Source organism: Chryseobacterium soli, assembly GCF_000737705.1.
Taxonomy (GTDB): Bacteria; Bacteroidota; Bacteroidia; order Flavobacteriales; family Weeksellaceae; genus Chryseobacterium; species Chryseobacterium soli.
In genome coordinates this window covers 1-41,397 of sequence record NZ_JPRH01000014.1, presented here as the reverse complement: position 1 = coordinate 41,397, position 41,397 = coordinate 1, and the positions used below count along the sequence as shown (strand labels likewise).

At 36.9% G+C, this 41,397-nt stretch carries 32 protein-coding genes; 24 read left to right on the top strand and 8 right to left on the bottom strand.

Translation table 11 applies throughout. The features are described 5' to 3' along the window. The first annotated feature begins 73 nt into the window (after positions 1-73). Positions 74-2,377, top strand: a complete 2,304-nt coding sequence (locus IW15_RS20975) for a reprolysin-like metallopeptidase (protein ID WP_084681523.1) — start codon at positions 74-76, stop codon at positions 2,375-2,377. Between the two features lie 72 nt (positions 2,378-2,449). Here the strand turns inward: IW15_RS20975 and IW15_RS20970 are convergent, their stop codons facing one another. Both IW15_RS20970 and IW15_RS20965 read right to left on the bottom strand, forming a co-directional pair. Continuing rightward, a complete protein-coding gene (locus tag IW15_RS20970; RefSeq protein WP_034715390.1) occupies positions 2,450-4,045 on the bottom strand; it encodes a peptide chain release factor 3 in 1,596 nt (531 codons plus the stop codon). 92 nt (positions 4,046-4,137) lie between these two features. After that, complete coding sequence (locus tag IW15_RS20965; protein WP_034715388.1) at positions 4,138-4,860, bottom strand: hypothetical protein; 723 nt, start codon at positions 4,858-4,860, stop codon at positions 4,138-4,140. Positions 4,861-5,213: 353 nt separating this feature from the next. On the opposite strand from IW15_RS20965, the gene IW15_RS20960 reads away from it, so the two are divergent. The 9 genes from IW15_RS20960 (at position 5,214) to IW15_RS20920 (ending at position 18,643) form a co-directional block, all read left to right on the top strand. Continuing rightward, positions 5,214-6,044, top strand: a complete 831-nt coding sequence (locus IW15_RS20960; protein WP_034715386.1) for a CPBP family intramembrane glutamic endopeptidase — start codon at positions 5,214-5,216, stop codon at positions 6,042-6,044. 6 nt (positions 6,045-6,050) lie between these two features. Then, positions 6,051-6,560, top strand: coding sequence for a hypothetical protein (locus IW15_RS20955; RefSeq protein WP_131368608.1), 510 nt, complete (start codon positions 6,051-6,053; stop codon positions 6,558-6,560). A gap of 5 nt (positions 6,561-6,565) precedes the next feature. Then, on the top strand, positions 6,566-7,144 hold the full coding sequence (gene rdgB, locus IW15_RS20950) for an RdgB/HAM1 family non-canonical purine NTP pyrophosphatase (protein WP_034715382.1): 579 nt from the start codon (positions 6,566-6,568) through the stop codon (positions 7,142-7,144). A gap of 128 nt (positions 7,145-7,272) precedes the next feature. Beyond that, positions 7,273-8,187, top strand: a complete 915-nt coding sequence (locus IW15_RS20945) for a ribonuclease Z (RefSeq protein WP_034715379.1) — start codon at positions 7,273-7,275, stop codon at positions 8,185-8,187. 7 nt (positions 8,188-8,194) lie between these two features. Beyond that, positions 8,195-8,965, top strand: a complete 771-nt coding sequence (locus tag IW15_RS20940; protein WP_034715377.1) for a TIGR02757 family protein — start codon at positions 8,195-8,197, stop codon at positions 8,963-8,965. A gap of 12 nt (positions 8,966-8,977) precedes the next feature. Further along, entirely contained in the window at positions 8,978-9,529 is a 552-nt protein-coding gene (locus tag IW15_RS20935) for a DUF1003 domain-containing protein (protein WP_034715374.1), read from the top strand. 233 nt (positions 9,530-9,762) lie between these two features. Continuing rightward, complete coding sequence (locus tag IW15_RS20930; RefSeq protein WP_034715372.1) at positions 9,763-12,117, top strand: T9SS C-terminal target domain-containing protein; 2,355 nt, start codon at positions 9,763-9,765, stop codon at positions 12,115-12,117. 469 nt (positions 12,118-12,586) lie between these two features. Continuing rightward, positions 12,587-16,168 carry a choice-of-anchor L domain-containing protein gene (locus IW15_RS20925; protein ID WP_034715369.1) on the top strand — a complete coding sequence of 1,194 codons (3,582 nt, stop codon included), beginning with the start codon at positions 12,587-12,589 and terminating at the stop codon, positions 16,166-16,168. Positions 16,169-16,276: 108 nt separating this feature from the next. Continuing rightward, a complete protein-coding gene (locus IW15_RS20920; protein ID WP_034715367.1) occupies positions 16,277-18,643 on the top strand; it encodes a T9SS C-terminal target domain-containing protein in 2,367 nt (788 codons plus the stop codon). 58 nt (positions 18,644-18,701) lie between these two features. Here the strand turns inward: IW15_RS20920 and rsmA are convergent, their stop codons facing one another. Next, positions 18,702-19,472 carry a 16S rRNA (adenine(1518)-N(6)/adenine(1519)-N(6))-dimethyltransferase RsmA gene (gene rsmA, locus IW15_RS20915; RefSeq protein WP_034715364.1) on the bottom strand — a complete coding sequence of 257 codons (771 nt, stop codon included), beginning with the start codon at positions 19,470-19,472 and terminating at the stop codon, positions 18,702-18,704. Between the two features lie 90 nt (positions 19,473-19,562). On the opposite strand from rsmA, the gene IW15_RS20910 reads away from it, so the two are divergent. The 7 genes from IW15_RS20910 to IW15_RS20880 all read left to right on the top strand — a co-directional run bounded on the left by IW15_RS20910 (position 19,563) and on the right by IW15_RS20880 (position 25,145). Continuing rightward, on the top strand, positions 19,563-20,462 hold the full coding sequence (locus tag IW15_RS20910) for a cell division protein FtsX (RefSeq protein ID WP_034715361.1): 900 nt from the start codon (positions 19,563-19,565) through the stop codon (positions 20,460-20,462). Between the two features lie 2 nt (positions 20,463-20,464). After that, positions 20,465-20,761, top strand: a complete 297-nt coding sequence (locus tag IW15_RS20905; RefSeq protein ID WP_034715359.1) for a DUF3098 domain-containing protein — start codon at positions 20,465-20,467, stop codon at positions 20,759-20,761. A gap of 100 nt (positions 20,762-20,861) precedes the next feature. Further along, a complete protein-coding gene (locus tag IW15_RS20900; protein ID WP_034715357.1) occupies positions 20,862-21,680 on the top strand; it encodes an undecaprenyl-diphosphate phosphatase in 819 nt (272 codons plus the stop codon). A 23-nt stretch (positions 21,681-21,703) separates the two neighbouring features. Further along, complete coding sequence (gene truB, locus IW15_RS20895; RefSeq protein WP_034715355.1) at positions 21,704-22,402, top strand: tRNA pseudouridine(55) synthase TruB; 699 nt, start codon at positions 21,704-21,706, stop codon at positions 22,400-22,402. Continuing rightward, positions 22,399-22,977 carry a hypothetical protein gene (locus IW15_RS22235; protein WP_051882263.1) on the top strand — a complete coding sequence of 193 codons (579 nt, stop codon included), beginning with the start codon at positions 22,399-22,401 and terminating at the stop codon, positions 22,975-22,977. Before truB ends, IW15_RS22235 begins: the two co-directional genes overlap by 4 nt. Further along, entirely contained in the window at positions 22,977-23,699 is a 723-nt protein-coding gene (rluF, locus tag IW15_RS20885; protein ID WP_034715352.1) for a 23S rRNA pseudouridine(2604) synthase RluF, read from the top strand. Before IW15_RS22235 ends, rluF begins: the two co-directional genes overlap by 1 nt. Positions 23,700-23,921: 222 nt before the next feature. Continuing rightward, positions 23,922-25,145, top strand: coding sequence for a YncE family protein (locus IW15_RS20880; RefSeq protein WP_034715351.1), 1,224 nt, complete (start codon positions 23,922-23,924; stop codon positions 25,143-25,145). An 81-nt stretch (positions 25,146-25,226) separates the two neighbouring features. Here IW15_RS20880 and IW15_RS20875 read toward each other — a convergent pair whose 3' ends face one another. Together IW15_RS20875 and IW15_RS20870 are read right to left on the bottom strand one after the other, a co-directional pair. After that, positions 25,227-26,516: a helix-hairpin-helix domain-containing protein gene (locus IW15_RS20875; protein ID WP_034715349.1), complete on the bottom strand. Its 1,290-nt coding sequence runs from the start codon at positions 26,514-26,516 to the stop codon at positions 25,227-25,229. A 213-nt stretch (positions 26,517-26,729) separates the two neighbouring features. After that, complete coding sequence (locus IW15_RS20870) at positions 26,730-27,074, bottom strand: MerR family transcriptional regulator (protein ID WP_034715348.1); 345 nt, start codon at positions 27,072-27,074, stop codon at positions 26,730-26,732. Between the two features lie 241 nt (positions 27,075-27,315). Between IW15_RS20870 and IW15_RS20865 the strand changes: the two genes are divergently transcribed. Beyond that, positions 27,316-28,200, top strand: a complete 885-nt coding sequence (locus IW15_RS20865; RefSeq protein ID WP_051882260.1) for an AraC family transcriptional regulator — start codon at positions 27,316-27,318, stop codon at positions 28,198-28,200. A gap of 3 nt (positions 28,201-28,203) precedes the next feature. Here the strand turns inward: IW15_RS20865 and ccoG are convergent, their stop codons facing one another. Further along, a complete protein-coding gene (ccoG, locus tag IW15_RS20860; protein WP_034715346.1) occupies positions 28,204-29,646 on the bottom strand; it encodes a cytochrome c oxidase accessory protein CcoG in 1,443 nt (480 codons plus the stop codon). A 339-nt stretch (positions 29,647-29,985) separates the two neighbouring features. Here ccoG and IW15_RS20855 point away from each other — a divergent pair, with 339 nt between their 5' ends. Further along, positions 29,986-30,879, top strand: a complete 894-nt coding sequence (locus IW15_RS20855; RefSeq protein ID WP_034715344.1) for an SMP-30/gluconolactonase/LRE family protein — start codon at positions 29,986-29,988, stop codon at positions 30,877-30,879. Positions 30,880-30,961: 82 nt separating this feature from the next. On the opposite strand, the gene IW15_RS20850 is transcribed toward IW15_RS20855, so the two are convergent. Beyond that, positions 30,962-32,269, bottom strand: coding sequence for a DEAD/DEAH box helicase (locus tag IW15_RS20850; RefSeq protein ID WP_034715342.1), 1,308 nt, complete (start codon positions 32,267-32,269; stop codon positions 30,962-30,964). 72 nt (positions 32,270-32,341) lie between these two features. Next, entirely contained in the window at positions 32,342-33,610 is a 1,269-nt protein-coding gene (locus IW15_RS20845; RefSeq protein ID WP_034715340.1) for a carcinine hydrolase/isopenicillin-N N-acyltransferase family protein, read from the bottom strand. 312 nt (positions 33,611-33,922) lie between these two features. Here IW15_RS20845 and rpsA point away from each other — a divergent pair, with 312 nt between their 5' ends. The 5 genes from rpsA to IW15_RS20825 all read left to right on the top strand — a co-directional run bounded on the left by rpsA (position 33,923) and on the right by IW15_RS20825 (position 40,788). Further along, positions 33,923-35,722, top strand: a complete 1,800-nt coding sequence (rpsA, locus tag IW15_RS20840; protein WP_034715337.1) for a 30S ribosomal protein S1 — start codon at positions 33,923-33,925, stop codon at positions 35,720-35,722. A gap of 280 nt (positions 35,723-36,002) precedes the next feature. Continuing rightward, complete coding sequence (locus tag IW15_RS22960; protein ID WP_185097434.1) at positions 36,003-36,401, top strand: hypothetical protein; 399 nt, start codon at positions 36,003-36,005, stop codon at positions 36,399-36,401. Further along, positions 36,402-38,603, top strand: coding sequence for a T9SS-dependent M36 family metallopeptidase (locus tag IW15_RS20835; RefSeq protein ID WP_185097435.1), 2,202 nt, complete (start codon positions 36,402-36,404; stop codon positions 38,601-38,603). A 127-nt stretch (positions 38,604-38,730) separates the two neighbouring features. Beyond that, positions 38,731-39,705, top strand: coding sequence for an EamA family transporter (locus tag IW15_RS20830; RefSeq protein WP_034715336.1), 975 nt, complete (start codon positions 38,731-38,733; stop codon positions 39,703-39,705). Between the two features lie 129 nt (positions 39,706-39,834). Next, entirely contained in the window at positions 39,835-40,788 is a 954-nt protein-coding gene (locus tag IW15_RS20825) for an alpha/beta fold hydrolase (protein ID WP_228384413.1), read from the top strand. Positions 40,789-41,397 lie beyond the last annotated feature (609 nt).

The window sequence follows — 41,397 nt, the reverse complement described above, 5'->3', positions numbered from 1 at the left end:
GATAAGCACAGTAATAATGAGTTAAAAAAAGAAAAATTTTATACCTCTTAATATTAAAAAAAGAAAAAACTATATGAAAAAACAACTACTTTTGATGGGAATATTTCTTATTTCCAATGTTTTTTTAGCACAAACAAGCCGACTTTGGAAGGAAGTGTCTCAAAAAAATACTTCGGAAATCTTTGAAAATAAGACCGGCATTCTTCACCCCAAAATTTATAATCTAGATTTTAATAATTTAAAGAATGTTTTAGCGAAAGTACCCAAAAGATTTACTGTTAAAGGAAAGTCTGATGTTATTATTTCTTTCCCAAATTCTAATGGCAATCTTGAAAGTTTCAAAGTAAGAGAAAACTCAAATTTCGATCCTGAATTAGCAGCAAAATATCCGGATATTAAATCTTATGTTGGTGTAGGTGAAGATGACCCTAGTTCTAGTATTTATTTCAGTATTTCACCATTGGGATTATCTTCAATGGAGATTTATGGAAATAAATCAGCGGTTTTTATCGAGCCATATACTAAAGACCTTTCAACCTATGTCGTTTATAAAAAATCAGACAAAAAAGAGAGTTTAGATAAATTTGAATGCACTGTGCTTGATGTTGCTCAAAAAGGTCTGGATAATTCCAGTCTTACTGCAAGACCAAATGCTGATGATGGAAAATTAAGAACTTTCAGATTAGCCTTATCTTGTACAGGTGAATATACAACCTATTTCGGAGGAACAATAGCGGGTGCATTGGCAGCGATGAACAATACAATGACTCGTGTAAATGGGGTTTTTGAAAAAGATTTCTCTGCAAGAATGATCATTATTGCAAACAATGATGCTGTAATTTATACTAATGCAACTACGGATCCTTATTCTCCTTCAGCCCAAATGAATAACTGGAATGCTCAGCTACAAACTGCTTTAACTGCGACGATTGGAGAGGCAAACTACGATATCGGCCATTTATTTGGAGCAACCGGAGGTGGTGGAAATGCGGGCTGTATCGGTTGCGTGTGTACCAACGGATCAAAAGGAAGCGGATATACTTCCCCGGCAAATGGTATTCCATCTGGTGATAGTTTCGATATTGATTATGTTGCTCATGAAATGGGGCATCAGTTTGGAGGGAATCATACATTTTCTCATAATATTGAGACATCAGGTGTAAATGTGGAGCCAGGTTCAGGATCTACAATTATGGGGTATGCAGGTATTACTAACCAAGATGTGCAACAACATTCAGATCCGTTTTTCCATGCTATAAGTATTCAGCAGATTACTAATAATATTAAAACTAAAACCTGCCCGGTAGTTACAAATACCGGAAATACTATTCCTACAGCTGATGCTGGATTAGATTATATCATTCCGAAAGGCACTCCATTTATGCTTACAGGAACGGGCACTGACGCAGATGGAGATGCTCTAACCTATATTTGGGAGCAAATGGATAACGCTGCAGCCGGGCAAACCGGAGCAAATTCTGCGGCAACTGCAACAAAAGCTTCTGGACCTACTTTCAGGTCCTGGACTCCACAAACTACTCCTATCAGATATTTTCCAACAATGACTTCAGTATTAACTGGAGCAACCACCACTCAAGGTTTAGCAATCCCTGTAGAAGCTTTATCAAATGTTGCTAGAACCTATAACTTCAGATTTACCACTCGTGACAATAGAGCGGGAGGTTCTGGAAACAATTCTGATGATATGGTCGTTACAGTGAATGCAGCTGCAGGTCCGTTTACCGTAACTTCACAAAATACTACTGGAGTTATTTGGACTGAAGGTCAGTCATACGCAATTACATGGAATGTTGCCAATACAACGGCGGCACCGGTAAGTGCACCTAATGTAAAAATCCTTTTGTCAAAAGACGGTGGTCTTACGTTCCCCATTGTTTTGGTGGCAAGCACTCCTAATAATGGTTCTTATAATTATACTGTTCCAGGCGGTCTTGGCACAATTACCAATAATGCCAGAATTATGGTGAAGGCTACTGACAATATATTTTTTAATGTCAATTTACAAAACTTTACCATCAATTCGTCAGTAGTGGTAGTACCTCCCACTAATCCTCCGGTGGTAACAATCCCTACAAGAATATACAAGGGGCTGATGATATATCCCGTGCCTTCCAATGATGGGTATGTTTATATTAAAACTGACTTCCCTAGACAAGTTCCGTTGCGTCCTTACGTTGTTAGTTACGAAATATTTTCAATGGATGGAAAGCTGATTGTTCCTAAAAAGACGAAATATATTTTTGATCAGGATCTGCAACAAATTAATTTAAAACATTTACCTACTGAATCCTATATGATTCATGTTTCCGTAGATGGAGAAAAAATTGTTAAGAAATTAATGATGATACCTAAGTAAGTCATTCGAATAAATACTATAAAAAAAACCGTTCAGCTGAACGGTTTTTTTTATTTTTAATTAAAATTGCTATTAATCCTTATTAAATTCACTGATGAAATGCAGTTTTACATTCGGGAATTTTTCCTGTGTCATGTGAATAGTAAATGAAGAATCTGCCAGGAATACCAATTGGTTGTATTTATCTCTTGCCAGGAATCTCTGCTTTAATCTTGCAAATTCTTTAAATTCTTCTGATTTTTCATCGGCCTCTACCCAGCATGCTTTGTGCATCGATAATGGTTCATAAGTACATTTTGCACCATATTCATGCTCCAGACGGTATTGGATTACTTCGTACTGAAGAGCTCCCACTGTTCCGATGATCTTACGGTTGTTCATTTCAAGAGTAAACAGCTGTGCAACGCCTTCATCCATCAACTGATCGATACCTTTTGCAAGCTGCTTCGCTTTTAACGGATCATTATTGTTGATATAACGGAAATGTTCCGGAGAGAAACTAGGAACTCCTTTGAAGCTTAATTTTTCACCACCAGTTAACGTATCTCCGATTCTGAAACTTCCGGTATCGTGTAAACCTACAATATCACCCGGGAAACTTTCGTCTACCACTTCTTTTTTATCCGCAAAGAAAGCATTTGGAGAAGAAAACTTCATCTTTTTGCCTTCTCTTACCAATAAATAATTTTCGTTTCTTTTAAAAGTTCCCGACACAATCTTTACGAATGCCAGTCGGTCTCTGTGCTTAGGATCCATATTCGCATGGATCTTGAAAACGAATCCTGTGAATTGATTTTCTTCAGGCTTTACAAGACGGGTATCGCTCTCTTTAGGTTGCGGCATTGGAGCAATTTCGATAAATGCATCCAATAGCTCACGAACACCAAAATTATTTAATGCAGAACCAAAGAAAACAGGCTGCAAATCACCATTCATATATTCCTCGCGGCTGAATTCAGGATAAACAGACTTTACCAGTTCAAGCTCTTCTCTTAAAGTCTGGGCTGCTTTTTCTCCAATCACCTCATCGATGGAAGGATCATTAATATCGTCGAATTTTACAGTTTCTCCAACTCTCTGTTTCTTTTCCTCCAGGAATAGCTGAATGTTGTTTTCCCAGATGTTATAAATTCCCTGAAAATCACTTCCCATCCCGATCGGAATAGAAAGGGGAACCACTCTTAATCCTAGTTTCTGTTCTACTTCATCCAACAGATCAAAAGCGTCCTTACCTTCACGGTCAAGTTTATTGATGAAAACCAGCATCGGGATATTTCTCATTCGGCAGACCTTAACTAATTTTTCAGTCTGCTCTTCAACTCCTTTTGCAACGTCTATAACAACAATTACAGAGTCAACGGCTGTTAATGTTCTGTACGTATCTTCTGCGAAATCCTTGTGTCCCGGAGTATCAAGGATATTGATTTTGTGATCTTTATATTCAAAAGCCAAAACGGAGGTTGCTACAGAAATTCCTCTCTGTCTTTCGATCTCCATAAAGTCGGAGGTCGCTCCCTTTTTTATTTTATTCGATTTTACAGCACCCGCTTCCTGAATTGCCCCCCCGAAAAGCAGCAGCTTTTCTGTAAGAGTGGTTTTTCCGGCATCGGGGTGAGAGATAATCCCGAAAGTTTTTCTTTTTTCTATTTCTTTGATTAAATCTGACATATCTTATTTTGAAGTTGCAAAAATCGTGATTTTTTATGAGGATTTCAAATAAAAGTTGTCTTTAGTAGGCAAGCGCCTTATTCAAAGATTGGTTAAACGAACATTTGCAGTAAAATCACAAGAAGATAGATCAGTCCAAATGCTGTTAAGGCTAAAAAAATCGTGGCTATTCTGTCTTTGTTTTGATTCGCTTTGCTGTAAAGCTGGGATTTTTGATCAATATAATAATTGCTGTAAATAAGATGGTCGATGGTAAGTTCAGGGCGGAAAATGTGTATTCCTCTTATAAAATGAGCATACAGCATATATTTGTTGCTGAGGATATTGAAATCAAGTTTCATAGCAACGATAGCCTGTACGATCAATCCGTTTTGTTTGAGGTTGACTCTTAAATTTCTCTCTGCATATTTTTGATTGGAATAATCCGTGAATACATCTTTTTTATAAAACTTGGTTTCGCCTTTCAACAGGTCTGCATACAAAATGCTGTTCACCATTTCATGCTTCGAATTATAATAGAGAATCCCTTTTTCATTAACGATGATTCTTACAGGAATTGTGGTCCAGTTTTTCCGGTAGAATTTGATTAAACCTGCTGCTATCAGCAATACTAAAATCTGGGTTGAAAGAACTGTGAAAAAAAGTTCTTTATCATTTTCAATATAAAATAAGATGCCTTTTTGATTGATATAATAGAGGGGAAATATAAAAAGTACAGTAAAAATTACCGTAAAAAATAAAAGTGAAGAAATTCTTGCAAGCAACGTGAGCGGCCTGTTAATTTCAGATTCTATACTTTGGAAGTCTTTTTCCATAACTGAATGCGTTTGTTAAAAGAATGAAAAGATCGGGCCAGATCAATAGAAAAGTGACATAAACTACTCTTTCTATGGATTGGCAGGGCTCACGGCGGATAAAATATTTTTCAAAAACTTCTGATCTGTTGTTTGATCAGGGTGGAAGATAGAGCCTCCTAATAACAAGTGAGCATATAACTGTATTATTTTTGATAATGCTTATGGGAAGGTTCATCTCATGATATTTTAGTCGTCTTTTCTTCGTTTCTTAGATACTTTGAGGCTGGAGGTAACTATAACTATTTCCTTTTTTAGTTGCCTGAGGCTTTCAAAAAAATTATCTTTGTTCAATAATTTTTTACAGAAAATACATGGAAAACAGCAGGTATCCGAAATTCACGTTTACATGGATCGGCGGTTTGGTTTTATTGGCAGGATTAATGGTTGGAACGATGTCTGTTTCCTTTTTCAGCACCATCTGGAAAATTGCTTTTAAAGAAAACCTGCAGCTTAGAGATTGGTTTTTTATGCTTACCAATGCAGCAGGCTTTGTAACAGCGATTGCTTTTTTTGATTTTATCATTGTAAGGCCAACGACTAAGAAAAAGCTTAATTTTAGTTTTTCACCGACTAATTTTTATACATATCTACTTATCTTTCCTATGATGATAGGGATGATGTTTATTGCGGAATTTATTACGGCACAGATTCCTACTACAGGTCCGTTCTTCGGGAAATATTATGAATTTTTCTCAGAACTGATGAACCAGATTACCTATGATCCTGTGCTGATGATTATCATGACCGTAATTATGGCACCGATTTTTGAGGAGATCATCTTCAGAGGAATCATTCAGAAAGGATTGATGAATAAAGGGGTAGCGCCATGGAAAGCGATTATCTATGCCTCTGTTATTTTTGGATTGGTTCATGGAAACCCCTGGCAGTTTGTAGGCGCTGTTCTGTTGGGTTGTGTGTTAGGCTTAGTCTATTATAAAACAAAATCTTTATTGCTACCGATGCTGCTTCACGGCTTTAATAATTTATGCTCATCATTATTAATTACCTATACCAAAAATGAAAGTTTTTCAGAAGCGTTCAAGGTTTCGGAATGGATCATATTAGCAGTTGGAATTGTACTTTTTTCACTATTCTGCTACCTTTTTACTACAAAATATAAAGTACATTATTCTGAAATTTAATTAAGTATGCGAAAGAAAATTAGAATTGTTTCATTTGTGCTTGTGGGGCTTGCGATATTGTTCTCTGTCTGGACTTTTATATCTGTGAAACCTGATTTCATTGAAGCAAAAGTTCCTGGGGAATCTACAATTAATGTAAGTAAAGGAATATATACCGTTTATTTGATGAACAGCAGTACGGACGACATAGGAAGCAAAAAATATTTTTTCGAATTGAAAGATCAGAAAAATAACGTGCTTCAGAAGTTTCCTGATCCGGCCAATACTGACGTGGTGTCTTCAATTAAAAAGATCCGGCAGGACGGGAAGACATATATTGCATATGCTGATTTTACGATAGATGTGGAAGGAGATTATCTTTTACAATCGTATTCGAAAGATGCAGGCGTAAGAGAAATAGCTATAAAAAAAGAAGGCTATTCAGATACGCAGAACGTCAATCTTTATTTAATATCCCTGATCCTTCTTGGGATTTCAATCGTCACTTTTATCATTAGTTTTTTTATAAAAAAATAGTTTACATGGAATTATTAGTAGCCACCCACAACGAACATAAAAAAGAAGAAATTCAGCAGATTCTGGGCAACGATTTTATCGTTAAAAGCCTTACCGATTATAATATTCACGAAGAAATTGTAGAAGACGGCGATTCTTTCAATGCCAATGCTTTGATTAAAGCAAAATACTGTTTCGAAAAAACAGGAATTCCAAGTTTGGGAGACGACAGCGGTTTGGTGGTAGAATCTTTAGACGGAAGACCCGGGATTTTCTCAGCCCGTTATGCAGGAGACCATGATTTTGCTAAAAACATTCAAAAAGTGATCGGCGAAATGGATGGTGTTGAAAACAGAAAGGCCTATTTCATTACGGTTCTGTGTTATTACGATGAAAATGGGGCAAAATATTTTGAAGGCAGAGCCCACGGAAATTTACTGACTGAAAATAAAGGTTTCAAAGGTTTCGGATATGATCCTATTTTCGTTCCTGAAGGACATGAGAAAACTTTCGCAGAAATGAATACTGAAGATAAAAATAAGATTAGCCACCGTAAGCAGGCACTGGATCTGTTTCTGGATTTCCTGAAAACAGAGGATAAATAAAGAATACGTTCATTTATGGGCGTAATTGATAAAGCTATTCATGGAATTTTAGTTGAGAATCAACCCTAAATTTAAAATCCACGTTTAGATTTTCTGTCGTACATTTGTCAGTATAATAAACTTTTGATTTGAGTACTTATTTAACGATACTAGGCTTTAATTCAGCCATTCCTACAGTGAATACTTCACCCACCGCTCAGCTTTTAGAAATGGAAGAACGTTGCTTCCTGATAGATTGCGGTGAAGGAACTCAGGTACAGCTTAGGAAAGCAAAAGCAAGATTTTCAAAAATCAACCATATTTTTATTTCTCACCTTCATGGAGACCATTGTTTTGGTCTTCCGGGCCTTATTGCCTCTTTCCGTCTATTGGGAAGAGACGTGCCGCTGCATGTATACGGTCCGAAAGGAATTAAAAAAATGTTGGATACCATTTTTACCATTACAGAGACCCATCGGGGTTTTGAGGTGATTTATCATGAACTTGATAAAGATTATTCAGAGAAAATCTATGAAGACAACAGGGTAGAAGTATATACTATTCCTTTGGACCACAGGATTTACTGCAATGGTTATCTTTTTAAAGAAAAACCGAAAGACAGACATCTTAATATGAAAGAAATTTCCAAATACAAGGAAATTGAAACCTGCGATTATCATCATATCAAAGCAGGAAAGGATTTTGTATTGAGTGATGGATATGTCCTTAAAAATGAAATTTTAACGGAGGATCCGGTTCCGCCTGTATCATACGCCTTTTGCAGTGATACCCGTTATCTTGAAACGGTAATTCCGATCATTAAAAATGTAACGGTGTTGTACCACGAGTCAACGTTCCTTCATGATTTAAAGGAAATGGCTGATTATACAGGACACACTACCGCGCTGGAAGCGGCTATTATTGCCCAAAAAGCAGAAGTTGGAAAGCTGATCTTAGGGCATTTTTCTAACCGGTATGCAGATTTGTCTGTATTTACGGATGAAGCAAGAACCGTTTTCCCCAATTCATTTTTACCGAAAGCGTTGGAAAGCGTAAAAATTTAATACCTGTATGCTGAATTTTGAAGATTTAAAGAACTTTTTAGACGAAAAAGCAGATCAGTATAATACGCCTGACTTTATTGAGAATGATCCTTTACAGATTCCGCATCGCTTTTCTTTACAGCAGGATATTGAAATCGCCGGTTTTCTGGCGGCAACCATCTCGTGGGGAAACCGGAAATCAATCATTAATTCTGCGGAAAAAATGCTTGATATCATGGGAAATTCGCCCTATGATTTTGTACTGAACTATTCTGAAAAAGATTTGGAGTCCATTCAGGATAAAAGCATTCACCGAACTTTTAACGGTCAGGATTTCGCCTATTTTATCAGGCAGTTCAACCGGATTTATAAAGAACATGAAAGTCTGGAGGCTTTGTTTGCGGTCAGGGATTCAGAAACCAATTTTCATCATGCTATTGAACGGTTCAGGAGTCATTTCTTAGAAGAGGAAAAACACAGGAGCCATAAGCATGTAAGCTCGCCGTATAAAAATTCCTCCGCCAAAAGAATCATTATGTTTCTGCGCTGGATGGTGCGAAAAGATAAACGTGGTGTAGATTTTGGAATCTGGAAAAATATTGATCAGAAATATTTGTCCATTCCTCTGGATGTCCATACGGGAAACATTTCAAGAAAATTAGGATTAATTACTAGGACGCAGAATGATTGGAAGACGGTGGAAGAGCTTGACGTGGCCATCCGGAAATTTGATGAACAGGATCCTGCGAAATATGATTATGCATTATTTGGATTGGGAGTGACTAAAGAATTATTTTAATCTTGGAACAGAATGAAAAAAGACATCGAAAAAATTGAAGTTTTAGAAAAAATTGCAAATGGGATCACTTGGTGGATTGGTTCTATTCCTTCGTTGATCGTGCATACTCTCTTTTTCGCGATTTCATTTCTTCTTCCTATACTGCATATTGTTGAATTTGATAAAATGCTTTTGATTCTTACCACTGTTGTATCATTGGAAGCTATCTATCTGGCTATTTTCATTCAGATGTCTGTAAATAAAAGTCATGAGAAAATAGAAGATATCCAGGAAGATATCGAGGAAATCAGTGAAGATATTGAGGATATCCAGGAAGACATTGAAGAAATCAGTGAAGATATTGAGGAGATCAGTGAGGATATCGAAGAGATTAATGAAGACATTGAAGATATTCAGGAGGATATTGAGGAAATTAACGAAGAAGAAGAGGAAGAAGAGCGCAGTGAACGTGCTAAAAATGTCATCCTTAAAAGTAATGTAAGTTCCAATAAGAACGAAATAAAAGCTCTGAAAGATATTATTGCCCAGCTGAAGGAGGAGATTGATCAGCTGAAAAAAGAATAAAATCTGCAGCATAGGGAAAAATCATTTCTACGATAGCAAAATAGACCAGCCATGAGCTGGTCTTTTCTATTCAATACAGCTAAAGTTGTATCCCTATTCTGCATTTAACATTGTAAAATATGTAATGATAAACTTTAATAAATACAATTAATATAAGTTATCATATAAGAAATGATTGGGAAAAGATAAATTTTATGCAATATTTTTGCTACATTTGGGCAAACAGTAATAAAATGTTAAAATATAGATTGAAAAACTACTTTTTCTTTTTAGTATTGCTATTCGTCTCTACTTCTGTATTTTCTCAAAATGCGCCAAGAAAGCCCATTAAAGAAAAGTTTACTTCTGAAAGTATGAAAGCCGGAGCGTTTATCAATGTAAATGTACCCCCTTATCCCGCCTCCAACTATACTCCCGAGCAGCTTGTAAAGGATATTTTGATCAATGGCGGAACTACCTGTACCACGGCTAATGTCACCAATGTTACCGTTTCTCCGAACCATCTGGTCGGAAATACGAACCGTTTTTGGGGATATTTTCATAAAGGCACGACTAATTTCCCTTTTGAAGACGGTATTGTTCTGACGACAGGATATGCAAAAGATGCCGGAAATACAGCAATTGGCCAGCTTAGTTCAACGGTAGGTTCAGGAAGTGATGCAGACCTGGTCGCTGCAACCAGTCCACCGTATGCGCTTCAGGATGCAGTTGCCTTAGAATTTGATTTTGTACCTAACTCTAATCAGGTAAAGTTCAATTATATATTTGCATCTGAGGAATATTCTTCCAATTTTCCTTGTTCAGGATATTCTGATGCATTCGCTCTTTTGCTGAAGAAAGTGGGAGATCCTACTTATACCAATCTTGCGGTTCTTCCGGGAGGTGCAGGTCCGGTGAGCGTAACTAATATTGTCCCTGCTGGGAATGGTTTCAGCTGCGGTCCTATTAACGCTCAATATTTCGGAAGTATGAATACGGCAAATATTGAAACCAATTATAACGCTCGAACCGTTCCATTAACAGCAATTGCTGATGTAATTCCCGGGCAGACCTATCATTTCAAAATGGTATTGGCAGATGCCAGAGATCCCGGCTATGATTCAGCGGTATTTTTAGAAGGTGGTTCTTTCGATGTGGGAATTAGAATTGTAGATGAGAATGGCGTTCTGCTGCCGAATACGATTAATATGTGCGACAATACGCCGCAAACCCTAAAAGCACAGGCGGCTACAATACCCGGAATGACCTATCAGTGGTTTAAGGATGGTGTTGCAATTCCGGGGGCAACGAATGTTAGCTATGTGACTAATCAACCGGGCGTTTATGAAGTACAGGTAATGATTCCGGGAAATCAGTGTCCGGGATCAGCAATAGTTACGATTGTAGGAGGAACGAGCCCGACGGTTCATGATGCTGTATTAAAGCTATGTTCAACACCTACACTTACTACTTTTAACCTGGAAGATGCGAAGCCGCTTATCAGTACAACACCGGGCGCGGTTTTCCGTTTTTATACTACTTTAGCAGCTGCGCAGGCTCAGAATAATACCAATATAACAGCCTTAACCAACTATAATGGAACTGACGGACAAGTTTTGTATATCAATGTTTCAAACGGTGCGTTTTGTAGCAAAGTGGTCACTTTAACACTGAAAAAAGAAGAAACACCTACTGCCCAGCTTACTGCTCCAAGATTAAAAATATGTCTGGGAGAATCTTTAGTTATCACCGCTGCAGGTGGAGTAACCTACCAATGGAGCGATACTTCTACTACTGCAGGGGTAAGAACGGTGAGTCCTACACAGACTACCACTTACACAGTATATGCAATAGGAGCACAGGGATGTAAATCTCTGCAACCTGCCAAAATTACGGTTGAAGTAGTTCCTGCAATCGTTTCTGATCTTAAAGGCGGATTTATTTGCCAGGGAGATCAGATCATTTTAGATGCGGGATCAGGTCCAAACTACACTTATATCTGGAATACGGGAGCTACCACCCAGTCCATCAGCACCTCTGTTCCTGGAGAATATATGGTAACGATCAGTAACGGTGTCTGCTCAAAAGTATTTAAAACCCAGGTGATCCGTGCGGTGATTCCTGAAATTATAAAAGTAGATTATAACTCTAACGGAACCATGATCATTACTGCAAGTAATCCAAGCAACGGAGTTCTGGAATATTCTGTAGATAACGGGTTAACATGGCAGTCTTCCAATATATTTACGAATGTTCCTAAAAACAAGGTGATTTCTATCCGCGTTAAAGTGAAAAGTACAAGCTGTATAGGATTCCTGGAATACTTTACATTCGTTATGAAAAATGTAATTACTCCTAATGGAGATAATATTAATGATATTATTGATTTCAGTGGAGTAAGTGATTATAAAGATTTTAAAGGGATTGTTTCTGACCGTTATGGAAGAGAAGTCTTTAAGGCAGAGAAAACAAGACCTTATTGGGATGGATATTTCCAGGGTAAACGTCTGCCTACTGCATCGTATTGGTACCAGGTGACCTATCAGGATCCTGCAAGCAAACAACTCGCTGTAAAAACAGGATGGATACTTCTGAAAAATATAGAATAATTTCTGAATGATATTGAAAAGGCTGACCCATGGTCAGCCTTTTTTTATTGTATTAACCGTTCCATACTGCTCACTGCTGTAAACGTCAAATAAATTTGTTAAGCCTCATTATTCCTGTTATTATGAAGATTTTGAAATGTTTCAGAGGAGCTGAGAATGAAAATAATTTTAAAAACATTGGAATGGATGATAGTTTTACCTTTATAATTGAGTGTAACACAAAAAAAAAGAATTAACTCATTATTAAGTGAAATTAAAAAGCTGTACAAGTATTATTATCATTGATAAATTGTCACTTTATTTTTGAATAATTATAGTGTATGTCGTATTTTTTTGATGTTTCATTATTTTTTCATAACAAAGAAAATTGATACTTTAAGATAAGTAAGTTTGTATAAGTAATAATGTAAAGCATGTTGAATGGAATTTCAATTGAAAAAAATAGTATTTTTGTTTAAAATAATATAAAATGTTAAATTGGAAGACAGGAAGTTTATTTTTGGCTTTATTTTTGGCTCTTACCGGGAATTTTGCCTTTTCCCAAAATACACAGAGAACAGGAACTCTAAAACAACCTACACCGTCATCTATGAAGGCTGGTGTTTTTATAGATGTAAACACTCCTAACTATCCAGAATCTAATTATAGTGTCACTCAATTAGTAAAAGATGTTCTGATATCCGGAGGAGGATGCTCTACAGCGAATGTAAGTAATGTTACTGTCGCTCCTAATTTACCAACGAGTGATCAAAACAGAAGCTGGGGCTATTTTAATAAAGCTACGACCAATTTCCCTTTTGATAAAGGGATTGTCCTTACAACCGGATATGCGAGAAAAGCAGGAAATAATTTCCAGAATACCTTAAGTGATCCGCTTCCTTCCGGAGGAGATCCAGATCTTGCGGCAGCATTAGGAGTAAATAATACTGACCTGAGAGATGCTACCTATATTGAATTTGATTTTGTACCTTCTTCTACCGAGATTACATTCAGGTATTTATTTGCTTCCAAAGAATATCAGGGACAGTTTACCTGTAATATTTCAGATGGTTTTGCCCTGTTGCTTAAAAAATCTACAGACCCTACTTATACGAATCTGGCAGTCCTTCCCGGCACTACGGTTCCGGTAAGTGTAACGAATATTATTCCTGCCAACTTACCTTGCGGACCTAAAAATGCCGCCTATTTTGCAGGATTGAATAACCCTCAGATCGAAACCAATTTTGATGGCCGTACCGTTCCTCTTACTGCAAAAGCTACTGTAATTCCGGGGCAGACGTATCATTTTAAAATGGTTCTTGCGGATTATTCAGATGTGAATTTTGATTCAGCAGTGTTTCTGGAAGCTGGATCTTTCGATATTGGTGTAAAACTTCTTGATCCAGCGGGTGTGCAGCTTCCTGCTTCCATTAATGTATGTGATAATGCACCACAAACCCTTACAGCTTCTGTACAGGTTCCCGGAGCTACCTATCAGTGGCTGCGTAATAATGTTCCAATTCCGGGGCAAACCAGCGCCACTTATATTGCTACCCAACCGGGAGTGTATACGGTTCAGGTGTTTATCGCAGGAAATTCCTGTCCTGGAACAGCAAGTATAACCATTGTGGGCGGAACTTCACCTACCGTGCAGAATGCTACTTTAACAGCTTGTTATACTGCGGGAAATGCTATATTTAATTTAACAACAGCTCAAGCTTCTATAAGTACAACACCAGGAGCTACATTTTCATATTATGCCAACCAGGCAGATGCTAATGCGGGAAATGCAAATACAATTGCAGCACCTACAGCATATTCCAGCGCAGGAGGGCAGACGGTATATGTTTTGGTTAAAAACGGATTCTGTTCCAAAGTCGCTCAGCTTCAGCTGGTAAAAGCACCGCAGATCACCCCAACCATCGCAGCTCCTACAGCACTTACGTGTACTAATTCACAGATCACTTTAAATGCATCTGCTTCTGTTTATCCTGCAGGATCTACTTTCAACTGGACAACAACCGGAGGGAATATTGTTTCTGGAGGCAACACATTGAACCCTGTTATAAATACAGCCGGAACTTATACATTAACAATATCCAATATATACCAGCCTGGAAACATTACCTGTACTGGAACAGCAAGTGTGACGGTAACAGGAGATAGTGCTCCGCCTGCAACAGGTCTTACAGCAAGTAAGATACAGATCTGTAATGGAGAATCTGTTGTTTTAACGGCTACCGGAGGTGCTGTATACAATTGGGTAGGACTGCCGGGAACCGGAAATATACAAACTGTTTCCCCTACCACAACTACTACTTATACTGTAACTGCAGTAGGAGCCAATGGTTGTGTTTCTCAAAATCCGGCAACGATTACTATTGAGGTTTCACAACCGATAACGGTACAAAATGCAACGTTATTTAAATGTTACCAACCGGGAAATATGACGTATGATCTTACGACTGCTCAAAGTCAGATCACAGGAGTTGCCGGGGTTACTTTTACCTATTACGTAAATCAGGCAGATGCTAATGCGGGCAATGGCAATTTTATTGCTGTTCCAACTGCTTATTCACCTCCAGCCAATCAAACCATTTATGTATTGGTGAAAAACGGAGGATGCAGCTATGTGGTTTCTCTGCAATTATTGAGAACTGCTGAGACTACCCTTACAATAGCTGCACCACAAACTATTACCTGTACTACCAATCAGATTACCTTAAATGCTTCAGCTTCTGTAATACCGGCAGGCTCTACTATTGCCTGGACGACAACAGGAGGAAATATTGTTTCCGGGGCTAATACCCTGAATCCTGTGGTTAATGCCGGGGGAGTGTATACCTTAACGGTTACCAATGTATCGCAGCCGGGAAATCTAAGTTGTAGCTATACATCAACGGTCACGGTGACTGAAGATAAAACGCCACCGGTTGCAGGACTTGTTTCATCCCATGTTCAAATCTGTGTGGGAGAATCTGTAACGCTTACTGCTTCCGGAGGAGTGACTTACAACTGGGGTAATGGACTTCCAGGAAATGGAAGCACACAGGTAGTTTCACCTAACACGACGACCGTGTATCAGGTATATGCTGTTGGAGCTAATGGATGTATTTCTACTACTCCTGCAACCGTTACTGTAATTGTAGGACCACCGGTAGCAGGGATTTCTGCCAATCCAACGAAGATATGTGCCGGAGATTCAGTTACCCTTACCGCAACAGGAGGAATTACCTATAGCTGGGTAGGATTGACGGGGAATGGAAATACCCAGGTCGTGTCACCAACGGTAACTACAACATATTCTGTATATGCATTGGGTGGAAACGGATGTAGCTCTGTTAATCCTGCTACCATTACCATTCAGGTAGTTCCTGCCATTGTTTCAACCCTAAAAGATGTGTATGTATGTGTAGGAGATAAAGGAACGCTTGATGCAGGTGCCGGACCTAATTATACGTATTTATGGAGTACGGGAGCAACCACCCAAACTATAACAACAAGTGTTACAGGAACCTATTCTGTTACCATAAGCAATGGAGTATGTTCTAAAGTATTCACGGCAAAATTATTAAACCCGGATCTTCCTCAGTTTACCAATGTCGTTTATGACAAGCATATTCTTACTCTTACAGCAAGTAACCCGACGGGAGGTATTTTAGAATATTCTATAGATGGTGGGGTAACCTGGCAACTTTCTAATATATTTTACAATGTTCTGGATAATACCAATTATAACATGATGGTAAGAGTGAAAGATGCACAATGTAGTACAGCATTAGATTTCTATACTTTTGTCATCAGCAATGCCATTACTCCAAATATGGACGGAGCCAATGATACCATAGATTTTTCTGGTATCAGCGGATATAAGAATTTCGCGGCCTCTATTTTTGACCGATATGGTGCTGAACTTTTTAAAGCGGTAAAAGGGGATGCGGTCTGGACAGGCACGATGAAAGGAATAAATCTTCCTACTGCCACTTACTGGTATAGAGTCCAGTGGGAAAATCCTGCCAGCAAAAAGCTTGAGCTGCGTTCCGGTTGGATATTATTGAAAAATAGAAACTAAAAAGTATAAACCTCCTAAATTTAGGAGGTTTATTTTTTTATATAAAAAACTTAAATATATATGTGATATATTTAAAAAAAAATTAAATTTGTTGAAACAAAAAGTATTATGAGAAGATATCTACCGTTTTTTTTCTTTTTTTTATTCATTTCGACATTTTTACATTCACAAGATATAGACCGTAAGAGACCTCCAAAAGAGAAAATCTCAACACTGTCCAAGAAAGCAGGAGCGTTTATTGATGTTAACACCCCTTCTTATACAGAATCAAGCTACTCAATTACCCAACTGGTAAAAGATGTTTTGATATCATCAGGAACCAATACTTGTGTTACTCCCAATGTATCCAACGTAAAGATTACTCCCAATCATGCAGTAAGCAATGCGGACAGAGCCTGGGGATATTTCAATAAAGCAACAACAAATTTTCCTTTTAAAGATGGAATTGTTCTTTCTACAGGTATTGCAAGAAGAGCCGGAAACAATATTGAAGGCAATTTAAGTGATACCAATGGCGGAGGTACAGATTCCGATCTGGCTCAGGCAACCGGATCTACCGGATATTTAACTGATGCCGTACTGCTGGAATTTGATTTTACTCCTACTACTTCACAGATTAAATTTAACTATATATTAGCCTCTGAAGAATATACAGGTTCATTCCCATGTAATTATGCCGATGCGTTTGCCTTATTGCTCAGACCTACTTCAGGAGGTCCTTATCAGAATATGGCTGTGCTTCCAGGTGGAGCAGGGCCGGTAAGTATTACCAATATCCGTCCGGCAATACCAGGTTCTTGTGGGGCAGCTAACGAACAGTATTTCGGAGGCTATAACACCGCAAATATTGAAACCAATTTTGCTGGAAGAACCGTTCCCCTTACCGCAACGGCCACAGTAACTCCGGGACAGGAATATCATTTTAAAATGGTCGTAGCGGATTATGGTCCCTATGGAAATGACTCATCTTATGATTCTGCTGTATTTTTAGAAGGTGGATCTTTCAATATTGGAGTAGAACTTTTAGATCCTTCCGGAGCTACCCTTCCGGCGGAAATTAATGTGTGCGACAATGTTCCTCAGGTGATTACAGCTTCTGTAAGTGATCCTAATCTTTTATACCAGTGGTTTCTTAACGGAAATCCTGTTCCGGGAGCCACCACGAATTCTATTACCGCAGTACAGCCAGGTTCCTATACGATTCAGGTAAGTGTTCCCGGCAATCCTTGTCCGGGTACGGCAACGATACAAATTCATGGGGGAACAACTCCGCAGGCGCAGGATGCTACTTTGCTCCTCTGCAGCACTACGGATATTACAACCTTTGACCTCAGTGATGCGATGCCGTCTATAAGTACAACACCTGGAGCTGTATTTAGATTTTACGTTAATCAGGCTGATGCACTGGCACAGAATGGCAATTATATTCAGACTCCATTAAATTACAATGGAACTGACGGTCAGATATTATATGTGGTTGTTTCAAACGGAGGGTTCTGTAGTAAGCTTATAGAATTAAAACTTTTAAAAGAGGCAACTCCTGTCGCGACCGTAAAAGCTTCCAGAATCAAAATCTGTCCGGGAGAAAGTGTAACATTAACAGCTGATGGAGGTACGACCTATCTGTGGAATAACTTCACAGGTACAGGTAACATACAAACAGTTACTTTATTTCAGACTACAACTTTTACCGTGTATGCTATTGGAGCGAAAGGATGTCAATCTTTAAATCCAGCTAAGATAACTATAGAAGTTACTCCGGAGATTACTTCCCCTCTGGCGGACGTAGAGATGTGTATAGGAGACCGTGTTACCCTGGATGCGGGTGCTGGTCCAAACTATAAGTATCTATGGAGTACAGGGGCTACTACACAGACTATTAATGTAGATCAGTGGGGTATTTATACGGTGGAGATAGATAATGGTTCTTGTAAAAAAATATTTAGCGTTAAGGTAATGGGAGCAACGACTCCTTTCGTTACCGGCCTTAATTATAACAGTATTAATAAATCACTGACGGTAACTGCAGAAAATCCACCAATGAACAATATTCAGGGAACTCTTGAATATTCTATCGATAACGGCATAACATGGCAGACTTCAAATGTATTTACCAATTTGCTGGATAATACCAATTACACCATTTTATTAAGAAGAGTAGGGACTCATTGTGTTGGAACTATCGATTTCTACACCCTTAATATCAAAAATATCATTACACCTAACGATGACGGAGTAAATGATGTGCTGGATCTTACAGCTCTGGGAGATTTCAAAAACTTTACCGGGTCAATCTATGACAGATATGGTGTTGAGATGTTCCGATTCTCAAAACTGACTCCAATCTGGAACGGAACCGTTGGAGGCAAAAGGCTGCCTACGGCAACCTACTGGTACAAGTTCAATTTTGAATATCCTAAATCGAAAGCCCAGGTTGACTGGTCCGGATGGATTATGTTGAAAAACAGAGAATAGCAGAATCAGAATATTCAGATATAAAAAAGCCTTTCCATAGTGAAAGGCTTTTTTATGCTTATTGATTTTCTTTCCAGAGAATCGTAAAATTAATGAAATCATAGACACTGAGTTCCTCTGCTCTTTTGTCTAAAAATTCATGCGTTTTCAGTGCTTCAGGAATATTTAAAACCTTTAGAGAATTGGATAGTTTTTTTCTCCTCTGATTAAATCCTGCTTTCACAATCTGTTTAAAAAGAACTTCATTTCCGGCCAGTCCTTCTTTTGGATTTCTTGTCAGCCTGATTACTCCTGATTTTACTTTCGGAGGTGGATTGAATACATTTTCATGAACCGTAAATAAATACTTTACATCATAATATGCCTGAATAAGAACCGTAAGAATTCCGTAGTCTTTTGTTCGGGGTACAGCTGCCGTTCTTTCGGCAACCTCTTTCTGGAACATCCCTACCATTTCAGGTACAAGCTGATAATAATCAACGATTTTGAATAATATCTGTGATGAAATATTATAGGGGAAATTTCCAATAACGGCAATCTGCTCTCCATTGATGAAATTGAAGTCCTGTTTCAGAAAATCTCCTACAAAAGTATCGTCTGTAATGGTAGAATAGTTGTTTTTCAGGTATTCGATAGATTCTGTATCTATTTCTGCAAGATAGGTAGTTTGTTCCTTTTCAAGAAGATATTTGGTAAGAACACCCATTCCCGGGCCTACTTCCATGATGTTGGTATAGTTCTCAAAACTAAGCCCTTCCACGATTTTTTTCGCGATGTTTTCATCTGTCAGGAAGTGCTGACCAAGATGTTTTTTTGCTTTTACACTCAAAGTTTTTATGATTTTATTAACAATGATTTTCCTTATTTGGTCTCAAATTTCGGAAGTTTTTTTCTATTTTAGCCAAAAATTTTAATATTAATGGCTAAATCTGTAGATGAGTTTAATAAGAAAAGGCTTCGGTCTAGCAATATTACAGTAGTGATAAGTATTGCCTTAGTGTTATTTTTGTTAGGTTTAATGGGGCTTATTTTAATTAATGCCCAGAAATATTCTGACTATATCAAAGAACAGTTGGTGGTAAATGCTTACTTTGACGAAAATTATGATGCTAAAGATTCTGTGAAAATTGCTAAACTAGAGGAAGAAACTTTTAAAAAAGTACAGACTTTAGCTCCTGTGAAGAGAGCAACCTACATTTCCAGAGAGATGGCTGCGAAGGAAGCAAAAGCAAGTATGGGGATTGACAGTGATGCGCTTTTTGAAGAAAATATTTTTCCTTCATCTATCGAAATTGCTTTAAAACCGGAATATGTAGATCCGGCGAAAATTGATGCAGCAATAAAAACCATTAAATCAGTTCCGGGGATTGTAGATGTAAAAAACAACAGTACCCTGATGGTGGATGTGTACAATAACCTGAACAGGATTTTAAAATGGATTTTAGGGTTTTCTATTCTGTTTTTAGTCCTGGCAGTAGTCCTGATTAATAACTCCATCCGTCTGAAAATATTCTCCAAGAGATTTATTATCAAAACCATGCAGCTGGTAGGAGCGAAAAGAAGATTTATCCTTAAACCTTTTATCGTTGAAGCAATTGTATTGGGTGCTATCGGTTCGTTTATCGGGCTTCTGGCTTTGTTTGGCGTATGGTATTACTTCACGAGCCAGATCGGATCGGCATTCGTACAGGAGAATCAACAGTATTTCTGGTTGGTCGTACTGATCCTTGGAGTGGGGATTTTTATAACGGTATTAAGTACCATTGTTGCCACCTGGAGATTCTTAAAATCAAACGTTGACGACTTATATTACTCTTAAAAATGAGCAAAAAAACAAATAAATTTTCCGCTTCAGAATTTGGAAAGGAAACTGAAGTTCAACCGGAAAACACGTTTTATTTCGGACAGCAAAACTTTAAATGGATGCTGATAGGACTTGCATTTATCGTGGTAGGATTCCTTTTAATGATGGGACCCGACGCGAACACTGTTGATGGCAAATTTGACCCCAATTCCTGGAACGACGGTATTTTTTCTATTCGAAGAATTAGAATTGCACCTTTGTTTGTCGTGATAGGTTTTGTGATAGAAGTTTACGCTATCTTAAAAAGAAAATAAACAATAAACTTTTAATTTAGAGATTAAGAAATTAAGAGATTTGGGTCATTAGATCTGAATTTCAAAATCTCTTAATCTTTAAATTTTTATATAGACACATATGGATTTAATCAAAGCAATTATTATTGCGATCATCGAGGGATTAACAGAGTATCTTCCGATTTCTTCTACGGCACACATGGGTTTTGCAGCAAGCCTGATGGGTATGGAAGACACTGAGTTTTTAAAAATGTTTCAGGTTTCTATTCAGTTTGGAGCCATTTTATCTGTGGTAGTAGCCTATTGGAAAAAGTTCTTTGATTTCAGCAATATCAAGTTTTATTATAAGCTGGCTTTTGCGGTCATTCCTGCATTGGCTTTAGGATATCTTTTTGATGATAAAATTGAAGCCGTTCTGGGAAATCAGATTGCTATTTCCTCAGTTCTGGTACTGGGAGGTGTTGTTTTGCTGTTTGCTGATGAGTGGTTTAAAAATCCTAAAATTGATGACGAAAAAGGTGTTTCCATAAAGAATGCTGTGATCATTGGATTCTGGCAGTGTCTTGCCATGATGCCGGGAACCAGCAGAAGTGCTGCGTCTATCATCGGAGGAATGAGCCGAGGTCTGACAAGAAAAGCCGCTGCAGAATTTTCCTTCTTTTTAGCTGTTCCTACCATGCTTGCCGTAACGGTATACTCGGTTTTTGTGAAAACATGGGGTAAAGAAACTCCCAACCCACAAAAAGGCTATGAAATGATTATGGCATCACAGGATCACATCATGATTTTCATCGTAGGAAATATTGTGGCATTCATCGTGGCTTTAATAGCAATCAAAGCATTTATTGGAGTCCTTAACAAGTACGGTTTTAAGCCATGGGGATGGTACCGTATTTTTGTAGGAATAGCTTTATTGATCTATTTCTATTTTTTTAAGTAAACATTACGCATTATTAATTACTCATGACAGCTGAAGATCTGCAAGCAGGACATATATTTTTATTAGACAAACCATTGGACTGGACTTCTTTTCAGGCTGTCAATAAAATGAAATATAAACTCAAAAGAGAGTTTAACCTTCCAAAGAAATTTAAAATAGGACATGCGGGAACATTAGATCCCCGCGCAACCGGATTGCTGATTGTCTGCTGTGGAAAATTCACAAAGAAAATTTCTGAAATACAGGATGCTCCCAAAGAGTACTGGACAGAAATAAAAATAGGAGTACAAACCGAATCCTATGACACCGAAAAGCCGGAAATCCTGAATCAGGATATTTCTCATATTACAGAAGAACAGGTAAAAGAAGCTTTAGAAAAATTCGTTGGTGAAATAGACCAGAAACCTCCAGTGTTTTCGGCTATAAAAATAGACGGAAAAAGAGCTTACAATATGGCCAGGGCAGGAGAGGAAGTAGAAATGAAGTCAAGAAAAACGACGATTTTTTATCTTAATGACATTGCGATTGATTTTCCTATGATAAGTTTTACCGTAGGATGTTCAAAAGGAACGTATATTAGAAGCCTGGCTCATGATATCGGACAGGAACTGGGAGTGGGTGCCTATCTTACGCAATTAAGAAGAACAAAGATTGGGGAATATAAGATTGAAGATGCCACAGATCAGTTTTTAGACAATGAATTTAGATTTGAAAGTTTATGAAAAAAAATCTCCTCTTTTTATTAATCCTGTTTTCGTTTTCGAAAATTTTTTCTCAGGAAGCAGATGCTAAAAAAACTACAATGGGTTTTTATTTTAATCCATCACTTAATATTGGCTACAACCTTAAAAATAATAAGAACGACGTCGTTAATAATACTCAGTATATAGTGGCCAAACCACTGAGTAAAATCACCTATGGAGTCACAGCAATTGGAGGTTATAATTTTCTTCCTAACTTTGCATTGGGAACGGGTATAAAATATAGCTTTGTAGAAGACAATTACCATTTGGTATATTGGGTACTTCAGCCAAGGATTATTTTTGCGCCGGGTGACCAGCCTTTTTATATCGATCTTAGCTATGGAAAACAGCTTAATCATTCTGTGGTTTCTGATGCTGATTTCTGGGGTGCAAGGTTGGGGATACAGGTTTCATATTCAAAAAGATTGAGCCAGGAAGGAGGGATTGTTTTTGAAAGACATCAGGTAGGAGATTCTAATGGTTTCTTCATAGGCTTGAACTATGGAATTACCATTTTCAGTAATAAAAATTATACCGGTTACGGTGAAGATTAATGGAAAAGACACGTATCAATAAATATTTATCAGAAGTGGGATACTGCTCAAGAAGAGCAGCAGACAAATTATTGGAGGAAGGCAGAATCACCATCAACGGAAAAGTTCCGGAACTGGGAACAAAAGTTTCTGATGATGATGTGGTGGAAGTGGATGGAAAACCTATCCGTGAATCGGATGATAAACCGATTTACATTGCTTTCAATAAACCGGTAGGAATTGTATGTACTACAGACACCAAGAGGGAAATAGACAATATCATCGAATACATTAATTATCCTAAGAGAATTTTCCCGATCGGCAGACTGGATAAACCGAGTGAAGGTTTAATCCTTTTAACCAACGACGGAGATATTGTAAATAAAATCCTGAGAGCAAGAAACAACCACGAAAAAGAATACTTGGTAAGAGTGGATAAACCTCTTAATCCTAAATTTCTGGAAAAAATGAGAAATGGAGTTCCTATTTTAGATACGGTCACTAAAAAATGTGAAGTAGAAAAAATAGATGATATGACGTTCCGCATCGTTCTTACACAAGGTTTAAACCGACAGATCCGAAGAATGTGCGAATACCTAGGCTATGAAGTAAAAAAGCTGAAACGTATCCGTATCATGAACATCAAGCTTGACCTTCCTGTGGGAAAATGGAGGGATTTAACAGAAACAGAATTCAGTACATTAAATATGCTTCTGGAAGATTCAAGTAAAACAATCGATTAATATTATACAATTAATAATAAAAAATAAGCAGGAAATATCTTCCTGCTTATTTTTTTAATCTGTTTTTATTGGAACTTCTATCTCCCGGTAATTCATCTGAGGAAAAGCAATAGAAAAGATACTAAGTAGGTTGTCTATTGATAATATTCACATACTAGTGTAATATTTTTAGTTTGTTAATGGAAATATATTATATTTATAATAAACTAAAAAACTAAACCCATGAAATTAAAATTTAGCCCACTTTCCCTTCTTATTATTTTAATTACACTGTGTAATTGTCAAAATGATGACCATAATTCGGAGCTCCCGCACGATACTGCTTTTTACATCGACTATAGAAGCCTGAATGGATTACCGGATGGAATAGCTGTAATTGAACTTGATCCTGAAGCACCAAATTTTGGAAGCATTAGCAGCAAACTTGAATTAGGGGTTGGTGTCCTGCCTCACCATCTTTATTATAATCAGAGTGCAAACAAATTATACTCCACTGCTTTAGGAGGAAGCTATCTCTACCAGATAAAAACAGAAAAAGACAAAAACGGACAGCCAAAATTAGTTAATGCAACGCCTATTGATACAGGAGAGAATACGGTAGGAGAAAATTTGTTTTTTACCAATGACGGAAGATATTTGATGACTTTTATGGGCGGAGCAGGAGGGCCAAAAGATGGCAGTATAGGTGTTTTTAATGCAAATACTAACCAGCTTATCAAAACTATTAAGGCGCCGATTCAAACCAATCCAAATCAATTTATTATGTACCCGCATGGTATTTCTGTAAATGAAGAAAAAGGAATCATGATGGTAACCTCAACCATTCACCCGGATCTTACTACTGGAATGGGGAATACTTGTACATTATTAGATCTAAATACCTATGAATTAAAAGAAACCTATCTGGTAGCAGACTCACCAACGGATATGTCCAGTCCTGTTGAGGTTCTGTTACTACGCGGAAAATTTCCACAATATGCCCTTGCAACAACAATGCTGGGTGGTGATATCTGGACTGCTCCATACAATGCGACCACCAAAAAATATGATGCTTTTACCAAATTGTTTGATGGGAATACACTAGGGTTAGGCTGGACACTCGAAATGTACATCGATGATAACAGCAGGCTCTATGTAAGTTTTGCAGATCCCGGAAAAGTTTTGGTCTTTGATATAAGCAACCTTCCTCAGCTAAAACTTTTAAAAACCCTTACCGCAGATAAAGGAGCCCATCATATGGTTTTCTTTAAAACCAAAAAAGGAAAAGAAGTTGTCGCAGTACAAAATAACTTGTTGAATATTCCTAACTTAAATTCCGGCACCATCAGCGTCATTGAAATCGAGACGGGGAAAACGTTAGGGACAGTCGATTTACGCGGCAAATATGGAATACTGCCCGAATCAATTGAAGGAACCAATGGGCCCAGCAGCTATATGCATCACTAAAACTTAAAATAATATCTCAGATGAGAAACTACCCAAAATAGCATCTGTTGTTTTGGGTAGTTTTTGCTGTAAGGTTTCCAGTTATTTTAAATATAATTTCATTCTTTCCTCATACTCAGGTTTTAATTTTAAAAGCTTCAGAATTTTCCTGTCATCAGGATAGGTCGTCCGGTAGAATATTATTTTATCAGCAGAATATTTAAAATAAGGATGTTCCTTCAGCCATTCTTCAGGAGCTGTAACCAAAGTATACCTGGCAACTCCGGAATTATCGAGCTGGCATGTAGAAATTAATTTTCCGACGATTTCCTTATCAATATTATACGTATCAAGAATTTGTTGCTTATTGATAAACCCACCCAGCTTTTTTCTGAAACCCAGAATGGATGCCGCTCCTTTTTCATCCAGACCAAATTCCACAAGCTGTTTGAACGTAATCGCATTCAGATTGATTTTTGAAAAATCAGTTTCCTGTTTGGGTTCTGTCTTTTTTGCAGCAGTTGCAATAGATGGGATAATTTTAATATAAGGTTTTAACTCTTCAAATTTTTCAGCAGAAATCATAAAGCATTTTTGAAGGTCTTCAGGGTTTTTAAAACTTCCTTTTAAGATTCTGTCCCGGTAATTGACAATACTCTGAGCTTGTTTTTCAGAAAATCCCAGCGATTGCCATCCGCTTGCATCCAGACTGTTGGGATCAAAAGAGTGATACTGGATTTTTTGTTGCTTTATATTGTAGTTTTTAGAGAAACTTTTATAATTCTCAGGCGTTTTTGCAGGAAGAAGCAAATAGGGTTCTAACTTTTTATAATTCTCCGTGGAAATAATAAAACAGTCTTTAAACTTCTCTTTGCTGATAAAGCTTCCGCCTAAATAATTTTTATATTTTAAAATAGCTTGAGACTGTTTTTCGCTCAATCCCATAGCCATCCAGTCATCAACAGAAAGTTCGTCAGGATTGAATTTTCTTGAAATTGTAAGCTGTCTTTTCTCAAAACTTTTAAATGAAGCTCCAGAAGATACTCCGCCATTTTCCGGAAGAAGAATATATGATTCCAGGACTTTGAATTGGTCGCTGGAGATCGCATAGCATTTTTTTAGCTGTTCCTTGGAGGTGAACTTTCCGCCCACTATTTTTTTATAGTTCAGAATGGTTGAGATCTGCTTTTCAGTAAAGCCGAGCTTTTGCCATTGATGCTCATCCAAAACATTAGGGTCAAATTCAGTTAAGTCAAGAGGAATCTTTGCTTCTGTAATGAATTTTACATCAGAAAAATCTCCCTTGTCTTTGCTCGTAAATTGCTGAAAAATCAACAGGGCAATGGGCAATAATCCCATCAATGCCAGTTTTTGGTAATAGCTTTTCTTCATCATATCGTAAACTTAATGATAAAAGAAAAGTGAAGCAATGCAAAAGATAGAAATGCATTATTTTAGAATATAAATTCTTTCTGATGATTTTTAAAATACACAAAAATACTTTTTATGATGAATGGTTTTAAACTATAACCTAAAGATTCCTAGGTCGTTGAGCACAAAAAAAAGCCTCCAAAGGAAGCCTTTTATTATGTATTTTTGATTACATTATTCAGAATCTTTCTCTCCCAGAGAATCTTTAAGCTTTAAAAGCTCAGCTTTTACAAACTCCAGACGGTCAATAAGGGTTACGGTCTCAGAAATTTTACTGTTTGTTGTCAGTGCAACACGCGCACCGTCTAAAGTATATCCCTTTTCCTTTACCAGATGATAGATCATCTGAAGGTTCTTGATGTCTTCAGGAGTAAAGTAGCGGTTCCCTTTCTTGTTTTTTTTAGGTTTGATTATTGGGAATTCCTGTTCCCAATAGCGTATTAATGAGGTGTTTACATCAAATGCTTTGGCTACTTCTCCTATTGAATAATACAGCTTATCAGGTAAATTTATCTTCATTGTATGAATCCTAAAAGCCAAAGATAAAAATTTTTTAAAGTTTAACCCAAATATGCAGGGTCAAATATTTGTTTAAATGTTCTGTAGCAACTGTTTCCTTCACTTCGAACGGCTATATTTCAGCATATTTTCAATTTGATGATGCCAATTTCTTCATTCAGTACAGGCAGAACTTGCAGCTTGCTTTTATTTATAGTATTTTTATAATCAGCAAATCATTTGTTTACTAAAAAAAATATAGGTGGTAAATTCGATCTCCGTACTTCATATTGATCTTTTCCAGCCGGGAACCAATGCCTCGAATTTTTATTTCAACTCAATGAAAGACCATTTGGTGTTGGGTCATAAACATATTGAAAAACCTCACCGCCATGATTTCTATGCAGCCGTTCTTTTTACCAAAGGAGAAGGCGTTCATGAAATTGATTTCCAAAAGTACGAAGTTTCCTCAGGAAGTCTGTTTTTTCTGTCACCGGGCCAGATCCATAGTTGGGAGCTTTCGGAAGATATCGATGGGTATATTTTCTTTTGTTCTCAGGAATATTATGAGATGCATTATGTTAATCAGAAGCTTAAAAATTTCCCTTTTTTCGGTTCTGTGGCATTTCCCAGAAAACTTCAGTTGCAGTCTGATGATCTGAAGAAATGCATTGCTCAGTTTGAAGAGCTGGGAAAAGAATACCATTCACAGCATTTAATGAAAGAATCCTATATTCTCTCTGTAATGTCACAGATTTTCATCCATGCAGCCAGACAGTTTTCAAAAGACTATCACCATTTAGCTTCACCGGCAAGCATTTCTTATTTTAAGCACTATCAGCATTTTGAAAACCTGTTGGAACAGCATTTTACTACTCAGAAATCTATGGCGTATTATGCGTCCTTGTTAGAGATTTCACCCAAGCATTTGAACAGAATCGCCCAAACCACCGTTCAGAAAACGGCAACGGACGTGATTACAGAACGGGTGATTCTGGAAGCCAAAAGAATGCTGATGTACCTTGATGAAAGTCTTGGAGAAATTGCTTTTCGGTTAGGATATGAAGAATATTCCTATTTTGTGAGAGTATTCCGAAAAAATTCCGGAATGACTCCCACGCAATTTATAAAGAAATATAAGGCTTAATAATTATAGAGAAAGTTTAAAAGGACCTTCAAAAGTAGTGTCGAAAGAATCCAGCATTTCCCCTTTTTCATCGAAAACACCAATCACCATATTCTGTTTTGAAAATTTAATATCGTCTTCCGGAAAAGTGATGTTGATATTTCCTTTCAGAATTTCATCCCCTTTCAAAGTGATTTTGTCTGATCCGAAATAGGTAATTTCAGCATGTTCAGGAGTCAGTACTTTAATCGTAATAGTCTTTTTCTGATTGGTTTTGTTTAGAAGCGTATAAATGAACGTATTGGTTATTTTACCGTTTTTAATAAAGAAGGTAGATCCTGCAGGCTTGATGAATTTTGCTTCCATTGATCCTCTGTCGTACATCAGGAATCCAAGAAATCCAATAAGCAAAGCAAGGAAAAGGGTAGTGACTTTCATTCTTGCGGTAAACTTGAACTTTTCCTGATTCTCTATTTCAGCTTCTGTGGCATAGCGGATCAACCCTTTAGGCATCCCGACTTTTTCCATCACTTCGTCGCAGGCATCAATGCAGGCGGTACAGTTTACACATTCTAATTGCTGTCCATTTCTGATATCGATACCGGTTGGGCAAACCACCACACATTGATGGCAATCGATACAATCGCCCTTTCCCTCTGTTTTTCTGTCTTCATTATTTCTCCATTTTGAACGGTTTTCTCCCCGCTTAAAATCATAATATACATTAATGGTCTGCTTGTCTATCAATACTCCCTGAAGCCTTCCGTACGGACAAACCAGTGTACATACCTGCTCACGCAGCCAGGCGAAAGTAAAATAGAATGTTGCCGTAAAAGCCAGCATCCCCATAAACTGGAAAGGACTTTCTGCCGGACCCTGCATCATGATATTCAAAACTTCTTCATAACCTACAATATACATGAACATAAAGTGACTGATGAGCAATGAAGCTAAAAAGAAGACCGACCATTTTGTCACTCTTTTCCGTATTTTTTCTGCATCCCATTCCTGTCTCTCCAGCTTCATCTGTTTATTTCTGTCACCTTCGATCCAGTATTCAATTTTACGGAAAACCATTTCCATGAACAGGGTTTGCGGACACAGCCAGCCACAGAATATTCTTCCAAATACAACGGTGAACAGCATAACAAAGATTACGGAAGTCACCGCTCCCAGAGCAAGAATGAAAAAATCCTGAAGATAAAAAGGCTGTCCTACGATGAAAAACTTTCGGTCGATAACATTAATCAGCAGGAAAGGATTGTTGTTGATCTTGATGAAAGGCAGTCCGAAAAACAAGGCCAGCAGCAGATAACTTGTGTAATTTCTGTAATTGGTATATTTTCCTTTAGGCTTCCGGGGAAACACCCATTTCCGGCTTCCGGTTTCGTCCATTGTTCCTACTGAATTTCTGAAATCTTCATTTTCTATAGCTGAAGTTGTTATATTTCCGGGCTCTATGCTCATTGCTGTACTTGTATTACGCTTAAAAGATTGTCATATAATCTCTTAAAGCTTGATTAATATCCCATTTGTTGAAACATTTTCATCAGAAAATGAATCCTCATTTCGTTTATGCAAAGCTCTGAAATAAACTATTTTGTTACTAATATTATCTACTTGTAAAATAGGACTATTAGGACATTTTTAAAATAATCTGGTACATCATGACTAAACAGATTGTTTAAAGTATATGGACAAATAATTGATGGAGATGCTGTGATTTTTATTTAATGAATCAAAATGAGAGAATAATCTTGGTATTCTATGAGTCCAATTCGTAAATTGTGGATTTTAAATAAGGAAATGAAAAATATATTTAAAACAGGGCTGATTGGTTTGGTTTTCGCATTAGTAAATTGCAAATCAGTAAATTACAAGAACATGTTTTATGATGGGGTACAGCCGGAAGTAGTTTCGGATCAATTTAGTTTTACTGAAGGGCCGTCTTCGGATAAAGAAGGAAATGTTTATTTTACGGATCAGCCGAATGATAAAATTTATTATTGGGACTGGAAATCTAATAAAGTGATCGAATTTTTGAATAAAACGGGAAGAGCAAACGGTACTCATTTCGATAAAGATGATAACCTGATCACCTGTTCTGACGACCAGGGAGAAATGTGGAAGATCTCGAAAGATAAAAAAATACAGGTTTTATTCAGAGGTTTTGAAGGCAAAAGACTGAACGGACCTAATGATGTTTGGAATGATTCTTTCGGAGGAATGTATTTCACGGATCCGCTGTATGAAAGAGACTACTGGACCAATTTTAAAAAAGAAATCCCAGATAAAAGTCTGTATTACAGAAATAAAAATGGGAAAATCACTAAACTGGACACTTTCACCCAGCCTAATGGAATTGTGGGAAGTGAGAAGTTTAAAAAATTATATGTTTCGGATATTGATGCCGGAAAAACATATGTATATGATATTCTAGGCGAAGGAAAATTATCTGAAAAAAGACTCTTTTGTGAAATGGGCTCAGACGGCATTACGGTAGATAAACACGGAAGTCTTTATTTAACAGGAAATGGAGTGCATATTTTCAACCGTGGTGGGAAAAAGATTTATCAGATTCCGATTCCTGAAAAATGGACATCTAATGTTGCTTTTGGGGGTGAGAATAATAATGTTTTATTTATTACCGCTTCAAAATCAGTGTATATTTTACCTACCAAAGTAAAAGGAACAAAATAATTTATAATTGTTTATCAGCATAAAAAAGTTCATTGCCATTTACGGCAATGAACTTTTTATTTATAGTCTTTGGTAAAGCTCTTTAATAAGCGACTTCCATTTTTACTTTTTTCCCTTTCAGCTTTTCCGTGGACAATTTCTTCAGCAAAGCATTTACTTTTGCCCTTGCAACGGCAACATAAGAAGTTGTGTCTTTTACTTCAATCAAACCGATATCTTCCTTTTGAAGTTCCCCTTTTTTAATTAAATATCCTACAATGTCTACTTTATTTACTTTATCCTTTTTACCGGCACTGATATAAACCGTTTGGAAAGGTGTTTTTCCTGGTATTCTGTCGAATCCGGCAACTGTTTCTTCCGGAGTATTGTTTTTAATAAACGGGAAATTCTCTTCCGCAGTCATGATTAAGTAAGCGAAACCTTTAGCATTCATTCTCGCTGTACGTCCGTTTCTATGAATAAAAGCATCCTCTTTGGAAGGTAATTGATAGTGAACGATAGATTCCACTTCAGGAACATCAAGTCCCCTGGAAGCAAGATCTGTCGTTATTAAAATTCTGGCAGAATCGTTTCGGAATTTCAGCAAGGCACGCTCTCTTTCATCCTGTTCCATTCCACCGTGGAAAGTTTCTCTGTCGATTCCTTTGTCAGCCAGAAGATCAGAAATACGGTCTACCGCTTCACGGTGATTACAGAAGATCAATGTTCTTTTGTTGCCGATTTTACATATTAAATTGAATAAAGTATCCAGCTTCTCTTCCGAAATAGTCATTACTTTTCGCAGTTGAATATTGGGTTTTACTTCACTCAATTTTAAAAAGTCGATAATTTTTTCATTTTTTAATCCTGTAAACTTTGGAATATCATCCATAGCGGTGGCAGAAGTTAAAATTCTTTGAGAAAGGCCTCTCAGAGAATTTGATATAAATTCCATGTCCTCATGAAAACCTAATTCCAATGCCTTATCAAACTCATCCAGTACCAAAGTTTTAATCGTTGAAGGATCAAAATTGTTATTTCTCAAGTGGTAAACAATTCTTCCCGGTGTTCCAATTAGAACAGCCGGAGCTTCAATTAAATTATTGACTTCAATTTTTTTGTCGTGGCCGCCATAGCAGACAGAAACCTTAAAATCAGTTCCCATTGATTTGAAAACCTGTTCAATCTGAAGCGCCAGTTCTCTTGCCGGAACTAAAATCAATGCTTGAATTCCTGAAACATCTTTTTTAAGATTCCGAAGAACCGGAAATAAAAAAGCGAGTGTTTTTCCTGAACCCGTAGGAGAGAGCAAAACAACATCAGTATTATTTTCAGAGGTTTTATACGTAGATTTCTGCATCTGATTCATATCCTGAATCTGCAGTTTTTGATAAATTGATTCTAATTCCATGCTGCAAAGTTAAAATAAAGGAACGGTTTGCGAATGGGAAATGTAAAATAAAAAGCAATAAACAGGCAGAAATTACTTGCCGATTCTATTCAGCATTTCTTTTCCACGCGTCAAAGTAACAGTATAGGCCTGGTCGGGATTGCGTATTGCTTTCTCATACAATTCTCTTGCTGTATCTCTGTTTCCCTGGATAAGATTCGTAAAGCCGGATATTTCATACATGAAATTTTGAAGCTTAGGATCTGAAGAATCTTTAGCAGATAAATACTGCAGCAGCTTTTGCGCTGCATCTATTTTAGGATCTTTGTATTGCAGTACTTCATAGCCTTCCGGCACACTGAACCAATAGCCCCACATTCCGCCATTGGTATGGGCATTCCATGAGTATTTAATAAGCTGTAATGCTACTTCCAGCAAAGCAGGGTCAAGATTTTTGTTGGTGGCTGATGTTTTTTCGCTTTCTGCAATATAATGATCAACAGTTGGATTCAATCCTTTGTCTGTTATTTCCTGAAAAATAGATTCTTTAAGATAGAGCGCATGATTTTTTGAATAGTTTTCATAGGCAAAATTGGAAGAAAAATGATCTGCAAGATTCTCTATTCGATAGCCCTTTTTCAGTTCAGCTTTTAGGTTTATGGTATACGCTGTATTGAAATTATGAAAAAGATAGACATAGATGATTCCTTTTTTCAAATCATAAATAGTGGAGTATAGGGTGTTGAGTTCCCCTTCCTGATGTGTTTTATCCAGTATCGTTTTTAAAAACTCTACACCGTTCTGCTTTGAACCTGCAAGCATTTCGTTGGCTATATCCGGTCTTCTGCAGGATAATTTTCCATTCAGCATATTGCAGTTGGCATTCACCTGAAATTCACCCTTCTTTTCAATAATCTCTTTTGGATTTACCACCATAGAGTTTCCTTCTCTGTCTGCAATTAAAATCTTGGCCTGGCCATAAAAGTTATATTTCTTGAGATACACCATCGCTTCTTTCACATTTTTGCATTTTCCTAATATTTCCCACATTAGAAATCCTTTATGAAGATTCGGGGCTGCTAATTTACTGAGGTCATAATTGGCAGCAGCGAAATCAAAAAATAATCCGTGTTCATTCATCGCTGATGCGACCTGCATATCCGGTCCCCCGAAACAGACTGATCCGTAGCGGTCTTTTGTCGCGGGATTATACCATATTCTGGTAAAAGGAGTGGTGTCATCTTCATTAGCTGCGGCGAAAGCATCTCCTCCTCTGGAACAGGAAAAGATGGTACAGGCTTTTATTGTATGGCTGCTATAAAGCAGGATGCAGGTTAATAATAGAAAGAAATGTTTGTGCATGATTATATTGTTTTATGCATGGTTTGATTAGAATAAAGTCAGGTTGTTAAAGCGCGGCTTAAAATAAAATATTGATTTATAAAGCAATAGAGAAGCAAATGCTCTGGGTTACAGGGGAATATTTTTGTTGATTATTAATTATGCAGAGAAGAAATATCTGTTGTTCATTGTAAATAAATTTCATATCTTTGCACCACTTTTTGTGGGTAAGGTTTGAAAAGGTAAAATATTATAAATTAATTACTTCCGTATTTTTTAAATCCACATTTATTCAGACCATTAAAAAAGAAGGAATACAAATTTTATTAGAAAATGTCAAAAGAGACAAATTCAGCAGAGGTTATTTTAAACCAAAACGTAGCACCAGAACAATTTGATTGGGATTCTTTCGAATCAGGTCTTGATGCAGACGCAAGAAAAGAAAAAAGCGATTTAGAGGAAATCTACAACGGATCTTTAAGCAGTTTAAATGATAACGACGTTATCACTGGTAAAGTAGTAAGATTAACTGATAAAGAAGCTATCGTTGACATCGACTTCAAATCAGAAGGTGTTATTTCTCTTAACGAATTCCGTTACAATCCAGGCCTAAAAGTAGGTGACGAAGTTGAAGTAATGGTAGACAGAAGAGAAGACAAAACAGGGCAGTTACAGTTATCTCACAGAAAAGCTAGAACGCTTAAAGCTTGGGATAGAGTAAACGAACTTCACGAAACTGGAGAAATCGTTAACGGTTTTGTTAAGTCTAGAACTAAAGGAGGTATGATCGTTGACGTTCACGGAATCGAAGCATTCTTACCAGGTTCTCAAATTGATGTTAAGCCAATTAAAGATTACGATCAGTTCGTAGGTAAAACTATGGAGTTCAAAGTTGTGAAAATCAACCCTGAGTTCAAAAACGTAGTAGTATCTCACAAAGCATTGATCGAAGCAGATATCGAAGGTCAGAAAAAAGAAATCATCGCTCAACTTGAAAAAGGTCAGGTTCTTGAAGGTACTGTTAAGAATATTACTTCTTACGGTGTATTCATCGACTTAGGAGGTGTAGACGGATTGATTCACATTACAGATCTATCTTGGTCTAGAGTGAACCACCCATCTGAAATCTTAGAAGACGGACAAACTGTGAAAGTGGTTATCCTTGACTTTGATGATGAGAAAACTAGAATCCAGTTAGGTATGAAGCAATTAGAAGCTCATCCTTGGGATGCTCTTTCTGCTGACTTGAAAGTTGGAGATAAAGTAAAAGGAAAAGTAGTAGTTCTTGCTGACTATGGTGCATTCGTAGAAATCGCTCCAGGTGTAGAAGGATTAATCCACGTTTCTGAAATGTCTTGGTCTACTCACTTAAGATCTGCAGGAGATTTCGTTAAAGTAGGTGATGAAGTGGAAGCTGAAGTACTTACTTTAGATAGAGAAGACAGAAAAATCTCTTTAGGTATGAAACAATTATCTAAAGATCCATGGGAAAATATCGAAGCTAAATACCCAGTTGCATCTAAGCATGTAGGAACGGTAAGAAACTTCACTAACTTTGGTGTATTTGTAGAATTAGAAGAAGGTATCGACGGATTAATCTACATCTCTGATCTTTCTTGGACTAAGAAAATCAAGCACCCATCTGAGTTCTGTGCAGTAGGTGATAAATTAGATGTTGTAGTGCTGGAATTAGACATCCAGGCTAGAAGATTATCTCTAGGTCACAAGCAATTGACTGAGAACCCATGGGATAAATTCGAAACTAAATATGCTGAAGGAACTATCCACGCTGGTAAAGCGGTAGAAGTTCACGATAAAGGAGCTTCTGTACAATTCGAAGATGCTGAAGTTGAAGCATTCTGCCCTTCAAGATTATTAGAGAAAGAAGATGGATCTAAAATCAAAAAAGGTGAAGATGCTCAATTTAAAGTAATCGAATTCAACAAAGAATTCAAAAGAGTAGTAGTATCTCATACTGGTATCTTTAGAGACGAAGAGAAGAAAAACGTAAGAGAATCTTCTAACAACAGATCTAATAATACATCATCTTCTTCAAACAACGAAGAAAGATCAACTCTTGGAGATATCGATGCATTAGCAGAATTGAAAAGAAAAATGGAAGAGGGTAAATAATCCTTACACCATATGAATATCTGAAGCCACTCGAAAGAGTGGCTTTTTTTGTGGAATAGTGTTGATCTTTAAAGGAAACATGCATTTCTACCAGGCATATATTACACAGGCTTAAACTGATTTGTTTATGCCGGAAACATAATTGTTTATATATTATGAAAAGTGTAAAGTCATTTTTCATGTGGACTTTTTACGTGTAGTTTATTTATTTTGTAGATTTTTTAAATAAAATAATTTCTGAATATGAATTATTTGTAAATTAGCGCCTTTATTAGTAGAAATGAAAAAGATAACTTTACCCCTTTTATTTGCTGTATTCGCAGTAATTCCTTCCTCCTTATTTTCACAAGATAACGAGAGGCTGATTAAAGACTATATTTCTCAAAACAAGATAAGAGAATATAAAAAGTCTGACCTTACCAATTTTATTGTCGACAATGTTGATAATTCAAAATCATTGAAAGGAAGTGTCGTCAAATTTCAACAGATGTATAATGGGCTGCCCATTCATAGTTCTGTAGGGACCGCATTGGTTAGGGATGGTAAAATAGTGTATTATGCAGATAATTTTATCCAGGATTATACTTCATCAACTTCTAATAATGCGAAAATTACGCAGAAAGATGCTATTGATAAAATTGCTGACAATCTAGGAAAAGCAGAAATCAAAGCTTATTAAATAGTTGGATATTCTGATGCTGCACCTCAAAACACAGACATAGCTAAACAAAGATTAGTATATGCTGAAGATCAGGGCAGTTTAAAGCTTGCCTATCAATTTTCTTTTCAGGATCCTAAAGCCGCTAGTTATTGGGAAATATTGGTGAATGCAAATACAGGAGAGATCATCAATAAATTTGATCTTAATCTGTCTTGTGATTTTAACCATGATGCCTATTCTCACAATTATTCGACAGATACTACAGCAGATTTTATCGGTCCTTTGAAAGGGGAGAATATGTCGTCATTATTATTGGTACCTGATAACGCTTCATATAATGTATTTGCTTTACCATTAGAGGCTGCAACATTTGGATCTCGATCATTGGTTACAAACCCCTGGATGATTGCATCTTCTCCGGAAGGATGGCATTCTGATGGTACCAATCACTATACTAATACCAGAGGAAATAATGTATATGCTTATGCTGACTTAACTGGAACTAATGCGGTAGGTCCTACTGCAGAAGGTGGAGCTAGCAGAAATTTTAATTTTCCTTTTAGCATCTATGAAACCGCTGCCAATAACTTGAATTCTTCTATTACAAACCTATTTTATATCAATAATAAAGTACATGATATTTTTTACAAATTTGGGTTTACCGAATCTGCAAGAAATTTCCAGCAAAATAATTTTGGACTTGGAGGAGCAGGTAATGATTATGTAAATGCTGAAGCACAAGATGCAGGCGGAACTAATAACGCTAACTTTGCAACTCCTGCAGACGGTCTTAGACCAAGAATGCAAATGTATATGTGGTCATCCACTAACAGGTTGTTTTATTATAATACTCCCGCTGCTGCCGTACCTCGTCAGCCATTGGCAGGAACTGCTGTATTTGGAAATCCTTTAGATGCAGCTGGTGTTACAGGAAATGTTCAGTTGTCTTCTGTTTTAGATGGATGTACAGCTTTGCCGGCTGGTTCATTAGCAGGTAAAATCGGATTGGTTGAAAGAGGGACATGTTCTTTCGTAGTCAAAACAAAAAATTTACAGGATGCAGGTGCTAATGCTGCCATTATTTACAATAACCTGGCAAATGGTTCTACTCTTAGTAATATGTCTGGAGCAGATCCTACAGTTACCATTCCTACTGTATTGGTTACAAATGATGAAGGAGAATATATTAAAACGCAGCTCACAGCAAATACAACAGTTAATGTAACACTGAAAAATGATCCGTCTATGGCTATTACTCCTGACGGAAGTTTTGATAACGGAATCGTTACTCATGAATACGGTCATGGAATTTCTAATAGATTGACAGGTAATGGATCAACTTGTTTACAGGCATCAGTTAGCTCAGAACAAATGGGTGAAGGCTGGTCAGATTTCTTTGCCTTAATGTTAACTAATAAACCTGGTGATAATGCTTCTGTACCAAGAGGTATAGGAACATATGCTTCAGGAGAATCAACGACAGGTGATGGGATCAGACCTGCTAAATATTCCCCTGATTTTACAATCAACAGTGCTACATATGCAGATACTAACGGAATGGAATATGTAAATACAAGCGGAACCTTAGTTCCTGATGTCCATTCTATAGGATTTGTATGGGCAACCATGCTATGGGATCTGCATTGGAAATATGTTGAAAAATATGGGTATTCATCAGACGTTACAGCAAATACAACAAACGGAAGCTCCAGGGTGCTACAATTGGTAACAGATGCGTTAAAGCTTCAAGCATGTAATCCAACCTTTATTGATGGAAGAAATGCAATCTTAGCTGCTGAAATGGCAACTACCTTAGGACAGGATAAATGTATGATCTGGAGAGTCTTTGCTAAAAGAGGACTTGGAGTAGGAGCACTTGCTGGGGTGAAAACCAATATTAATGATCAGACAGAAAGCTTCTTATTGCCGGATGATTGTTCTGCACTTTCAACAGAAGAGATCAAAGCTGTTAAAAATACCATTTCTATCTATCCAAACCCTGCTAAAGACGAATTCTACATCAACTTCCCAAGCAATACCCTTGGAAAAGTAAGTATTGAAATCTATGATATGTCAGGTAAGTTGGTTTCGTCTGAAGATAAAATTTCTCCGGATGTTAAAAAAGCAATCTCTACCAACAGATTAGTTAACGGAACATATATGGTTAAAGTAAAAGGCCTTGGTTTCGATGCTTCATCAAAAGTGATTGTTAAAAAATAAAAATTCATCTCATTAATGATAAAAATCGTCTCAGGCATGCCTGGGACGATTTTGTTTATCTATCATACCAATGCTGGCGGTGATTTAAATTAATATGTCGTAAATTTGCGGGCTGTTAAAAAAATATATGAAGAAGAATATACTAAAAGGAGTTTTATTTGTAGGAATCGGGGCCAGTATATATGGTATGTTAGCAACATTTGTAAAGATGTCTTATCATGATGGCTACACGACTTCTGAAGTCACCACATCACAATTTTTACTGGGAATCATAGGACTTTTAATCCTTAATTTTATCCAGACAATAACGTCAAAACAAAGATTATCATCACCAAGTTCCAAAGAAGTAAAAATGCTTATGCTTGCCGGAACCTCTCTTGGGTGCACCAGTCTGTTTTATTATATCGCGGTGCAGTATATTAATGTATCCATTGCTATTGTACTTTTGATGCAGTCAGTGTGGTTCAGTGTTGTTGTAGAAAGTATTTTGGCAAAAAAACTGCCGAATGCCAGAAAGGTAATATCGGTAGTTATTGTTTTATTAGGAACAGTTTTAGCCACTAACCTTATCAATATGGATATTGAGCTTGACTGGCATGGAGTCTTCTGGGGATTAATGGCAGCGGCTTCCTATACTATGACAATGTTTACATCCAATACCTTAGCTACTCATCTTCCAGTCTTCCGGAAAAGTATTATTATGCTGTTGGGAGGATCTGTTGTTGTACTTCTGTTCTTATTTTTTGCTCAGATAGGACCACTTTACTCAGATGGATTAAAATCAGTATATTTAAATTTTACAGAAAATACAGAACATATCCACTCATTTAATTACTCAATATTCTGGACATACGGATTTATTCTGGCGTTATTCGGAACCATTATTCCGCCTGTCTTATTCAATATTGGTTTTCCAAATGCAGGATTGGGGTTGGGAAGTATTGTGTCATCATTAGAACTTCCGGTTTCTGTAACCATGGCCTTTGTATTGTTGGGTGAAAAAGTCTTTTTAATACAATGGATTGGAATTATTCTGATTCTTTTTGCCATTGTTTTAATGAATCTGCCTAAAAAAGAACTTAAAGTAGCAGAATTATCTTAAAAAAAATAATAGTTTAAATTAAAATAACAGTCGAAAACTGCTTCTTTTGAAGCGGTTTTTTTAATTTTATACCTAAAATAAGATTTCATGAAATACTACAAACATATAATAACACTAATTATATTGTTGATGACAACAACTATGATATTCTCCCAGATAAAGCCTTTGGATGCTGTACTTTCAAATTACCAATATCCCTATAAAGTCCATTTCATTGATCTGCAGTCTCAGGATAATAACTTAAAAATGGCTTACATGGATGTTCATCCCCAAAACTCTAATGGAAAAACAATCATGCTGCTTCATGGAAAAAATTTTAATGGAGCCTATTGGGAGAGAACGGCAAAAGACCTTTCAGATAAGGGGTTCAGAGTTATCATTCCAGACCAGATTGGATTTGGAAAATCTTCAAAACCTCATAACTATCAATTCTCTTTTTCTCAACTCGCTGAAAATACAAAAGCAATTCTAGACCAGCTTAAAATTGATAAAACTATCGTTTTAGGACATTCAATGGGAGGAATGGTAGCTGTACGGTTTACACTGTTGTATCCGGAGCGCGTGCAAAAATTAATTCTTGAAAATCCTATTGGTCTGGAAGACTATAAAACATTCGCTTCTTATCAAACTATCGACCAGGCATACCAGTCTGAACTGAAAAATACGGCTAATACTTACAAAAACTATCAGATGAAATTTTATTACGATAATAAATGGAAAGAGGAATATCAACCTTGGTTGGATCTGATCGCTGGATGGACATTACATAAAGACTATCCACAAGTAGCTTGGGATGCTGCACTCACTTCAGACATGATCTACAACCAGCCGGTTTGTTATGAATTTAAAAACATTAAAGTTCCTACCTTATTAATTATTGGCACCAGAGACCGAACTGCCATAGGAAAAGATAGGGCACCTAAAGAGCTTCAACCTAAAATGGGCCAGTATCAGGAATTAGGAAAGAAAACCCAAAAAGAAATCTCCGGATCAAAATTGGTAGAGATTGAAAACGTAGGGCATCTTCCTCACATAGAAGTATATTCAAAGTTTTTTGATGCTTTATATAATTTTGTTAAATAAGACAGTCTTACTTAAATACCATAAGTTTAAAATTAGAATAAGGTTGTAGTACTACCTATATATAGTATAAAATAAAAAGCAGAAAGATCCCATAGAAATGTTCCCCATATTCTATCCAACATAATAAATATTCAATAGGGCTGGGCTTTAGCCCGGCCTAAATAAAATTAATCAATAAAAATATCCACCGGCTTTATCCGAAATACGAAGGTTCTATGATGCATATTGAATTTATCCTACTCACCCTTAAATAAATGTTTAAATTTTACCTTCTACTAGTGAGGGAGTTAGTGTATTATATGAATCAAAAGTAAACTTTATGTTAAATAAAGTTGTTGGGGTAGTTAAAAGTTTCTATCTTTGCCCCACTGAAAACGAGAGATAGTAGGTAGCGCAGAGACAGTAATTGATATAAGGAATGAACTAAAAAATAATCAGGATTTAATTTTGATAATTTAAAAAAGTTTGTATCTTTGCAGTCCCTTAATAGGGAGCGCAGAGAGGGTCAGATTTAAGAAAGGATAGGAGATTAGGGTTACTTAAAAAACTTTAAAATTTTGTTCAAAAAGATTTGGCTGGTTTAGAAATAAGCATTACTTTTGCACTCGC

Coding starts and splice junctions, on each gene's coding strand:
- IW15_RS20975 (WP_084681523.1), top strand. CDS start 74: ATGAAAAAACAACTACTTTTGATGGGAATATTTCTTATTTCCAATGTT.
- IW15_RS20970 (WP_034715390.1), bottom strand. CDS start 4,045: ATGTCAGATTTAATCAAAGAAATAGAAAAAAGAAAAACTTTCGGGATT.
- IW15_RS20965 (WP_034715388.1), bottom strand. CDS start 4,860: ATGGAAAAAGACTTCCAAAGTATAGAATCTGAAATTAACAGGCCGCTC.
- IW15_RS20960 (WP_034715386.1), top strand. CDS start 5,214: ATGGAAAACAGCAGGTATCCGAAATTCACGTTTACATGGATCGGCGGT.
- IW15_RS20955 (WP_131368608.1), top strand. CDS start 6,051: ATGCGAAAGAAAATTAGAATTGTTTCATTTGTGCTTGTGGGGCTTGCG.
- rdgB (WP_034715382.1), top strand. CDS start 6,566: ATGGAATTATTAGTAGCCACCCACAACGAACATAAAAAAGAAGAAATT.
- IW15_RS20940 (WP_034715377.1), top strand. CDS start 8,195: ATGCTGAATTTTGAAGATTTAAAGAACTTTTTAGACGAAAAAGCAGAT.
- IW15_RS20935 (WP_034715374.1), top strand. CDS start 8,978: ATGAAAAAAGACATCGAAAAAATTGAAGTTTTAGAAAAAATTGCAAAT.
- IW15_RS20930 (WP_034715372.1), top strand. CDS start 9,763: ATGTTAAAATATAGATTGAAAAACTACTTTTTCTTTTTAGTATTGCTA.
- IW15_RS20925 (WP_034715369.1), top strand. CDS start 12,587: ATGTTAAATTGGAAGACAGGAAGTTTATTTTTGGCTTTATTTTTGGCT.
- IW15_RS20920 (WP_034715367.1), top strand. CDS start 16,277: ATGAGAAGATATCTACCGTTTTTTTTCTTTTTTTTATTCATTTCGACA.
- IW15_RS20910 (WP_034715361.1), top strand. CDS start 19,563: ATGGCTAAATCTGTAGATGAGTTTAATAAGAAAAGGCTTCGGTCTAGC.
- IW15_RS20905 (WP_034715359.1), top strand. CDS start 20,465: ATGAGCAAAAAAACAAATAAATTTTCCGCTTCAGAATTTGGAAAGGAA.
- IW15_RS20900 (WP_034715357.1), top strand. CDS start 20,862: ATGGATTTAATCAAAGCAATTATTATTGCGATCATCGAGGGATTAACA.
- truB (WP_034715355.1), top strand. CDS start 21,704: ATGACAGCTGAAGATCTGCAAGCAGGACATATATTTTTATTAGACAAA.
- IW15_RS22235 (WP_051882263.1), top strand. CDS start 22,399: ATGAAAAAAAATCTCCTCTTTTTATTAATCCTGTTTTCGTTTTCGAAA.
- rluF (WP_034715352.1), top strand. CDS start 22,977: ATGGAAAAGACACGTATCAATAAATATTTATCAGAAGTGGGATACTGC.
- IW15_RS20880 (WP_034715351.1), top strand. CDS start 23,922: ATGAAATTAAAATTTAGCCCACTTTCCCTTCTTATTATTTTAATTACA.
- IW15_RS20875 (WP_034715349.1), bottom strand. CDS start 26,516: ATGAAGAAAAGCTATTACCAAAAACTGGCATTGATGGGATTATTGCCC.
- IW15_RS20870 (WP_034715348.1), bottom strand. CDS start 27,074: ATGAAGATAAATTTACCTGATAAGCTGTATTATTCAATAGGAGAAGTA.
- ccoG (WP_034715346.1), bottom strand. CDS start 29,646: ATGAGCATAGAGCCCGGAAATATAACAACTTCAGCTATAGAAAATGAA.
- IW15_RS20855 (WP_034715344.1), top strand. CDS start 29,986: ATGAAAAATATATTTAAAACAGGGCTGATTGGTTTGGTTTTCGCATTA.
- IW15_RS20850 (WP_034715342.1), bottom strand. CDS start 32,269: ATGGAATTAGAATCAATTTATCAAAAACTGCAGATTCAGGATATGAAT.
- IW15_RS20845 (WP_034715340.1), bottom strand. CDS start 33,610: ATGCACAAACATTTCTTTCTATTATTAACCTGCATCCTGCTTTATAGC.
- rpsA (WP_034715337.1), top strand. CDS start 33,923: ATGTCAAAAGAGACAAATTCAGCAGAGGTTATTTTAAACCAAAACGTA.
- IW15_RS22960 (WP_185097434.1), top strand. CDS start 36,003: ATGAAAAAGATAACTTTACCCCTTTTATTTGCTGTATTCGCAGTAATT.
- IW15_RS20830 (WP_034715336.1), top strand. CDS start 38,731: ATGAAGAAGAATATACTAAAAGGAGTTTTATTTGTAGGAATCGGGGCC.
- IW15_RS20825 (WP_228384413.1), top strand. CDS start 39,835: ATGACAACAACTATGATATTCTCCCAGATAAAGCCTTTGGATGCTGTA.